We start from the raw sequence: 56,311 nt of genomic DNA, 5'->3' as shown, positions 1-56,311 counted from the left end.
GCCCGTGTTGGCCGAGCACGTCAACCGGGTCATCCTGGCCTCGGACAACTCCCAGGACATGCTCGACCACGCCCGCACCCACCACCCGGCCGCGCTGCTCGCGCGCATCAAGACCTTTCAGGGCTCGGCGTTTTCCATCGACCTGCCGGCCAATGCGGTGGATTGCATCTTCTGCCTGGAATTGTTTCGTCATGTGCCCAGTAGCGAAGGGCGCCTGGCGTTGCTGCGCGAGTTCCACCGGGTCAGTCGGGACACCGTGATTGTGTCGGTCAATGCCCGCATACCGGTGGAGGACGAGTTCCGCCAGGCCGGTTTCAAGGTCCTGCACCAGCAGGAGTTCATGCCCGGCTCAAGCCGGTGGCGCGTCTACGTACTGCGTAAGAGAGGATAACTGCCGTCTGTCGGACTATTCTTCAATACCTGTCCGAGTTTTCATGGTCCCTTATGCACTGCGAATGCTCGCTAGCCTCGTTCGCGATATATACTGCGCGCCATTCTTCAAGGGAGAGCCGTGTGGCCATCGATATTCACTGGATCTGCGACAACGATAGCCTCGGCCAGCATTGCGCCGAATGGCAGCAGTTGCCATTCGTCGCCCTCGACACCGAATTCATGCGGGTCGACACCTTCTATCCCATTGCCGGGCTGATCCAGATTGGCGATGGCGTGCGCGCTTACCTGATCGATCCCCTGACCATCGACAATTGGCAACCCTTGGCCGCCTTGCTGGAGAACCCGGCGGTGATCAAGGTGGTGCACGCGTGCAGCGAAGACCTGGAAGTGTTGCTGCGTTTGACCGGCAGCCTGCCCGTGCCGTTGTTCGACACCCAACTGGCGGCCGCTTACCTGAACCTCGGTTTCTCCATGGGTTATTCGCGCCTGGTGCAAGCCGTGCTGGATATCGAATTGCCCAAAGGCGAGACCCGTTCGGATTGGCTGCAGCGGCCATTGTCCGAGACACAAATCAGCTACGCCGCCGAAGACGCGGTGCACCTGGCCGAGGTCTACACGCGCCTGCGTCCGCAGCTGTCCGACGACAAGTACGCCTGGGTGCTGGAAGACGGTGCCGAGCTGGTGGCCAACCTGCGCCGCGAAGTCGACCCCTACGAGGTGTACCGCGACGCCAAGCTGGCCTGGAAACTGTCCCGCGCCCAGCTCGCCGTGCTGCGCGAACTGTGCGCCTGGCGCGAGCAGCAGGCGCGCGCCCGTGACTTGCCGCGCAACCGCATCATCCGCGAGCATTCGTTGTGGCCCCTGGCCAAATCCCAGCCGGACAACCTCGCCGCCCTGGGCAAGATCGAAGACATGCACCCGCGCACCGTGCGTCAGGATGGCCAGTTCCTGCTGGACTTGATCAAGCGCGCGGGCAGTGTGCCTATCGATCAATGGCCGCCCGCCGTGGCCGAGCCGTTGCCGGTGGACGCCGCTGCGTTGATCAAGCAACTGCGCGCCCTCGGCCAGGCTGAAGCGGAACGCCTGGAGATGGCGCCGGAACTGATGCTGCGCAAGAAAACCCTCGAGGCCCTGGTCAAAAGTGGCTACCCCGATGGACCTTACCAATTGCCAGACTCGCTGCGTGGCTGGCGCCGCGAGTTGATGGGCCAGGCGCTGCTCGACAGCCTGGCCACCGCCGGAGAACAGCCTTGAAACGTATCTGCTCCATCTACCGCAGCTCGAAACGCGCCGGCATGTACCTCTACGTGCTCAAAAGCGACGCCCTCGAACGTGTGCCCGAAGGCCTGATCAGCATTTTCGGCAAGCCGGTACATGCGTTCAACCTGGTGCTGACGCCCGAGCGTACGCTGCAGCAGGAAGACATCGTCCAGGTTCTGGAGAACCTCGACACGCAGGGCTACCACCTGCAAATGCCGCCGCCGGAGGACGAGTACATCGAGCACTTGCCCGAAGAGCTGCTGCGCCGCAACGACCCGATGTGATCGGTGGGTGCCCTGTCCAGGGCACCGCTTTTAATGGAATCGTATAAATGAGCGGTGGCCGCACGGATGCGGGCGGCCGTTTGCACTGTTTTTGAAAGGTTTAAGCATGCGTGTTCTGATTGCTGAACAGGATCACCCGCTCTACGCCCAATTGCTCGGCGAGTTGGCGCCGGACCTTGAGGTGCTCACCAGCGGCGACTCGGCCGAACTGTCACGCCTGGCCGCCGACTGCCCGGTATGGCTGGGCCAACCGGACCTGCTCGCCACGCTGTTGCGCCAGGGGCACCAGCCGCAGTGGCTGCAATCGACCTGGGCCGGCATCACGCCGTTGCTGGCCGAGGGCTTGCGCCGTGACTATCGCCTCACCCGTGCGGTGGGCATCTATGGCCAGGTCATGGCCGAGTTCGTGCTCACCTACATGCTGGGCCATGAGCGTGAAGTGCTGGCGCGGCTGGTCAGCCAGGTGGAGCGCAAGTGGGACAATCGCCAGGGCCAGAGCCTGGCGGGCCGCAAGGTGCTGATCGTTGGCACCGGTGACATCGGCCAGCGCATTGCCGAGTTCATGCTGCCGTTTGGCGTCAAGCTGTACGGCATCGCCAGCCAGCCGCGCGAGCAGGCGCCGTTCGTCGAAGTGGCCGGGCTGGATCAACTCGGCCGGCTGGTGGGGGAGGTTGACTACGTGATCAACCTGTTGCCCAACACGCCGAACACCCACGATCTGTACGATGCAGCGCTGTTCAAGCAGTTCAAACCCAGCGGTCTGTTCATCAATATTGGGCGCGGTGTGGCCGTGGTCGATGCAGACCTGGTGGAAGCCTTGAAGGAAGGGCACCTGGCCGGTGCGGTGATCGACGTGTGCCGTCAGGAGCCGTTGCCGCAGCGCCACCCATTCTGGACGGCCTGGGGTTTGCTGCTCACCGGGCACAGCTCGGGGCCGACCTCGCCGCCGATGATGGTGGAGTTGTTCCTGGACAACCTGCGGGCCTACAAGGCCAAGCAGGCCTTGCGCGGCGAAGTGGACTTCGAGCGCGGTTACTGACCCAACCCAGCACAAAGGTGGGAGGGGCTTGCCCCCTTCCACCTTTGTGGCGGTATACGCCTTAGAGGCTGAAGTCGCCTTCCGACACCAATTCGCTCAACGGCCGACGCGGGCTTGGCACTTCACGGCCTTGCAGGTATTCCGGCAGGGTCGATTTGTCACCCAGCTTGCCGATCGCCACGGCGGCATGCAGCGCATAGCCTTCCGGGATTTTCAGCTCTTTGCGCGTCAGTTCCTGGTCGAAACCGGCCATGCCGTGGGTGTGCCAGCCGCTGATGCTGGCCTGCAGCGCCAAGTGGCCCCAGGCCGAGCCGGTGTCGAAGGTGTGCCACAGCGCCGGGGTTTCTTCCGTGGCGCCGGGGGCGATGAAGTCGGTTTTCGAGGCAATGATCACCAGGGCCGATGCATGCTGTGCCCAATTGCGGTTGAATTCATTCAACAGGCCCAGGAAACGTTCCCAGTCCGGCGTGTCGCGGCGCGCGTAGAGAAAGCGCCATGGCTGCGAGTTGTAGGCGGATGGCGCCCAGCGCGCGGCTTCGAAGAAGCTCAACAGGGTTTCCTGCGCGATGCTCTCGCCGGTAAAGGCGCGAGGCGACCAGCGTTCGGTGAATTGCGTGTGGATCGGGTAATCGGCAACACGTGTCATGGGCAGCAGTTCCTGAGGGTCAATTCGGCGTTCAAAACTACTGCGCGGCCACTAGACTGACAAGTGTTGTTACACCGCCAGTCGCCAACGCTTGGTTCCACAGGCCTTGGGCACTAGACTGGCGGCCTTTTCACCTACCGATACCGATGTAGAGCCATGGCCGCGATAGTCGAACCTTTCTGGAAACGCAAAACCCTTGAGCTCCTCGACCAGGAGGAGTGGGAATCGTTGTGCGATGGCTGTGGCCTGTGCTGCCTGCAAAAGCTTGAGGATGAAGACGACAACAGCGTCTATTACACGCGCATCGCCTGCAAACTGCTGGACCTGAAAACCTGTCAGTGCACCGATTACCCCAACCGCCGCGACTCGGTGCCTGACTGCATCCAGCTCACCCCGGGCCAGGCCGACCAGTTCAAGTGGCTGCCGCCTACCTGCGGCTATCGCCTGGTGAGCGAACGCAAGGACCTGCCGTTGTGGCATCACCTGGTCTGCGGCGACCGCGACGCCGTGCACCACGAACGCATTTCCCAGTCCGGGCGCATGCTCAGCGAAGGCAGCGTGCCCGAAGACGACTGGGAGGATTACCTGATCTTCCGCGCAGGCTGAACCAAGGAGTGTGTATGAAGGTGGGAACCCGGCTGGCGGCTGGCCTGTTGTTGCTGGCAGTGAGCGTGCCGGCATGGTGCGCAAAAAAGGTCGACCTGGACTATCACGTCAAGTTGCTGCCCCAAAGCGATCAGGCCGAGGTGCGGTTGAGCCTGTCCCAGGGCTCGGCGGTGCGCAGCCTGAACTTCGACCTTGGCCGTGACGGCGACTACAGCGACTTCAAGGCCGATGGCCAGTGGCGCATTACTGACCACCGTGGCCTGTGGCAACCCAGCGCCGACAAGGCCAGCCTGACCTACCGTGTACGCCTCACCCATGCGCGCAAACCGGGCACCTATGACGCACGGATGACCCCGAGCTGGGCCCTGTTCCGCGGTGAGGACCTGGTGCCCCCGGCGCGCCTTGATCAGCAGGATGGCGTCGAGCTGGTCTCGCGCCTGGTGTTCGAGCTGCCGGCCGGCTGGAAAAGCGTCGAAACCGCCTGGCCGCGCATCGGCAAGCATAAATTCCGCATCGACAACGTTTCGCGCCTGTTCGACCGGCCCACCGGCTGGATGCTCGCCGGCACCCTTGGCAGCCGTCGCGTGCGCCTGGGTGACACTGATGTCACCGTGGCTTCGCCCAAGGGCCAGGCCATGCGCCGCATGGATGTGCTGACGTTGCTCACGTTCATCTGGCCCCAGGTGGAAGCCGCCTTCCCGCGCCATCCGGCCAAGCTCCTGGTGGTGGGCGCCAGTGACCCGATGCGCCGTGGCGCGTTCTCGGCCCGCGACTCGATCTACCTCAATAGCCGCACGCCGCTGGTCAGCGAAAACGGCAGCAGCCCGTTGATTCGTGAACTGGTGCAGGCGATAGGACGCTTCAACGATCACGAGTCGAGTGACTGGATCGGCGAGGGCCTGACGGAGTATTACGCCATCGAATTGGTGCGGCGTGCCGGTGGAATCACCGATGAGCGCTATCAGGCCATTCAGGCGCGACTGACGAAGGAAGGCAAGGGCGTCACCAGCCTGCGCGGCGAGCAGGTCAGCGGCGCTGAGGTTGCCAGGGCAGTGGTGGTGTTGCAGGAGCTGGACCGCGAGATCCGGGTGAAGACCCACAACAAGCGCTCGCTGGATGACCTGACGCAGGCGGTGATGCGCGCCAACCGCATTACCACGCCGGAGTTCGTGAAACTGGCCGACAGCATCCTCGGCGAATCCTCGGCGGTACTGGATACCCCGTTATTGCATTGACGCATAACGCAATGTGGGAGGGGGGCAAGCCCCCTCCCACATTTGAATCTCCAACAGCTGGTTGATCGGGGTCAGCCAGTGGTTTTCTCGGCAGCCACTTCAGCTTTGGTCTTCAGGTTTTTCAGCTCAGCGCCGGCACGCTCGATCTTCGCGCGCACGGTGTTCATTTCCTGACGGCCTTGTTCCAGCTTGTCCTTGAGCGAACTGTGCCCGGTAAAGCCACGGGCCAGCGCCACGCCGCCGATCGCAACCTGGATCAAACCAAAAATCCCGCCACGGCGCAGGCCTTTGCCTACCATCATCACGCCACCGGCCACCGAGCCGATGCGCTCCCAACCGTGCACGTTCTGCGTGGGCTGAGTCTCGAAAGGCGTGTGTTCGATGATAGGTCGCAAGGTTTTGCTGTCGCTCATGATCTGTCTCCAACGAGGGCTAGTGATAAGTAGCTGACTGCGCGCAGGCGCCGGATGTTCCCAAAAGATCAGTACTTGGGGCCCGAGCGGGTGTTGTTGCCCTTGGCCAGGCGGTCGTAGAGCACCACGTTGACAGTGGCGGCGAGGTTCATGCAGCCGGTGGTCGGAATGTAGACCACGTCTTCACACCAGTCGCGAATCTCTTTGTCGAGAGAGCCATCTTCAGGGCCGAAGATGTACAGCGCGCGGTCGGGGTGGGTGTATTCGGGCAGCGGGCGGGCGCCTTCCACCAGCTCTACGGCGACGGGAATGCAGCCCAGGGGCAGGATTTTTTTCAGGTCGTCGATGCCGATCAGCGGAATGTCGTGGTGGACCTTCTTGGTATCGGTGATGAAGTCCCGCGCGCGCTCGTAACGCACGCCGGTGTAGAACACCGAGGCCACGCCGTAGCAGCCGGCGGCGCGCATGACCGAGCCGACATTTTCGGGGGATTTGGGGTTGTACAAACCGATGCAGCTGTAGCGTTTATTGCCCACGGGGAAGGGTGCCTTGGAGAAAAAAGACGCGATTATACGGCTTGGGGCTGCAGTGGTGTTTGTGGGATCGCTATCGGGGGCAAGCCCCCTCCCACACTGGACCGGATTTACACAAATTTATGTGTGAATGCAGTCAACTGTGGGAGGGGGCTTGCCCCCGATGAGGCCGGCACCAACAACAAAGGACTATCAGTCGTCCTTCTTCATCAACCCCGCCAACGCCGCAAACGGGTTGTGCGTAGCCTTGGCAATCGTCGGGCTGCTGGTGGAGCCGTCGCCGAAGTATTGCTGGTCGGTGTAGCGCGAGTGTTCGTTGTCATGGCAGTACAAACACAGCAGCTCCCAGTTGGAGCCGTCCTGCGGGTTGTCGTCATGGTTGTGGTTGCGGTGGTGCACGGTCAGTTCGCTCAGGCGCTTGCCGGCGAACTCACGGGCGCAACGGCCGCACACGTGGGGGTACATTTTCAGGGCTTTGTCGCGGTAGCCCATTTCCCGGTCGCGCTGGGCATCGGCGAGGATGCGGTCCAGCTTGGCGGTGTGGGAGGGCGGGTTGGTCGAGCTCATTTCGGCTCCTGTCTCTGGGTGGTCACGGATACGCTTGATTCTAGCCGTTCGCGGGGCAATTAGCCCTTGAGCTTTTCGGCAATCCAGATGGTATGGCGTGTGCCTTTGTTGCCGTGGGCGAACACCTGCACTTCTTCGGCCTTGAACCCGGCCTTGCGCAGTTTGTCGCTGAACAGCTTGTCGGCGCTCGCCGACCACACCGCCAGCACGCCCTTGGGCCGCAGGGCCTTGGCGCAGGCGGCCAGGCCGCCGGCGGAGTACAGCCAGCTGTTGGCTTTCTGGGTGAGGCCTTCGGGGCCGTTGTCGACGTCGAGCATGATCGCGTCAAAGCCCTGGGGTTCGGCTTGCAGCACCTTGGCCACGTCCTCCATGCGGATCACCGTGCGCGGGTCCAGCAGCGGGCGGCCGGATTTTTCTCCCAGCGGGCCACGGTTCCACTCCACCACGCCAGGCACCAACTCGGCGACCACTACTTCGGCACTCTTGCCCAGGTGCTTGAGCGCCGAGGCCAGGGTAAAGCCCATGCCCAGGCCGCCGATCAATACCCGCGAACCTGGACGGCCGGCCACCTTGCGGCAGGGAATTTCCGCCAGTGCATCCTCGGAGCCGTGCATGCGCGTGTTCATCAATTGGCCGCCGTCGCCGCCCTGGATCTTGATGACAAAATCCTCGCCGTATTCGAACAGGCACAAGGCACCGCCGTTGTCGGGGATCGGGGTGGTGTCCAGCAGAACGAAACGTTTCATGGAAATCTCATTGGGAAGGGCATTCTTGCGCGGTTGGGAGTAGCCTTGTGGCATTCCGGTCAGGCCATGGAGCCATCGATGAAGTGCAGCATTCTAACGGTCATTGTGCTCGGCGCGCTCACATTGGGTGCGGCTCAGGCTCAAGAGTTGCAAACCGTGCCGGTCGCGCCTGCGCCGACCCCAGGCGCACCGGGTACGCCGACACCGACCTTGTACCCCCAGGTCAGCACCCCGGCGGTGCCCAAGACCAACGGTTCACCGCCGCTGGTGCCGATTGTGTTGCCAGCGCCGCCCAAGGACCAGACAGTCCCGGGCCTGCAGCAAAACGACAGCAAACCGAAGACACCTGGCGGTTAAAACTGTTGCGAGAGCAGTTGCCCGTCGACCATGCGCAGACGCTTGGACAGGGCGATGGCAATCGCGCGGATGATCTTGGCGGCCACCCGGGGCGCTTCGTTGAGCATTTTTTCCAGGGAGTCCTTGCCCAGGTTCAACAGCACGCAGTCGGTGGCCGCCACGCAACTGGCGGAGCGCCGTTCACCGTCAAGCACGGCCATCTCGCCAAAGGCCCGGCCACTGCGCAGGGTGGCGATCGTCAGGCGCTGGCCGTCATGGTTGGCTTTCTGCACCGCCACCTGGCCGTGGTGCAGGATGCACATGAAGGTGCCAGCATCGCCCTCGAGGAAAATCACCTCGTCACGGGCAATGCTGCTGATGTTGAAGTAGCCCGCGGCCACGTGGAAATCTTCTGGCGTCAGCGGGTCGAACAGGCCGCAGTCCATCAGCATGTCGCGGATTTCGTTGTTCAGCAGGGTCGGTTGGGACATGGTGGCAATCTTGATTGGTCAATCCGTGGGCGGTCCTGTGTTCAGACACGACCGCCCGGTTAAGTTCCTAAATCAACCCCAGCGCCTTGAACACAAATGCGTATTCGAGCGCTACGTCACGTAAACCCTGGTAGCGACCGCTCATCCCGCCGTGGCCGGCACCCAGTTCGGTCTTGAGCAACAGCAGGTTGTCGTCGGTCTTGGTGTCGCGCAACTTGGCCACCCACTTGGCCGCTTCCCAGTACTGCACGCGGCTGTCGTTGTAGCCGGCGATCACTAGCAGATGGGGATAGGCCTGGGCGCGGACATTTTCGTACGGCGCGTAGGCTTTTATCCGTTCGTACACGTCAGGCTCTTCCGGGTTGCCCCACTCGTCGTACTCGGTGATGGTCAGCGGCAGTTCCGGGTCGAGCATGGTGTTGAGCACGTCGACGAACGGCACTTCGGCAATCGCCGCCTGGAACAGCTCCGGACGCTGGTTGAGCACCGCGCCGATCAACAGGCCGCCGGCACTGCCGCCGCTGATGGCCAACTGATCGGAGGTGGTCAAGCCCTTGGCGATCAAGTGCTCGGCGCAGGCGATAAAGTCGCTGAAGGTGTTCTGCTTGTGCTCCTGCTTGCCGCTGCGGTACCAGGCTTCACCCAGTTCGCCGCCGCCGCGCACGTGAGCGATGGCAAACGCCACGCCACGGTCCAGCAGGCTCAGGCGTGCATGGGAGAACCACGGATCGAGGCTCGAACCGTAGGCGCCGTAGCCGTACAGGTACAGCGGTGTCGGCTTGCCGAGCTGGTCGCGCTTGACCACCAGGCTGATCGGCACTTGGGTGCCATCGGCGGAGGTGGCCCACAGGCGCTGGCTCACGTAGTCGTCGGCGTTGAACACGCCAAGTACCGGGGTTTCCTTGAGCACCTGTTGCGCGCCGCTGGCCAGGTCCAGCTGACGCACCTGGGCCGGGCGGTTCAGGGCTTCGTAGCGCAGGCGGATCTTGTCGCTCGGAAATTCCAGGCTGTTCTGTACGTAGAGGCTGTAGGCGGCGTCGGGCAATTCCACGCGGTAGGCCGGCAGGCCTTGCGGGTGCACTTCGATCACCGGCAGGCCGCCGATGCGCAGGCTCAGGGTCATGGCACTGGTGTTGAGGCTAACGCCGTCGAGCATCACGTCGTCGCTGTGGGGAATCAGGTTCTGCCACTCGGCCTCGGTTGGCACGTCGCCAATGTCGGTCGCCACGAACAGTGCGTAATTGATGCCATCGCGGTTGCTGCGGATGAACCAGGTCCAGGCGCCATTCAGTTGGCCGTGGTCGACATCGTATTCGTGGTCTTCAACCCGAGGCGCCAGGCAGGTAAACGGCAGGTGCGGCTGCTCGGCGTCCAGCGCCCAGATTTCGCTGGTGGTCTTGCTGCCGAGCGAGAGCAGCAACTGACGCTCGGAGCTGGAGCGGTAGCAATGCAGGAAGAAACGTCCGTCAGGCTCGTGGAACACTTCCTGCGCCGCGGTGCCATCCAGGCGATAGCGATACAGTTTGTGCGGGCGGTGCGTGTCGTCCAGTTCGCCGAAGAACAGGGTCAAGCTGTCGTTGGCCCAGGTCATGCTGCCGTCGCAGTCCTGGAACTCCAGTTCGCTGACCTTGCCGGTGGCCAATTCCTTCACGAACAGGGTGTAGATCTCTTCACCGCTGGTATCGAGGCTGTAGGCCAGGCGCTGGTGGTCGGGGCTGATGCTGAACGCGCCGAGGGAGAAAAAGCCGCCATTGGCCAATACGTTCGGGTCCAGCAGCAGTTCTTCGCTGCTGTCATCCACGGCGTTGCTGTCGTCGGCCGGGCGACGGCAGCGGTAGTGGCGCGCGTATTCGTCGCCGGCGGTGGTGCGTGTGTAATACAGGTACGGGCCCCACGGCGAGGGCAGCGACAGGTCGGTTTCGAGGATGCGGCCCTTGATTTCTTCGAACAGGCTTTCGCGCAGGGCGTGCTGGTCGGCGAGCTGGGCTTCCTGCCAGGCGTTTTCGGCCTTGAGGTAGTCGAGGACTTCCTCGCTGTCCCGCGCTTGCAGCCAGGCATACGGGTCCTGGCCTGGGGCCTTGCGGGCGATCGGGGCGCTGGAGGATAAAGGCATGGATAATTCCCTGTCTGGCGGACGGTGGCAGGCTTTGCAGCCGCGACACGCAAAAGCCGTTATCATAGCCGTCTGTTTGCCTACCTTGCCATGGACACCATGACCGAGAACGACTATCTGACCGCTTGGGGCCTTTACGCCTTCGCCGCTTTGGGCTGCCTGTTGGTATGGTGGCGCATGACCCGCTGGATCTGGCGCTGGCTGCGCGAGCCGCTGCAATTGCTGATGGCGGTGTTGCTGTTCAGCCCGACCATCGTCGACCCGGTCAAGACCCAGTTTGCGCCGGCCGTGGCCATCACCGCCCTGGACCTGGTGCTCAAGGTCGGCAACAACGCCTGGCGGGCCATTTCCGATCTGTTCATGTACGCGATGATCGCCTTTGCGGTGTACATCGTGATCGTGTTGATCCGCTGGCCGATCGAACGCGCCGCCAACGCTCGCCGTGAGCGCAAGGCCGCCGCCGACGCAGCCCTGGCTGCCGAGCCGGCAGACGATGACGAACCTTTCCGCCGTCCGGCACCTGTGGGCGGCATGCGCGTAGAACCGCGCCTTTAACGTTGCAGCGAGAGCCCTGGCATGTGTGAATTATTGGGCATGAGTGCCAACGTCCCCACCGACATCGTGTTCAGCTTCACCGGCCTGATGCAGCGCGGTGGGCGTACCGGCCCCCACCGTGATGGGTGGGGCATCGCCTTCTATGAAGGTCGAGGCCTGCGTCTGTTCCAGGACCCGGCGGCGAGCAGCGAGTCGGAAGTCGCGTTGCTGGTGCAGCGTTATCCCATCAAGAGTGAAGTGGTGATCGGCCATATCCGCCAGGCGAATGTGGGCAAGGTCAGCCTGGCCAACACCCACCCGTTCGTGCGCGAACTCTGGGGCCGCAACTGGTGCTTTGCGCACAATGGCCAACTGGCGGACTTCAACCCGCGCGCCACGTTCTACCGCCCGGTGGGGGATACCGACAGCGAAGCGGCGTTCTGCGATCTGCTCAACCGCGTGCGCGAAGCGTTCCCCGAGCCGGTGGACATCGAACAGATGCTGCCGGACCTGATCGCTGCCTGCTCCGAATACCGCAGCAAAGGTGTGTTCAACTGCATGCTCAGCGACGGCGACTGGCTGTTCTGCTACTGCTCGACCAAGCTGGCGCAAATCACCCGCCGCGCCCCATTTGGCCCGGCACGCTTGAAAGATGTCGACGTGATCGTCGATTTTCAGGCCGAGACCACCCCCAATGACGTGGTGACGGTGATCGCCACCGAACCCTTGACCGACAACGAAAACTGGACCCGCTACGAACCGGGCCAATGGAGCCTGTGGCGACGCGGCGAATGCGTCAGCCAGGGCGTTACCGAGTAAGGATATCGACGATGTTGCTCAGTTATCTGCGGTTGGTGTTGTTTGCCATTGGTTTGTTGGTTGGCGTGCAAGTGCCGGGGTTTATCAGCGACTACGCCAAGCGCGTCGAAGCCCACCTGATCGAGGCGCAGACCGGTCTGCGTGGCTTTGAGTCCACCGCGCAGCAATTCTTCAAGGGCGATATGCAGGCGCTGGTGGCCCATTACCGCGCCAGCGACGACCCGGTGTTCCAGAGCGATGCCAGCAGCCTGGGCGCACTGCTGGATCGCCAGGTTGAACTGGACAAGCAATTCCAGGCCATGCAAGGCCCGTGGTACATCCGCGCGCTGCAAGTGGCGGTGGCGGCTGACCCGGACATTCGCCAGGAAACCTGGAACGGCTACAGCTACCAGATCCTGCTGACGCCAGAGGCCATGGGCTGGGGGCTGGGCGGGGCGATGCTGTTGTCGTTCGGTCTGGAATGCCTGTTCCGGCTGATCGACTGGGTGGTGCTGGGCGGCAAGCGTCTGCGCCAGAGCCGGCCGATCGAAGAGCGTGACCTGAAAGGCCTTTGAAGGTCACCACGAGTTGAAATGTGGGAGGGGGCAAGCCCCCTCCCACATTTTCAATCCAGTTTCTTCAATGGAGTTTGTGTGCTGAGGGTCATCCGGTCCTCACCGACTTCTTCGGCATACCGTGCCACCACCTTCTGGCACAACCCCACCATCTCCTCCACCAACTCCACCCCCACGCGCCACGACACCACCACCTGCAAGTTCGGCAGGCGTTGTTCCATGGGCAACATCACCAGTTCCCCGCGCGCCAGTTCCTCCATCACCAGCACCGGCGGCAGCGCGCCGATGCCGAAGCCATCGCGCAGCAAGCGGGTAATCGCCGACACCGAGTTCACGCAGTTCATCCGGGGCGCGGCCACGCCGTTGGTTTGCATCAGGCTGAGCACGTCCTGGTGCGGGTGGGAGTTTTTCGAATACGTGATGATGCGTTCCTGCGCCAGTTCGGCGAGGGACGCGTAGTCGCGGTGGTAGATCGACTGGCTGGCGACGATCCAGGCCATGGGGTGGCTGCACAGTTCCAGGCTGCGCACGGTTTCGAGGCGCAGCAGGTCGGTTTGCAGGATCAGGTCGAGAAACCCTTTTTGCAGCTGATCGCTGAGGTTAAGCGCGGTATCGGCGACCAGTTCGATTTCTACCAGCGGAAAATGGTCCATCAATTCGGCCACCAGCGGGCTCAGCCAGGTGTGGATCACCGTGTCCATCGCACCGATGCGGATGCGTCCGACCTTGCTGCTGGTGGTTTCCAGGGACTGCTTCAAGCCCTGCATGGTCAGCATCATCTGCTCGGCGTAATCGAGTACCTTCACGCCTTCCGGGGTCAGGCTCACGCCGCGAGAGTCGCGCAGAAACAGCTTCACGCCCAGCTCGCTTTCCAGCACGGCGATGCGGCTGGAGATTGACGCCTGGGTGGTGAACAACTTCTCGGCGGTCAGGCGAAAGCTCTTGAGCCTGGCCACCCAGACGAAGGTTTCGAGGAACTTCAAATTCATGGGATCAACTTTTTCTTATGCATGGATCGGTTTTTATTAGTTGGACGCCGCACCGGGCCAGCGCCAAAAATCGAGGCATTCCACGATAAGCGCCGTTGGGGTGTCAGGACAAGTTGCGAGTTCTGCGCTAAAAATCCCACACTACAAAATAACAATACCTACAGGAGCGACCTACGTGAGCCGCCTTCTACTGAATTGCGACATCGGCGAAAGCTTTGGCAACTGGACCCTGGGTCTGGACGCCGAGGTCATGCCGTTCATTGATTGCGCCAACGTGGCCTGCGGCTTCCATGCCGGCGACCCGAGCATCATGCGCAAGACCGTCGGCCTGGCGCTCAAGCACGGCGTGCAAATCGGTGCGCACCCGGCGTACCAGGACCTGCAAGGTTTCGGCCGTCGCTCCATGGCCTACAGCCCCCAGGAAATCCAGGACCTGTTGCACTACCAGGTGGGCGCGCTCGACGGAATCTGCCGGGCGCAAGGTACCCGCGTCAGCTACGTGAAGCCCCATGGCGCGATGTACAACGACATGATGGCCAACCCCACCCAACTGCGCGCCGTCATGCAGGCGATGGCGGCCTACGGCGACCTGCCGTTGATGCTGCTGGCCACTCGCGACAACAGCGCGGCCCAGGCGCTGGGCGAAGAATACGGCGTGACCCTGTGGTTCGAAGCCTTCGCCGACCGCGCCTACGACAGCCAGGGGCATCTGGTTTCACGCCAGTTGCCCGGGGCCGTGCACCATGACGCCGACACCATCGTGCAGCAGGCGCTGACGATCTCCCAAGGCGCAGCCCTGGTCGCCAGCGATGGCAGCCCGCTGGTGCTGCAGGCCAACACCCTGTGCGTGCATGGCGACAACGCCAGTTCGATCGCCGCCGTGCAGCGCATCCGCGAGGCATTGAAGCCCGCATGAATCCGCGTATTGAAGTAGTCGCCATCGACGCCTTGATGGTGCGTCTGTTCGACGTGATCGCCGAAGCCAACATGCCCTGGATGCTCGCCGCCGCGTTTCGCCTGCGCGAAGGTTTTGGCGCGGCATTGGTCGACCTGGTGCCGTCCTACACCACCCTGATGGTGCATTACGACCTCACCGCATTGAGCCCGGCCCAGGCGCGCGCGTTGATCGACCAGGCCCTGACTGACCTGCAACCGCAAGCCAAGGGCAGCGGTCAGTGCCACGTGCTGCCGGTGTGGTACGACCTGAGCGTCGGACCGGAGTTGGGCCTGCTCAGCCAGCGCAGCGGCCTCAGCGTCGATGACGTGATTCGCCGGCACAGTGCTCACGAATACCAAGTGTTCGCCCTCGGCTTCGCTCCCGGTTTCGCCTTTATGGGGTTGGTGGACGAAATCCTCGCCACGCCACGCCTCAATACCCCGCGCAAACGCGTGGCGGCTGGCAGCGTCGGCATTGCCGAGCGGCAAACCGCGGCGTATCCGGTGGTGTCGCCCGGCGGCTGGAACCTGATCGGCCGCACCCCGGCCAAGCTCTTCGACCGCGAGCGCGACGGCTACAGCCTGATGCAACCCGGTGACACGGTGCGCTTCGAAGCCGTCGATCACGCTGAATTCATCCAGCTGGGTGGCGATGACACACCGTTGGAGGCGCAGGCATGAGCCGCTTGATGATCGAGGCCAGCACACCGCTGTGCCTGTTGCAGGACGCTGGCCGTTTTGGTGTCAGGCATTTTGGCGTGACTCAGGGCGGAGCACTGGATTGGGTGTCGATGTCCTGGGCCAATTGGCTGCTGGACAACGCGCTGGATGCGCCGGTGGTAGAAATCACCTTGGGCGGTTTCACTGTTCAGGCCGAGGATTATTGCCTGCTGGCCCTGGCCGGCGCCGACCTGGGCGCCTACATCGACGAACGTGCCATCAGCCCCGGGCGCAGTTTTATCCTGCAAAAGGGCCAGCGTTTGCGCTTCACCCAGCCGTTCAACGGTGCGCGGGCTTACCTGGCGGCGCCGGGTGGGTTTGACGCGCCGGCTGTGCTCGGCAGTTGCGCCACGGTTGTGCGGGAAGCGTTGGGTGGAGTGGACGGTTTCGGCAAGGCGTTGGCCGAAGGCGGGCGCCTGGCGTATTCCGGTGTGGGCGGCGCGATGAAAGTGCTGAACGATCCAGGCCTGCCTGCCAAGGCCGCGCTCGACGTGATCGTCGGTGCACAGATCGGCCAGTTCAGCGGGCAAAGCCTGTTCGATGCGTTCAACACCGACTGGGCCCTGGACAGCCGCGCCGACCGCATGGGCGTGCGCCTGTTGGGCACGCCGTTGCAGTATCAGGGGCCGTCGTTGATCTCCGAAGGGATCCCGTTGGGCGCGATCCAGGTACCGCCGGATGGGCAGCCGATTGTGCTGCTCAATGACCGGCAGACCATTGGCGGCTATCCGCGATTGGGCGCATTGACGCCGTTGTCGCTGGCGCGGTTGGCGCAGTGCTTGCCGGGGGAGAAGGTGCGGTTGGCGCCGGTGGTGCAGGAGACGGCGCACCGGCAGCACATCGAGTATTTGCGCCGATTTACATGACACCGCAATTTAGAGTGTGGGAGGGGGCAAGCCCCCTCCCACATTGGATTTCCTACAGTATTGGGGGCGGCGTTTATTTGGAGAGAAAGCGCATGCCTTCTTCCAGGCCCCGCAGGGTCAGCGGATACATCTGATCCTCGACCAATTCCCGCACGATTCCCGTCGAAGCGGTATAGCCCCAGGTGTCCTTCGGATACGGGTTGATCCAGATCAGCTTCTTGTACTTGGCCATGAAGCGCTGCATCCACACATACCCAGGCTCTTCGTTCCAATGCTCGACGCTGCCGCCGGCCTGGGTGATTTCATACGGGGCCATCGACGCATCGCCGATGAAGATCACTTTGTAGTCCGCGCCGTACTTGTGCAGCAGGTCCTGTGTGGAGGTGCGCTCCGAGGTGCGGCGCGCGTTGTTCTTCCACACCGACTCGTAGACGAAGTTATGGAAGTAAAAATATTCCAGGTGCTTGAACTCGGTCTTGCACGCCGAGAACAGTTCTTCGCAGATCTTCACGTGGGCATCCATCGAGCCACCGATGTCGAACAGCAACAGCAGCTTGATGGTATTGCGTCGCTCCGGACGCATCTGGATGTTGAGCAAGCCGGCATCGCGGGCGGTGTGGTCGATGGTGCCGTCGATATCCAGCTCTTCCGCCGCACCCTGGCGCGCGAATTTGCGCAGGCGGCGCAGGGCGACCTTGATGTTGCGCGTGCCCAGTTCCACCTGGTCGTCGAGGTTCTTGTACTCGCGTTGGTCCCAGACCTTCACGGCCTTGCCCTGGCGTTTGCCGGCATCGCCGACGCGAATGCCTTCCGGGTTGTAGCCACCGGAGCCGAACGGGCTGGTGCCGCCGGTGCCGATCCATTTATTGCCGCCGGCATGGCGTTCTTTCTGTTCTTCCAGGCGTTTCTTGAATTCCTCGATGAGTTTGTCGAGGCCGCCGAGGGACTGGATCTGCGCGCGCTCTTCGTCGCTCAGCGAGCGTTCGAATTCCTTGCGCAGCCAGTCTTCGGGGATCAGTGCCTGCAAGTGATCGTCGAGTTTTTCCAGGCCGTTGAAGTAGGCACCGAACGCCCGGTCGAACTTGTCGAAATGCCGCTCGTCCTTGACCAGGATCGCCCTGGCCAAGTAGTAGAACTCGTCCATGTCGGCGAAGGTAACGCGCATTTTCAGCGCATTGATCAGGTCCAGCAGCTCGCGCACCGACACCGGCACCTTGGCCGCGCGCATCTCGTTGAACAGGTTGAGCAGCATCAGCGGTTACCGCGACGGCTCATGAACGCCAGACGCTCCAGCAACTGCACGTCTTGCTCGTTCTTCACCAGCGCACCGGCCAGCGGCGGGATGGCCTTGGTGGGGTCGCGCTCGCGCAGCACCGCTTCGCCGATGTTGTCGGCCATCAGCAGCTTGAGCCAGTCCACCAGTTCGGAGGTGGAGGGTTTTTTCTTCAGGCCGGGTACCTTGCGCACGTCGAAGAACACGTCCAGCGCTTCGCTGACCAAATCCTTCTTGATGTCGGGGTAGTGCACATCGACGATTTTCTGCAGGGTGGTGCGGTCGGGGAAGGCGATGTAGTGGAAGAAGCAGCGGCGCAGGAACGCATCCGGCAGCTCTTTTTCGTTGTTGGAGGTAATGATGATGATCGGGCGTTTCTTCGCCTTGATGGTCTCGTCGATTTCGTAGACGTAGAACTCCATCTTGTCGAGTTCTTGCAGCAGGTCGTTGGGGAACTCGATGTCGGCCTTGTCGATTTCATCGATCAGCAGGATCACCCGCTCTTCGGACTCGAAGGCTTCCCACAGCTTGCCCTTCTTCAGGTAATTGCGCACGTCGTGCACCTTGTCCACGCCCAGCTGCGAGTCGCGCAGGCGGCTGACCGCGTCGTACTCGTACAGCCCTTGATGGGCCTTGGTGGTGGATTTGATGTGCCACGTGATCAGCTTGGCGCCGAAGGACTCGGCCAATTGTTCGGCGAGCATGGTCTTGCCGGTGCCCGGTTCGCCCTTGACCAGCAGTGGCCGCTCCAGGGTGATGGCGGCGTTGACGGCCAGTTTCAGGTCGTCGGTGGCCACATAGGCCTGGGTGCCTTCGAACTTCATCGGTGTTTCCTCGAATTCATCAATGCCCGGACTATACCGCGCAGCCCCGGCGACTGTGAACGCAGGCGGCTTATTCAGTATCTGAATGGCCAGTCACGAACTCTGTAGGAGCGAGCTTGGTCGCGAAGGGCGTCAACGATGACGCGGGGCACTGATGCCCCGCGGTGTTCTCGGGTTTTTCGCGAGCAAGCTCGCTCCTACAAGGGAGGGGTTAGTCGGCGCTGGGCTTGGGCTGTTCGTAGCGGGCGTTGAAGGCCTGGATAAACCCGTTGCGCAAAATCGACAGGAACGCGGAAAACGCGCTGACATTTTGCTGGTGCACGCTGCCGCTGAGTTCGACACGGGTGGCGAACTGGTTTTTCTGCTGGTTTTTAAGCACGGTCTCGCTGGCGCCGACCACCGCCTCCCAGATCGAGCGGAAGATGTTCTTGTCCTTGTTCTCCACGTCCTGACGCCAGTCGAACACTTCCACATCCCGCAGCAGTGGCTTGATATAACCGGTGAGCTGGCCTTTTTCGGCCTGGGCTTCGATCACCACGTCGCCGGTGCCAGCCTTGAAGTCGAATTTGCCGTAGGCCGAGGCGAAGTTGTTCATGCGCTTGAGTTGCAGGTCCTTGGCGCGGAAGCGGAACTCGAAGTTCTCGAAATTGCTCAGCGGGTCAAAGGTGGCGCTGGCTTCCAGCGGCGCCTGGCCTTGCAGCAGGGCCTTGCCGTCAAAACGCGCGTCGCGCTTGCCTTTGACGTCGACCACGTTGGTGAGGTTATAAAAGCTGGCGTTGACGTCGGTGGCGTTGATGTTTACCGGCGGCTTGGAACTGAAATTATGGAAGGCGATCTTGCCGTCTTCGATGCGCACCTCATCCAGGGTGATGGGCGCCAGTTTGCTCAACTGTTCGCGCCAGTCGGTGCCTTTACCGGTCTGGGACGCTTGCTGGTTGGCGCCGCCGTCGACGAAGTTCACCTCGGGGTTGATAAAACGCACCTTGGCCACCACCGCATGGTCGTACCACAGCGAGTGCCAGCTCACGGCCAGGTCGATCAACGGCGCCTTGACGAACGGGACCGGCACCTTGCCGTCGACCTTGATGATCTCCAGGCCATTGATCCTGTAGGCGCCGCGCCATAGCGCCAGGTCAACATCGGTGACGTGGCCACGGTAGTCACCCATGTCGGCGAGTTTGTCATTCAAATAGTTGCGTACCAGATAGGGCAGGGCGATGGCCAGTGCGACCAGCACCACGAGCAGTCCGGCGACGGTCCATAGCGGCCAGCTGTAGCGACGTTTCATGTAGGCATTCTCCGTACAAGTAGGGGATTGACCTCTGATACGCGCTCAACGTTCCAGTGACTGGACGCTTGGCCGCACGAGGCATACCCTTGTTGCCTTCCCGGATACCGCCCACATAGGACCCGTCATGAGCCGCATCTTTGCAGACAACGCGCACTCCATCGGTAACACGCCCCTGGTGCAGATCAACCGCATCGCCCCCCGGGGCGTGACCATCCTGGCCAAGATCGAAGGGCGTAACCCAGGGTATTCGGTGAAGTGCCGCATTGGCGCCAATATGGTCTGGGACGCGGAAAGCACCGGTAAACTCAAGCCGGGCATGACCATCGTCGAGCCGACCTCCGGCAACACCGGCATCGGCCTGGCGTTTGTCGCCGCCGCCCGTGGCTACAAATTGCTGCTGACTATGCCGGCGTCGATGAGCATCGAGCGGCGCAAGGTGCTCAAGGCCCTCGGTGCCGAACTGGTGCTGACCGAGCCGGCCAAGGGCATGAAAGGCGCGATCGAAAAGGCCGCAGAAATCGTCGCCAGCGACCCGTCCACCTACTTTATGCCCGGCCAGTTCGAAAACCCGGCCAACCCGGCGATCCACGAAAAGACCACCGGTCCGGAAATCTGGAACGACACCGATGGCGCCGTGGACGTGCTGGTGGCAGGCGTGGGCACTGGCGGCACCATCACCGGGGTGTCGCGTTACATCAAGCACATTGCCGGCAAGCCGATCCTGTCGGTGGCGGTCGAGCCGATTGTGTCGCCGGTGATCACCCAGGCGCTGGCCGGTGAAGAGATCAAGCCCAGCCCGCACAAGATCCAGGGCATCGGCGCCGGTTTCGTGCCGAAAAACCTCGACCTGTCGATGGTCGACCGCGTGGAGTTGGTCAGCGATGACGAGTCCAAGGCCATGGCCCTGCGTCTGATGCAGGAAGAGGGCATCCTGTGCGGCATCTCCTGCGGCGCCGCGATGGCCGTGGCCGTGCGCCTTGCGGAGAAACCAGAGATGCAGGGCAAGACCATCGTGGTGATTCTGCCGGACTCAGGCGAGCGCTACCTGTCGAGCATGCTGTTCAGCGACCTGTTCACCGATCAGGAAAACCAGGCTTGATGTGTGTCAGCACCGACACCTTGGGCCTTCTGCATACTGGCCCAAGTGTTTATGATGCCCGGCGCATTTTTTCAGGAGTTGCTGCATGACCTTTTCTTTGGCCGCCAAACTGTCGGTGTTGCTGGTGTTTATCGGCAGCACGCTGTACGTGCACCTGCGGGGCAAGGCCCGTTTGCCGGTGTTGCGCCAGTTCGTCAACCATTCGGCGCTGTTCGCTCCTTATAACGCCCTGATGTACCTGTTTTCGGCGGTGCCGTCCAAGCCGTACCTGGACCGCAGCAAGTTTCCGGAACTGGATGTGCTCAAGGACAATTGGGAAGCGATCCGCGAAGAGGCCATGCACCTGTTCGACGAGGGCTACATCCGCGCCGCCGAAAAGAACAATGACGCCGGCTTCGGCTCGTTCTTCAAGAAGGGTTGGAAGCGTTTCTACCTCAAGTGGTACGACAAACCGCTGCCGTCGGCCGAGGCCCTGTGCCCGAAAACCGTGGCGCTGGTCAGCAGCATTCCCAACGTGAAAGGCGCGATGTTCGCGCTGTTGCCGGGCGGCAGCCATCTCAACCCGCACCGTGATCCGTTTGCCGGTTCCCTGCGGTATCACCTGGGCTTGTCCACGCCAAACTCCGACGCCTGCCGCATCTTCGTCGACGGCCAGGAATACGCCTGGCGTGATGGTGACGACGTGATGTTCGACGAAACCTACGTGCACTGGGTGAAGAACGAAACCGAGCAGACCCGTGTGATCCTGTTCTGCGACATCGAGCGACCGCTCAGCAACCCGGTGATGACCCGCGTCAATCGCTGGGTCAGCAAGCAACTGGGCCGCGCCACTGCACCGCAGAATCTGGATGACGAACGGGTTGGCGGGATCAACCAGGCGTACGCCTGGAGCAAGACCTTCAGCGACAAGTTCAGTGGGGTAGTGAAGCAGTGGAAGCGCAAGCATCCCAAGGCTTACCGCATTGCGCGGCCGGTGCTGGCTGTAGTCGTACTGGTGTTGCTGTGGCGCTGGTTGTTCTGATTTGAATCTGTGAATACAGCCAAAATGTGGGAGGGGCAAGCCCCTCCTACATTTGATCTCCTGCGTTTGTTAGGACGCGATCAATTGGCGCAGTACGTAATGCAGAATCCCGCCCGCCTTGAAGTATTCGACTTCATTAAGCGTATCGATCCGGCACAACACCTCCACCTTCTCGCTGCTGCCGTCCTCCCGGGTAATCACCAGCGTCAGGTTCATGCGCGGCACGATCTCCGCGTCGGTCAACCCGAGAATGTCTAGCTTCTCCTGGCCCGTGAGCTTCAGGCTCTTGCGGTTCTGATCCAGCTTGAACTGCAACGGCAACACGCCCATGCCCACCAGGTTGGAGCGGTGGATGCGCTCGAAACTTTCGGCGATCACTGCCTTTACCCCAAGTAGATTGGTGCCTTTGGCCGCCCAGTCGCGGCTTGAGCCGGTGCCGTATTCCTGACCCGCGATGACCACCAGCGGCGTGCCCGACGCCTGGTATTTCATCGAGGCGTCATAGATCGCCATCTTTTCGCCCGTGGGGATATACAGCGTATTGCCACCTTCTTCGCCGCCGAGCATTTCATTGCGGATGCGGATGTTGGCAAAGGTGCCGCGCATCATCACTTCATGGTTGCCCCGGCGTGATCCATAGGAGTTGAAGTCCCGTGGTTCCACGCCTTGCTCGCGCAGGTAGCGGCCGGCAGGGCTGTCGGTTTTGATATTGCCGGCGGGGGAGATATGGTCGGTGGTCACCGAGTCGCCGAGCAGGGCCAGCACGTTCGCACCCTGGACGTCCTTGATCACCGGCAGCGGCCCGGCAATATCCTCGAAGAACGGCGGATGCTGGATGTAGGTGGAATCCTTCTGCCACACGTAGGTGGCAGCCTGTGGCACCTCAATGGCTTGCCACTGCTCGTCACCGGCGAACACTTCGGCGTATTCCTTGTGGAACATGCCGGTGCTGACCTGCGCCACGGCGTCGGCGATTTCCTCGCTGGTGGGCCAAATGTCCTTGAGGTACACCGGTTTGCCGTCTTGATCGTTGCCCAGCGGCTCGCTGCTGATATCGATGCGCACGGTGCCGGCGAGGGCATAGGCGACCACCAGCGGCGGCGACGCCAGCCAATTGGTTTTCACCAGCGGGTGCACGCGGCCTTCGAAATTGCGATTGCCGGAGAGCACCGAAGCGACGGCGAGGTCGGCCTTCTGGATGGCTTTCTCGATCGGCTCGGGCAACGGGCCGGAGTTGCCGATGCAGGTGGTGCAGCCGTAACCCACCAAATCAAAGCCGAGCTTGTCCAGATACTGGGTAAGGCCCGCCGCCTTGTAATAGTCGGTAACCACTTTGGAGCCGGGGGCCAGCGAGGTTTTCACCCACGGCTTGCGCGTCAGGCCTTTTTCCACGGCCTTTTTCGCGACCAGGCCGGCGGCCATCATCACGCTGGGGTTCGACGTGTTGGTGCAGGAGGTGATTGCGGCGATGACCACTGCGCCGTTTTTCAGGCGGTAGGTGTGGCCCTCGTACTCATAGTCCGTTTCGCCGATCAGGTCGGCATTGCCCACTGCCACGCCACCACCGCCTTCACTTTCCAGGCGGCCTTCTTCCTTGTTGGTGGGTTTGAATTGCAGGTCGAGAAAATCACTGAAGGCCTGGCCAACGTTGGGCAGGGACACGCGGTCCTGCGGACGTTTGGGTCCGGCCAGGCTGGCTTCGACGCTGCCCATGTCCAAGGCCAGGCTGTCGGTGAACACCGGTTCCTGGCCCGCGTTGCGCCACAGGCCCTGGGCCTTGGTGTAGGCCTCGACCAACTTGACGGTTTCTGACGGACGGCCCGACAGGCGCAGGTAGTCCAGCGTCACCTCATCCACCGGGAAAAAGCCGCAGGTAGCGCCGTATTCCGGGGCCATGTTGGCGATGGTGGCACGGTCCGCCAGGGGCAGGTCGGCCAGGCCGTCGCCGTAGAATTCGACGAATTTACCCACCACGCCTTTCTTGCGCAGCATCTGGGTGACGGTCAGCACCAGGTCGGTGGCGGTGATGCCTTCCTTCAGCTTGCCGGTGAGCTTGAAGCCGGTGACTTCCGGGATCAGCATCGACACCGGCTGGCCGAGCATCGCCGCTTCCGCCTCGATGCCGCCGACGCCCCAGCCCAGTACGCCGAGGCCGTTGATCATGGTGGTGTGGGAGTCGGTGCCCACCAGGGTGTCAGGGAACGCATAGGTGCGGCCGTCTTCGTCCTTGGTCCAGACGGTGCGGCCGAGGTATTCGAGGTTGACCTGGTGGCAGATGCCGGTGCCCGGCGGTACCACACTGAAATTGTCGAAGGCGCTCTGGCCCCAGCGCAGAAAGGCGTAGCGTTCGCCGTTGCGCTGCATTTCGATGTCGACGTTCTGCTCGAAGGCGTCCGCATTGCCGAACTTGTCGACCATCACCGAGTGGTCGATCACCAGGTCCACCGGCGACAGCGGATTGATGCGCTGCGGGTCGCCACCGGCCTTGGCCACGGCGGCGCGCATCGCGGCCAGGTCGACCACCGCGGGTACCCCGGTAAAATCCTGCATCAGCACGCGGGCGGGGCGGTACTGGATCTCGCGGTCGGAGCGGCGCTCCTTGAGCCAGGCGGCGATGGCCTTGAGGTCGGCGCCGGTGACGGTCTTGTCGTCTTCCCAGCGCAGCAGGTTTTCCAGCAGCACCTTGAGGGACATCGGCAGCGTGTCCAGGTTGCCCAGGCTTTTGGCGGCCTCGGGCAGGCTGAAATAGTGGTAGGTCTTGTTGTCGATTTGCAGCGTTTTGAGTGTTCTCAGGCTATCAAGCGATGACATGACACGACTCCTTATGGTCCGCACGGCTACGGACCTGACGGGGCGAACAGAGCTTTAAAGCTAGCGCTGTTTTCATTAGCAGGCTAATAACTGGACTCTATGGTTAAGTCCAAGGTTCCGAACTCGGCTATCATGCGCGCGTTTTCATGACAGACATTGCGATAGCGCAAGGTCGGTTGAGTCACCAGGAGAGTTGATGAACACCCTTTTTATGCACTGCCGCCCGGGTTTTGAAGGCGAAGTCTGTTCCGAGATCGCGGAACATGCCGCGCGCCTGAACGTTTCCGGCTACGCCAAGGCCAAGACGGGCAGCGCCTGCGCCGAATTTGTCTGCACCGAAGAAGACGGCGCCCAGCGCCTGATGCACGGCCAGCGTTTTGCCGAGCTGATCTTCCCCCGGCAGTGGGCGCGCGGGGTGTTCATCGACCTGCCGGAAACCGACCGCATCAGCGTGATCCTCGCCCACCTGCAAGGCTTCCCGGTGTGCGGCAGCCTGTGGCTGGAGATGGTCGATACCAATGACGGCAAGGAACTGTCGAATTTCTGCAAGAAGTTCGAAGTGCACCTGCGCAAAGCGTTGCTCAACGCCGGCAAGCTGGTGGACGACCCGAGCAAGCCGCGCCTGCTGCTGACCTTCAAGAGCGGTCGCGAAGTGTTCATGGGCCTGGCCGAGTCGAACAACTCGGCGATGTGGCCGATGGGCATCCCGCGTCTCAAGTTCCCGCGTGAGGCGCCAAGCCGCTCGACCTTGAAGCTTGAGGAGGCCTGGCACCACTTTATCCCCCGCGACCAGTGGGACGAGCGCCTGCACGGCGACATGACCGGCGTTGACCTCGGTGCCGCGCCGGGCGGTTGGACCTGGCAACTGGTCAACCGCGGCATGCTGGTGACCGCCATCGACAACGGCCCGATGGCCGAAAGCCTGATGGACACTGGCCTGGTGCAACACCTGATGGCCGACGGCTTTACCTTCGTGCCCAAGCAGCCGGTGGACTGGATGGTCTGCGATATCGTCGAGAAACCGGCGCGTAACGCGGCTCTGCTGGAAACCTGGATCGGCGAAGGACATTGCCGCGAGGCAGTGGTGAACCTGAAGTTGCCGATGAAGCAACGGTATGCCGAGGTGAAACGCCTGCTGGAGCGCATCGAAGACGGCTTCAAGGCACGCGGCATTCGCGTGGAGATTGGCTGCAAGCAGCTGTATCACGACCGTGAGGAAGTGACCTGCCATTTGCGCCGGCTGGTGGATGCGAAGAAGCGCAAATAACGGCTTTCGCCGCGTCCCCCAAGGCGTTCAATGCAAAGATCTGGGCCAGCACCGGAAATTGATAGGGAATCGGGCGCGGTGCTGCCTGGTCCGGAAGGGCCTGGAAACGCGCGTGTTTGCCACTGCGCCGTTGTAGGTATCTCACTGCGCGACGTAGCGCCTGGGTGTTGTCCAGGTAGCTGAGGGCGCTGAGTGCATGAGCGGTGCTGATTACATCACTGCGTTGCCCGCTGACCTGGCCCCAGCCGCCGTCCGGGTTCTGCGCCCGCAGCAGATAGGCCATGGATTTGCTTCGCACGTTCTCGGCAAGGTCCGGGCTGGCGAAGCGTGCGGCGTGATGCACGGCGCTGATCACGCGCGCTATGGCGAATGTCGCGCTCAGGCTCCAACTGCGCTCAAACGTGCCATCGGCGTGCTGCACCGCGGCCAGGAAGGCCAGGGCGGAGCGCAGCAGGTCGGCGTATTTGCGACCCATGGGTGCCAGAGCAATGATCACGTTGGCGGTCATGGTGGCTTCAGAGGGGTGATTGCGATGGTACGTTGGAAAACCCCCGTCCAGGTTGGCCATGCCCGCCAGGTAGTCCTGCCCGCGCTGTATCGACAGCGCGTGGCGCACGGGGTCTACACGTTGCAGGCATTCGAGCGCCAGGCACGTGCTGTCGATATCCGTTTGTGTCACGTGTTCTGAATAAGGCCACGCACCATCCGGCGCCTGTTCCGCTGCAAGATAATCGGCCATCCCACGCATCTTCTGCGAACGCTTTCCGGACGTGCTCAGCGCAACCCCGGCGAATGCGGTGAGGTAAATCGTCATCTGGGTGATAAACGGCAACCCGCCATCGCAGTTGCGCCACGCGAGAATGACACGGGTGCCGCTCATCAATAGCGGGTGGGCCGGGGCAAATGTCTGGAGTGCCAACAGGCTCAGCAGGTGCGCCGAAAGATGCCCTTCCCACACGGGAATAGCGCTGCCGTGGGTAAGTTGATCAAGCAGAAAGTGACGATCTTGATCGCTTATCAGTTGGGGCTCGTTCGCCCCATAGGCATTGATGATTTTGATCGCGCACAGGGTCAGGCATACCCAGGAAGCCTGATGGTGATACTCAAGCTTGACGATCTGGTCCTTGGTCAAATACGGCATGCCATGGATCAACGCGAAATAGGTACTGAACATCCACTGCTTGCGCTCAGCTGTGAAATGCTCGACCGGCGATGCGCAGGTTGCGTCATCCCCCGGCGGCATGACCAGGCGACGCTCCAGTTCATTCAGGGACTGGCGTTGTTTGTATCGACTCAGAAACCTGGCAAGGCTGCGTTGCACCTCGGGCAACGTATGCATGCGGCGCAGCAACACGAGCATCAACTGTGACTCCAGGCCACGGCTGTTGCAGTGCTGACGAATGGAACCCTGATCGTCTACGAAGGAATGCAGGTCATGTCGCAGGGCAGATATCAGGGATGATATCTGTGATGTTTGCATGCTCAACCTTGACTGCGCTCTGGACGGACACCTGCGCTTTTTCATAGTGATACACGCGGGCGAAATTTCAAGCCGCCTTCCCGCACGCGAAAGACAAGTTCGCGATACCTGGCAGCGGCTTTATGGCGAACGGGCCTTTTGTAAACGGTTGGCTTCGTGCTTTCTAGAGCTATTGTTGCCAAATCCAAGGTTCCGCCATGCAGCCGATCTCAATCCCCGCTATCTACTGCCCGCTGCCGGTGCTGCAACATCCTGCCACTGATGCGATTGAGCAACCCTGCCTCGACTGGCTCGACCAGTGGGGGCTGTTTGTCGACCCGGTACAGCGGGCGCGTCTCGGTGCCATGGGGATCGGTCGGCTGTGCGGGATGATCTATCCCCAAGGGCCGCAGGCGCTATTGCAGATTGCAACGAACTACATGATGTGGACGTTCGGCTATGACGATGAACTCTGTGACGAGGGGCCCGCCAGCGAAGACGCGCGACTGCTGATCGAGGCCAGTAGTCGTATCCAGCGTATCCTGGAGTCTACGGAGGTTGCAGTGGACCTCACTGATCGCTACGGCATGGCACTCAGGGATATTCGGTTACGCCTGGAGGAGCACGGCCTGGAAAAAGAAGCTGCACGCTTGAGCATGTTGATGCGTACTTATTTTATGGCGGAAATGTGGAAGGCCGTGTCAACACAACCGTCACTTAACGACTATGCGATTCAGCGCTTGATGGGGGGTGGTGGCGTGACATTTCCATTCTTTTGTTACGCCGTGCCAAAGCTCGACCTTGCCGAACGCGAGCTGGCTGATCGACGGATAGTCGCCCTGACTGAAATGGCTGGCACTTTAGCTGTGTGGGATAACGACATTTTTTCGCAGCCTAAAGAGCTTTTGCGCCGCCAGAACAAGAAGGGCCATAACCTGATTGAAGTGATTTGCCGGCAGTACAACTGTCCGGCGCAAGAGGGGCTGCTGATCGGCGTGCGGATGCGCGAGCGCGTTCAAGGTCTGTACCTGCGGCTGCACGAAGCGATGCTCGGGCAGGTATCGCCGGCGATGCGTGAGTATCTGTTGGGCTTGAATGCCTACATCAGCGGCGTGCTGCAATGGCACCGCATCACGCCAAGGTTTCGCTACATCAATGGTGTGGACGGCGCTATTTGCATGCAGGGAGGCGAGCCGGCATCAGAGCCCCTGGATACCAACACCGAGCCGCTGCCCATTCCATCCATTGCCTGGTGGTGGCACTACGATACTGCCGGCAAAACCACCTGAATGCTGGTGAGCGCGTTGAAATTGGGCAACAATGCACGCTAGTTTCAGGAGTAAACAATGAGCAATATTTCCCAGACCGTCGTCGACGGCACGTTGGACGCCACCGGCCTCAACTGCCCTGAACCCGTAATGATGCTGCACCAGCATATCCGTGACCTGCCGCCGGGCGGTTTGCTGAAGGTGATCGCCACCGACCCTTCCACCCGCCGCGATATCCCCAAGTTCTGCGTGTTCCTCGACCACGAACTGGTGGACCAGCAGGAACAGGCCGGTACGTACCTGTACTGGATCCGCAAAAAAGCCGACTGATCACTCGATGTACTGTAGGAGCGAGCTTGCTCGCGAAAATCCTCAACGATAGTGCAGCGCGCCTGGGTTAACGCGGCGCTCTCGGGTTTTTCGCGAGCAAGCTCGCTCCTACAGGTGGGCTTTGTCCGCCCGAATGCGGCGGCGTGCACTGCGCGCCAGGCGCACCAGCAGCATCCCCGCCGCGCAGCTCAGGCCCACGATCAGCCCTTGCCACAAGCCGCTGGGGCCGCTCGGCGCGCCCAGCCAATCGGTCAGGCCCAGGGCGTAGCCCACCGGCAGGCCTACGCCCCAATAGGCGAATAAGGTCAGCACCATGGTCACCCGCGTGTCCTGATAGCCACGCAATGCGCCGGCGGCGGTGACCTGGATCGAATCGGAAAACTGGAACAGCGCTGAAAACACGATCAGCGTCGAGGCCAGGTGGATCACGATCGGGTCCGGGGTATAAATGCTCGCAATCTGCTCGCGAAACAGCAGCATCAGGCTGCAGGACAGGCAAGCGTAGGCCAATGCGGTGCCCATGCCGACCCCGGCAGCGAAGCGTGCCTCACGCGCTTCGCCACGCCCCAGCGCCTGGCCGACGCGCACGGTCACGGCCATGCTCAGGGAATAGGGGATCATGAACACCAGCGAGCTGACGTTCAGGGCGATCTGATGGCCGGACACTACGGTAGCCCCGAGGCTGCCCAATAACAGCGCAATCACGGCAAATATGCTCGATTCGGCGAAGATCGCGATGCCAATCGGCAGGCCAATCCCCAGTACGCGCTTGATCACCGCCCATTGCGGCCAGTCGAAGCGCTTGAACAGCTCGCTGCTCTGGTACGCCGGGCCGAAGCGTGTCCACACCGCCAGGCCAATCGCCATCGCCCACATCGAGAGGGCCGTGGCCCAGCCGCAGCCGACGCCGCCCATGGCCGGCAGGCCGAGGTGGCCGTAAATGAAGATGTAGTTCAGCGGAATGTTCAGCGCCAGGCCGAACAGGCCCATGACCATGCTCGGCCGTGTACGGCCCAGGCCGTCGCTGAAACAGCGCAGCACGTAGTACAGCGCAATCGCCGGCATGCCGGCCGCGATGCCGTGCAGGTAGCCCATGGACGGCGCGATCAGGTCGGCTTCGACCTTCATGGCATGCAGGATCGGCTCGGCGCACAACAGCAGCAACGCACCCATGATCCCGACCACCACCGCCAGCCACAGGGATTGGCGCACCAACGGTCCGATCTCGCTGTAGTGCCCGGCGCCGAAGCGTTGGGCGACTTTCGGCGTGGTGGCCAACAGGGTGCCGGACATCAGCAGGTACACCGGGATCCAGATCGAATTGCCCAGGCCCACCGCCGCCAGGTCTTGCGGGCTGACGCGCCCGGCCATGACCGCGTCGACAAAGCTCATGGCCGTGGTGGCCAGTTGGCCGATCATGATCGGCAAGGCGAGCGTCAGCAGGTCACGCACCTCCCGGCTGACACGGGCGGGGCGGGTGAGGGCGGCAGTGGCAGTGTTCACGTACAGGTGTCCAATAGAGGGAAGCGCAAGGACGACGGATTCTACGCCTTGACGCATCGGTCAGGAAAAAACCTGTGTTAGCGATTTGTAAGCGCAGGCCGTGATCCCTGTACACTGCGGATCCGCCAAAGGAGCCTGCCATGTTGATTGTTGCCGACGAAAATATTCCGCTGCTCGATGCCTTCTTTGCCGGATTCGGCGAGATTCGCCGGGTTCCCGGTCGTTCCATCGACCGCGCCACTGTCGAGCAGGCCGATGTATTGCTGGTGCGTTCAGTCACCAACGTCAACCGTGCACTGCTGGAAGGCAGCAACGTGCGCTTTGTCGGGACCTGCACCATCGGCACCGACCACCTGGACCTGGATTACTTCAAGCAGGCCGGTATCCAGTGGTCCAGCGCCCCCGGCTGCAATGCGCGGGGCGTAGTGGACTACGTGCTGGGCAGCCTGCAGACCCTGGCAGAAATCGAAGGCGCGGACCTCAACCAGCGTACCTACGGCGTGGTGGGCGCCGGTGAAGTCGGTGGGCGCCTGGTCAAGGTGCTCAAGGGCCTGGGCTGGAACGTGCTGGTGTGCGACCCGCCACGCCAGATCGCCGAGGACGGCGATTACGTCAGCCTCGCGCAGATCATCGAACAGTGCGATGTGATCAGCCTGCACACGCCGTTGATCAAGTCCGGCAATGGCGCCACGTGGCACCTGTTCGACCGTGAGCGCCTCAGCCAGCTCAAGCCGGGTGCGTGGTTGATCAACGCCAGTCGCGGTGCGGTCGTCGACAACGCCGCCCTGCGCGACGTACTGCTGGCGCGCGACGACCTGCAAGCCGTGCTCGATGTGTGGGAAGGCGAGCCTGAAGTGGACGTCGACCTGGCCGATCTATGCGTGCTGGCCACGCCCCACATCGCCGGTTACAGCCTGGATGGCAAGCAGCGCGGGACGGCGCAGATCTACCAGGCGCTGTGCGCGCACCTGGGCCTGGACGCCACGCTCCAACTGAGCGACCTGCTTCCCGCACCCTGGCTGGCCGAAGTGCACCTCAATGCCAGCACCGACCCGGCCTGGGCGCTGGCGACGTTGTGCCGCAGCGTGTACGACCCGCGCCGGGACGACGCAGATTTTCGCCGCAGTCTGGTCGGCACCGTGGAAGAACAGCGCAAGGCGTTTGACCTGCTGCGCAAGCATTATCCGGAACGTCGCGAGATCGATGGGTTGAAGGTGCGGATCAACGGGGAGTCGGCGGTGTTGTCCAGCATGGTTTCGGCCCTGGGCGCGACTTCGAGTCAGTAACGCGGGCCATAAAAAAACCGGCCACTCGGGCCGGTTTCAAATGAGTTCAGGCGCTTGCGTCGTGCTGGTCAGGCTTGACCAGGCGCTTTTCCAGTTCATGGCACGCTTGCTGGATCATGTCTTCGGTGATCGGCACTTCGCGCCCCTGGGCATCGATGATCGAGCAACCCAAGTGAGCCTGATGCTCTTTGCGGACCACTTCTACTTTGTCGGTGTTGCTGGTGTGCAAGGTCATGGCCTGTCTCCTCATCAGGTTGTGCAGCTACTCTAAAACCCCCGCGTGACCGAGCTGTTACAACGGCTTGCAACGTCAGCGGTGCGAATACCCAGTCCACCAGAAACCGCTGCGGATTTCCAGACGGGCATTAGACCGATAGCCTCTAGCCAGTCACGGCAATGGGCATAATTAACCTGACTCATTGTTATTTACCCAAGTTCCCCCAATGTTGGAGTACAGGTTCCTCATCGGTGATGCCCTCCATGTTCTCAACCCGTCAACGTCGTGCCATCCGCCTGGCCGGCCGGTTTATCGCACCCTATCGCTGGCAGGCCCTCGGCGCCCTGTTGGCGCTGATCGTCACCGCCGGCATCACCTTGTCCATGGGGCAGGGCATTCGCCTGCTGGTGGACCAAGGCTTCATGACGCAATCGCCGCACCTGCTCAACCAGTCCATCGGGCTGTTCATGTTGCTGGTGCTCGGGTTGGCGATTGGCACGTTTGCGCGGTTTTACCTGGTGTCATGGATCGGCGAGCGCGTGGTCGCCGACATCCGCCGGCAAGTGTTCAACCACCTGATCTACCTGCATCCCGGGTTCTATGAAAACAACCGCAGCTCGGAAATCCAGTCACGGCTGACCACCGACACCACCCTGCTGCAATCGGTGATCGGTTCGTCGCTGTCGCTGTTCCTGCGCAATGCGCTGATGGTGCTGGGTGGCATCGTACTGCTGTTTGTCACCAACCCCAAGCTCACCAGCATCGTGGTAGTGGCGCTGCCGCTGGTGCTGGCGCCGATCCTGATTTTCGGTCGCCGGGTGCGCAGCCTGTCGCGCCTGAGCCAGGACCGCATCGCCGATGTCGGCAGCTATGTGTCCGAAACCCTCGGCCAGATCAAGACCGTGCAGGCCTACAACCACCAGGTACAGGACGAGCAGCGCTTCGCCGTGACGGTGGAAGAAGCCTTCAGCACGGCGCGCAAACGCATCGCCCAGCGGGCCTGGCTGATCACGCTGGTGATCATGCTGGTGCTCGGCGCCGTGGGCGTGATGCTCTGGGTCGGTGGCATGGACGTGATCAGCGGGCGGATTTCCGGCGGCGAGCTGGCGGCATTTGTGTTCTACAGCCTGATCGTCGGCAGCGCGGTCGGCACCCTCAGCGAGGTGCTGGGCGAGTTGCAGCGTGCTGCGGGCGCCGCCGAGCGCATCGGTGAATTGTTGCAGTCGACCAATGAAATCCAGGCGCCGCCCGGTGGGACCGTCCGCTTGCCCGAACGTGTCAGCGGCCGCATGGAACTGCAAGGCTTGCGTTTCTCCTACCCGTCACGGCCCGACAGCTACGCCATCGACGGCCTTGACCTGACCATCAACCCTGGCGAAACCCTGGCACTGGTTGGCCCGTCCGGCGCCGGCAAATCCACGATCTTCGACCTGCTGCTGCGTTTCTATGACTCCCAGCAGGGCCGCATTCTGATAGAGGGCCAGCCGCTCACCGAACTCGACCCCATGGACCTGCGCCGCCACTTCGCGCTGGTGTCCCAGAGCCCGGCGCTGTTCTTTGGCAGCGTCGAGGACAACCTTCGCTACGGCAACCCCTCGGCCACCCAGGAGCAAATTGAAGCCGCCGCCCGCATTGCGCACGCCCATGACTTCATCCTGCAAATGCCCGAGGGCTACCAGACTCATCTGGGCGAGGGCGGCATGGGCCTTTCCGGCGGTCAGCGCCAACGTCTGGCCATCGCCCGTGCGTTGCTGGTGGATGCGCCGATCCTGTTGCTGGACGAGGCCACCAGCGCATTGGATGCCCAGAGTGAGCACCTGATCCAACAGGCGTTGCCGCAACTGATGCAAGGGCGCACCACGTTGGTGATCGCCCATCGACTGGCGACGGTGAAGAACGCGGATCGGATCGCGGTGATGGACCAGGGCAAGCTGGTGGCGGTGGGTACGCATCAACAGTTGATTGCGAGCAATCCGCTGTACGCGCGGTTGGCGGCGTTGCAGTTCAGTGATGGGGATAAACAGGTTCATCACTGACCCGCAGGTGCTCAGGCGAAGTGGGGTGAGCAAGCCTGCTCACCCCACTGTTGTGGCGTGTTACTGATCGTCGAAGTAACGCTCATGCCAATCCACCAGCGGCTGCGGTGAATTGAGCTTCTGGCCGTAGATCACCGAGTAAGACAGCACGTTCTGTACATATTGGCGGGTTTCATCGAACGGAATGCTTTCCACCCACACGTCGAAGCTCAGGTGGTCCGCGCCGCGCAGCCACTGGCGCACGCGACCGGGCCCGGCGTTGTAGGCGGCGGAGGCGAGTACGCGGTTGCCGTTGAACTGGCTGTGCACCTGGCTCAGGTACGCGGCGCCGAGCTGGATGTTCTTGTCCGGGTCCAGCACTTGGGCCGGTGAGGCCAGGGGGATGCTGAACTTGCGCGCGGTTTCCTTGGCGGTGCCAGGCATCAGTTGCATCAGGCCGCTGGCGCCGACGCCGGAGCGGGCGTCGTCCATGAACGCGCTTTCCTGGCGGGTGATGGCAAACACCCAGCTGGAATGCAGGCCCCGTACCTTGGCTTCACGCACCAGCGTGTCGCGATGGGCCATCGGGAAACGGATATCCAGGTCGTCCCAGTACTGCGCCTGGGCAATGGTGCGGATCGCCGGGAAGTACCATTTCATGTCATAGGCCAGTTTGGCCTGAGCGACCATTTCGTCGCGGTTGAAGTGACGGCTGACGTGGTACCACTCGCGCCGGCCATCGACGATTTGGCCGCGGGCGTAGAACTCCAGGGCACGGCGCACGCCGGGGGTGTTGCGGACTTTGTTGACCAGCGCCTGGCTCATCACCAGTGGTTTGTTTTTCAACTGGTAGGCGACCTTGGAGCGGTCGGCGGCGAGGAAGCCGTAGAAATCACGTTCTTGAGCCAGGTGCTTGTACAGCACCAACGCTTGCGGGTTTTTCGGCTCGGCCAGTTCCAGGCTGCGGGCCTGCCAATAGCGCCAGCGGTTGGTGGTGGCCAGGTCTTGCGGGAGTTTGCGGGTGAGCTGGTAGGCGTCTTCCCAGCGTGCCAGGCGCAGCAGCAGGCGCAGGCGCCATTCGGACACCGTGTTGTCACGCAGCTCCGGGTCGTATCGGGTCATGACGTCGAGGGCGCGAGGGTCATAGCGCTTGGCCAGCGTGAGACCGATTTCGCGGGCTATCGCCACTTTTTCGTCACGGGAGAAGCGCATGCTGCTGGCGTAGCCGTCGAGCAATGCCATGGCTTTTTCCGGGTCCTGGCGTGCCAGGCGGCGCAGGCCCAGGCCGACGGCGTCAGACATGGCCTCGGTGGCCGGCAGGAAGCGCGACGGATCGCTGAGCATGTCGGGTTTCTGCGCGACGTCCACCATCAACCGGCCTTGGTTGCCGAGGGTGGGCAGGGTTTTCACCAAACTGTTGGCCAGTGCGTAGTTGCGTGCTTCGGCGGCCAGCTTGGCGCGGTCCCAGATCTTCTGTTCAGTCAGTTGGCCGTCCGCGGCCCATTGGCCGAACGTGGCATCACAGGCGGCCGGCTGGGATTTGCCGGTCATCCAGAGTTTTTCGGTGGTCTTGTAGCCTTCAGCCTTTTGGTTGTGGCTGAGCTGATATTGGCCGTGCAGGCAGTCCAGCTCGACGAAATTGAGTTTGGTGTCGTAGTACTTTTCAAACGTCTGCCAGTCGCCGCGCTCCGCCAGCCAACGCAGCCAGCGCAGTTTCATCCAGTTGGCCTGGGGCAGGTCGCCGTTTTTGGCGAGGAACTGTTCGATTTCCTGGTTGCTCGCGGTTTTCAGGCGCGCCGTCAGTTCGTCGTAGGCCAGGTACGGCGTCAGCGGATAGTCGGCCAGCGCCTGGCTGTATTGCCGATACGGACCGCTGTCGCCCTTGGCCAGCGCGCGTTTGGCTTCATCGTAATACTGGCGTTGAGTCGTGAGGTCCACGGCCTGGGCGGATTGAACGGCAGTGGCGGAAAGAAGCAGACAAGATAAAAAGTTGAAAAGGCGACTGCGCATGAGACGTCCGTGTAGAGAAATCACGAATAGTGCCGGCAGCGCCGGCACTGTATGGGCCCTAGCTTAGCCTTTTGCCCGCCGCTGGCGAAAGCTTTGCCGGCCGGTTCGTTCAGGTTATCCAGAAATGTCCTACAGAACGTGTCGGTAGAGAAAATGCGGGCCGCATCCCACCCCTAACTCAGGTAGAATGCGCGCCCAGTTTTTGGAGAAGCGTATGACCCTGCTCAAATTCAGCGATGTGTCCCTTGCTTTCGGCGCTATGCCGTTGTTGGACAAGGTGTCCTGGCAGATCGCCCGTGGTGAGCGGGTGTGCATCATCGGCCGCAACGGCACCGGCAAATCCAGCATGATGAAGCTGGTCAAGGGCGACCAGAAGCCCGATGACGGCTCCGTGTGGCGCGCCCCTGGCCTCAAGATCGGCGAATTGCCGCAAGAATTGCCGGTGGCCGACGGACGGACAGTGTTCGACGTGGTTGCCGAAGGCCTCGACGGTGTTGGCGCCTTGCTCGCCGAATACCATCACCTGGCGCAGAACTGCGTCACCGAAGATGACCTGAACAAGCTGATGCACGTTCAGCAGGACCTCGAAGCCCGTGACGGCTGGCGCTTGCAGCAACTGGTCGACAGCACCCTGAGCCGCCTGCAACTGCCGGCCGACAAGACCCTCGCCGAATTGTCCGGTGGCTGGCGTCGTCGCGTGCTGCTGGCCCAGGCCCTGGTGTCCGAGCCGGACCTGCTGCTGCTCGACGAACCGACCAACCACCTGGACATTGGCGCGATCGCCTGGCTGGAAGAAGCCCTCAAGGAATTCCAGGGCGCCGTGTTGTTCATCACGCACGACCGTTCCTTCCTGCAAAACCTGGCCACGCGCATCCTTGAACTGGACCGTGGCGGCCTGATCGACTGGAACGGCGACTACGCCAGCTTCCTGGTGCACAAGGAAGCCACGCTGGCGGCTGAAGAGACAGCCAACGCGCTGTTCGACAAGAAGCTTGCCCAGGAAGAGGTCTGGATCCGCCAGGGCATCAAGGCCCGTCGCACCCGTAACGAAGGCCGCGTGCGTGCCTTGAAAGCCCTGCGCGTCGAGCGCAGCGAGCGTCGCGAGCGTACCGGCAAGGCGAATATCCAGTTGGATACCGCCGAGAAGTCGGGCAAGCAAGTGATGGTGCTGGAAAACGTCAGCTTCCATCACCCGGACGGCCCGTTCCTGATTAAGGACTTCTCCATGGTCCTGCAGCGCGGCGACCGTATCGGCCTGCTCGGTGCCAACGGCACCGGCAAGACCACGCTGCTCAAGCTGATGCTCAGCGGCCTGCAGCCGACCAGCGGCAAGGTTGAGGAAGGCACGCGGATCGACGTCGCGTACTTCGACCAGTTGCGCCACCAGTTGGACCTGGAAAAAACCGTGATCGACAACGTTGCCGAAGGCCGCGACTTTATCGACATCGACGGCCAGAGCCGCCACGTGCTCAGCTACCTCGGCGACTTCCTGTTCAGCCCGCAGCGTGCACGCACGCCGGTCAAAGCCTTGTCCGGTGGTGAGCGTGCGCGCCTGCTGCTGGCCAAGCTGTTCAGCAAGCCGGCCAACCTGCTGGTACTCGACGAACCGACCAACGACCTCGATGTCGAGACCCTGGAGCTGCTGGAAGAGGTCTTGCTGACCTTCAACGGCACCGTGCTGATGGTCAGTCACGACCGGGCATTCCTCGACAACGTGGTTACCAGCACCCTGGTCTTCGAAGGTGAGGGCAAGGTGCGTGAGTATGTAGGTGGTTATCAGGACTGGCTGCGTCAGGGCGGCTCGCCGCGCCTGCTGGGCGTGACCGAGAGCAAATCCGGCAAGGCCGACTTGAACTCGGCCGTGGTGGCCCCGGTGGCCGCTGCACCTGCGCCTGCCCAGGACGCTGCTCCGGCGGCCAAGAAAAAACTCAGCTACAAGCTGCAGCGCGAGCTGGAAGCCTTGCCGGGCGATATCGAGGCCAAGGAACAGCAAATTGCCGCGGTTGAAGCGGACATGGCTGACGCGGGCTTCTACCTGCGCCCAGCGGCTGAGACGGCCAAGGTCATCGCTTCCCTGGAAACGTTGAACCAGGAGCTGGAAGTGTTGGTTGAGCGTTGGGCCGAGCTGGATGCCTGATTGATCGCGGTCTGATAAAAAGCCCGGCGCTCGTTTGATTGAGCGTCGGGCTTTTTTATATGAAATGCGATTCACAATGTGGGAGGGGGCAAGCCCCTTCCCACATTGAACCTACAGCGGTCTTACGAGCTTTTTACCAGTTTGACCGCCAACACATCGCACGGCGCGCCGTGCAGTACGTCGTTGGCAGTAGAGCCCAGCAGCAGCGCGAGGCCATGTCGGCCATGGCTGCCGACCACGATCAGGTCGCAAGCCTTTTCCTTGGCAAGATGGTGGATCTCCTGGCGCGGTTGGCCGTATGTCAGGTGGCAGTCATCTTTTTGCAGATGCGGGTATTTGAGGATCAGGCGGTCGAGGCGCTCTTTGGCCTGGTCGAATTGCTGTTGCTGTAACTGGGAAAGGTCCATCGGCACGTCGCCACCGAAGGCCATGGCCATGGGCTCTACGATGTGCACGAGAGACAGTTTGGCACCATTGGCAATTGCAGATTCCTGTGCGCGCTTGATCACTGGATCGCACTCTTCGGTGAGATCGACAGCGACCAGAATATGTTGGTAGGGCATGAGGCGTTCCTCCAGGGGGACTGCAATAAGTTAAGTATGGCTGTTTTCAAGCGGATCGGCTTGCGTCAGGTCAAATCCGCTCATCCAGAAATTCGGGAGTACACATATGACGGTCTGGATAGTGGTGTCAATCCTTGTGGTGGTTCTGAGCCCTCTGGCGTGGCTGCGTCCGTCCCGTCACCAGAGCGGGCGCATGGCCCTGCGCATGGAGGCGCGCCGCATCGGCCTGGCCATGCAATTGGCCCCGCAGGAGTGGCCGCACTGGCTCAAGCACGAGCCGCCTAGCCCGTGTGCGCAGTACTGCCGGCCACGGCGCGGCAGCACGCCGGCGCTCTGGAGCTATTGGCAGATGGAGCCGGGGGTGTGGGTCAATCAGTGGCGCGAGGTGTGCGTGGACGAGAAGTTGTTGCCATATTTTGCAACGCTGCCGGACAACGTCTACAAGGTCGAGGCCGACAAGCAGATGATCGCCTTGTATTGGGGTGAGAAGGGCGAGGCAAGCGTGTTGAAGGATATCGACACGTTACTCAAGGCACTCGCCTGAACTCGGTCCTGCAGAAAAGCCAGGCATTAAAAAGCCCGACATCATCATCGGGCTGGAGTTGGCCAGGCAGGCCGGTAAATCTCTGGTTGCGGCAAGCCTAGTCGCATAAGCCGTTCTGTACAGCCGTTTCCCACAACTTTTGCATTATTGATCTCGTGAATACCTGAATATTGGCGAGGCGCGAGTGTGGGCGCAAAGTTCTGAACTGACTGGAAAGTCGCGTTTTCCCTAGCCTTTCGAGCGATTGACAATTGCCCGGAATTGGATGAAGGTGGCGTACCCAAATCAAACGGGCGTATGAATTGAGCGTTTGTCTGTCAGACCGCTCATACAGAATCCCGACTATCGCATTGGCGGGTGTGCCTGGCGGATTGGCGTGAACATTGAGCAAATCACCAATGTCCAAACCAGTAGGCCAGCGTCCAATGTGTACTGTTCAGCTTCCATATCGTGGAGATCAGTTGATGATTTACGAAGGTAAAGCCATCACGGTTAAGGCTCTTGAAAGTGGCATCGTCGAACTGAAGTTCGATCTCAAGGGTGAGTCCGTCAACAAGTTCAACCGTCTAACCCTGAATGAATTGCGTCAGGCGGTAGACACCATCAAAGCAGATGCTTCGATCAAGGGCGTGATCGTTTCCAGCGGCAAAGACGTGTTTATCGTCGGCGCCGACATCACCGAATTCGTCGACAACTTCAAGCTGCCCGATGCCGAGCTGGTGGCTGGCAACCTCGAAGCCAACAAGATTTTCAGCGATTTCGAAGACCTCAACGTACCGACCGTTGCCGCCATCAATGGCATCGCGTTGGGCGGCGGCCTGGAAATGTGCCTGGCGGCAGACTTCCGCGTCATGTCCGCAACCGCGAAAATCGGCCTGCCTGAAGTCAAGCTGGGCATCTACCCAGGTTTCGGCGGCACCGTACGCCTGCCGCGCCTGATCGGTGCCGACAACGCCATCGAGTGGATTGCCGCCGGCAAGGAAAACAAAGCCGAAGACGCACTGAAAGTCGGTGCAGTCGATGCTGTGGTTGCCCCGGACAAACTGGCCGAAGCTGCACTGAACCTGATCAAGGGCGCCATCAGCGGCGAATTTGACTACAAGGCCAAGCGTCAGCCGAAGCTGGAAAAACTCAAGCTCAACGCCATCGAACAAATGATGTCGTTCGAAACCGCCAAAGGTTTCGTGGCTGGCCAGGCCGGCCCGAACTATCCGGCGCCGGTCGAGGCGATCAAGACCATCCAGAAGGCCGCGAACTTCGGTCGCGACAAAGCCCTGGAAGTGGAAGCGGCAGGCTTCGTCAAACTGGCGAAAACCTCCGCAGCCCAAAGCCTGATCGGCCTGTTCCTGAACGATCAGGAACTGAAGAAAAAGGCCAAGGCCTACGACGAGATCGCCAAGGACGTGAAACAGGCGGCCGTACTCGGCGCCGGTATCATGGGCGGCGGTATCGCCTATCAGTCGGCGTCCAAAGGCACGCCGATCCTGATGAAGGACATCAACGAGCACGGTATCGAGCAAGGCCTGGCAGAAGCCGCCAAGTTGCTGGTTGGCCGCGTGGACAAAGGTCGCATGACCGCAGCGAAGATGGCTGAAGTGCTCAATGGCATTCGTCCTACGCTGTCCTATGGCGATTTCGGCCATGTCGACCTGGTGGTCGAAGCGGTTGTCGAGAACCCTAAGGTCAAGCAGGCAGTGCTGGCTGAAGTTGAAGACAAGGTGAAGGAAGACACCATTCTGGCGTCCAACACCTCGACCATTTCCATCTCGCTGCTGGCCAAGGCCCTCAAGCGTCCGGAAAACTTCGTCGGCATGCACTTCTTCAACCCGGTGCACATGATGCCGTTGGTGGAAGTGATCCGTGGTGAAAAGTCCAGCGAGCTGGCCGTTGCCACCACCGTTGCCTACGCCAAGAAAATGGGCAAGAACCCGATCGTGGTCAACGACTGCCCGGGCTTCCTGGTCAACCGCGTGCTGTTCCCGTACTTCGGCGGTTTCGCCAAGTTGGTCAGCGCCGGCGTGGACTTCGTGCGCATCGACAAGGTCATGGAGAAATTCGGCTGGCCCATGGGCCCGGCGTACCTGATGGACGTGGTCGGCATCGACACCGGCCACCACGGTCGCGACGTCATGGCTGAAGGCTTCCCGGACCGCATGAAGGACGATCGCCGCTCGGCGGTGGACGCCCTCTACGAGGCCAAGCGCCTGGGCCAGAAGAACGGCAAGGGTTTCTACGCCTACGAGGCCGACAAGAAGGGCAAGCAGAAGAAAGTGGCCGACCCTTCGGTGCACGAAGTGCTGGCGCCGGTCATCTACGAGCAGCGTGAAGTGTCGGACGAAGACATCGTCAACTGGATGATGATCGCCCTGTGCCTGGAAACTGTACGTTGCCTGGAAGACGGCATCGTCGAAACCGCCGCCGAAGCCGATATGGGCCTGGTGTACGGGATTGGTTTCCCTCCATTCCGTGGCGGTGCGCTGCGTTACATCGACTCGATCGGTGTGGCTGAGTTCGTTGCCCTGGCTGACAAATACGCTGATCTGGGCCCGCTGTACCACCCGACCGCGAAGCTGCGTGAAATGGCCAAGAACGGCCAGAGCTTCTTCGGTTAAGCGCCCCAGACACTTGAGCGAGAATATTTATGAGCTTGAATCCAAGAGACGTCGTGATTGTTGACTTCGGTCGCACCCCGATGGGCCGCTCCAAGGGCGGCATGCACCGCAATACCCGTGCCGAAGACATGTCGGCGCACCTGATCAGCAAACTGCTGGAACGCAACACCAAGGTCGACCCGAACGAAGTCGAGGACGTGATCTGGGGCTGCGTCAACCAGACGTTGGAGCAGGGCTGGAACATCGCGCGCATGGCGTCGCTGATGACCCAGATCCCGCACACGGCTGCTGGCCAGACCGTGAGCCGCTTGTGCGGTTCGTCGATGAGCGCGCTGCACACCGCTGCCCAGGCGATCATGACCGGCAACGGTGATGTGTTCGTGGTCGGTGGCGTGGAGCACATGGGCCACGTCAGCATGATGCACGGTGTCGACCCGAACCCGCACATGTCGCTGTATGCGGCAAAAGCCTCGGGCATGATGGGCCTGACCGCGGAGATGCTCGGCAAAATGCACGGCATCACCCGTGAAGCCCAGGACGCGTTCGGCTTGCGTTCCCACCAGCTCGCCCACAAGGCGACTGTGGAAGGCAAGTTCAAGGATGAGATCATCCCGATGAACGGTTACGACGAGAATGGTTTCCTCAAACTGTTCGACTACGACGAGACCATCCGTCCGGATACCACCCTGGAAAGCCTGGCGGCGTTGAAGCCGGCATTCAATCCAAAGGGCGGCACCGTGACAGCCGGCACGTCGTCGCAAATCACTGACGGTGCTTCGTGCATGATCGTGATGTCGGCCCAGCGTGCCCAGGACCTGGGCATTCAACCGTTGGCCGTGATCCGTTCGATGGCCGTGGCGGGTGTGGACCCGGCGATCATGGGCTATGGTCCAGTACCGGCTACACAAAAAGCCTTGAAGCGCGCGGGCCTTTCCATCTCTGATATCGACTTCTTCGAGCTCAACGAAGCTTTCGCTGCACAGGCCTTGCCGGTGCTGAAAGATCTGAAAGTACTCGACAAGATGAATGAGAAGGTTAACCTGCACGGCGGCGCGATCGCCCTGGGCCACCCATTCGGTTGCTCCGGTGCGCGGATTTCTGGCACTTTGCTTAATGTGATGAAGCAAAATGGCGGCAACCTCGGGGTAGCCACCATGTGCATTGGTCTCGGCCAAGGCATCTCCACCGTCTTCGAACGCGTATAAGCGTTGGGTTGACGGAAGCCGGGGCCCAGTGCCCCGGTTTTTGTTTTTTGGCGGTTTCGTAATTTTTTTTTAACAAATTTTCCAGGAGGCCCAGAGCATGCAAGTGGAACCAGGGCTCTATCAACATTATAAAGGTCCGCAGTACCGTGTTTTCAGTGTGGCGCGGCATTCCGAGACCGAAGAACAAGTGGTGTTCTACCAAGCACTGTATGGCGATTACGGCTTTTGGGTGCGTCCCTTGAGCATGTTCGTGGAGACCGTCGAGGTTGACGGCGAGCAAGTCCCGCGCTTTGCTTTGGTCCAGACCGAACCCAGTCTTTTTTCCGGGCAATAACGGCAGGTCGCGCAGAATGCTGCGCTTGACCTCACCTTGTTGCCACTATATATAGCGTTGCCGCGACAGGCGCCAACTGCCTTTCTCTTCTCGAATTCAGGAATTTTCCGATCCATGGGCAAATCGCTGGTCATTGTGGAATCCCCGGCTAAGGCCAAGACCATCAACAAGTACTTGGGCAACGAGTACGTGGTGAAGTCGAGTATCGGCCATATCCGAGACCTGCCCACCAGCGGTTCGGCTAGCGCCAGCAAGGAGCCTGCCGCCAAGCGCGGCAAGGCGGCTGCGGGCGAAGGCCCGGTGCTCACCCCTAAGGAGAAAGCGCGCAAGCAGCTGGTCTCGCGCATGGGTGTGGACCCGGATCATGGCTGGAAGGCCAAGTACGAGATCCTTCCTGGCAAGGAAAAGGTTATCGAAGAGCTGCGCCGGCTCGCCAAGGATGCCGACACCATCTATCTCGCAACGGACTTGGACCGCGAAGGGGAAGCCATTGCCTGGCACCTGCGGGAAGCCATCGGCGGTGATGACAGCCGCTACAAGCGTGTGGTGTTCAACGAAATCACCAAGAAAGCCATCCAGGAAGCTTTCTCCAAGCCGGGCGAGCTGGATATCGACCGTGTCAACGCCCAGCAGGCCCGTCGTTTCCTCGATCGCGTCGTTGGCTACATGGTCTCGCCGCTGCTGTGGGCCAAGATCGCCCGTGGCTTGTCCGCCGGCCGTGTGCAATCGGTTGCGGTAAAACTGGTGGTGGAGCGTGAGCGCGAGATCCGTGCGTTCATCCCTGAAGAGTACTGGGAAGTCCACGCCGACCTGGGCACTGCCAAGGGCGCCAACGTTCGCTTTGAAGTGGCCCGCGAGAAGGGCGAAGCCTTCAAGCCGCTGAACGAAGCTCAGGCTATGGCCGCGCTGGAAAAGCTCAAGGCGTCCAGCTACAGCATCGTCAAGCGTGAAGACAAGCCCACCAGCAGCAAGCCGTCGGCACCGTTCATCACGTCCACCCTGCAGCAGGCCGCGAGTAACCGCCTGGGCTTCGGTGTGAAGAAAACCATGATGATGGCCCAGCGTTTGTACGAAGCGGGCTACATCACGTACATGCGTACTGACTCCACCAACCTGTCGCAAGACGCGGTGGCGATGGCGCGTACTTATATTGAAGGCGAATTCGGCAGCAAATACCTGCCGGAGAAACCGAACGTCTACAGCAGCAAGGAAGGCGCTCAGGAAGCTCACGAAGCGATTCGTCCTTCCGACGCCAACACCACGCCGGCCAAGCTGAGTGGCATGGAACGCGACGCTGAGCGCCTCTACGAGCTGATCTGGCGCCAGTTCCTGGCCTGCCAGATGCTGCCGGCGCAATACCTGTCCACCACGGTCACCGTGGCGGCCTCGGATTTCGAGCTGCGTGCCAAAGGCCGTATCCTCAAGTTCGACGGTTACACCCGTGTGATGCCGCAAATCGCCAAGCCAGGTGATGACGATGTGCTGCCGGACATGGCCCAGGGCGACACGCTCAAGCTGATCCAGCTCGACCCGTCCCAGCACTTCACCAAGCCGCCGGCGCGTTATTCGGAAGCCAGCCTGGTGAAAGAGATGGAGAAACGCGGTATCGGTCGTCCTTCGACCTACGCGGCGATCATCTCCACCATTCAGGACCGTGGCTACGTAGCGCTGCACAACCGTCGTTTCTATTCGGAAAAGATGGGCGACATCGTTACCGAACGCTTGTCCGAGAGCTTCTCCAACCTGATGGACTACGGCTTCACCGCCGGCATGGAAGAGAACCTCGATGACGTGGCCCAGGGCGAGCGCGACTGGAAAAACGTGCTGGACGAGTTCTACGGCGACTTCAAAAAGAAACTCGAAGTTGCTGAAAGCCCGGAAAACGGCATGCGCGCCAACCAGCCGGTGATGACTGACATCCCGTGCCAGACCTGCGGCCGCCCCATGCAGATTCGTACAGCGTCCACCGGCGTGTTCCTCGGCTGCTCGGGCTACAGCCTGCCGCCGAAAGAACGCTGCAAGGCCACCGTCAACCTGGTGCCGGGTGATGAAATCGCCGCCGATGACGAGGGTGAATCCGAGTCGCTGGTACTGCGTGGCAAGCACCGTTGCCCGATCTGCAGCACGGCGATGGACGCCTACCTGCTGGACGAGAAGCACAAGTTGCACATCTGCGGTAACAACCCGGATTGCAATGGCTATGAGATCGAAGAGGGCACCTACCGCATCAAGGGCTACGAAGGTCCGAGCCTGGAGTGCGACAAGTGTGGCAGCGAGATGCAGCTCAAGACTGGCCGTTTCGGCAAGTTCTTCGGGTGCACCAACCCGACCTGCAAGAACACCCGCAAACTGCTGAAAAGCGGTGATGCGGCGCCGCCGAAGATGGACCCGGTGAAGATGCCTGAGCTCAAATGCGAGAAGGTCAACGACACCTACATCCTGCGTGATGGCGCTTCGGGGCTGTTCCTGGCTGCCAGCCAGTTCCCGAAAAACCGCGAGACCCGTGCACCGCTGGTGCTGGAGATCGTGCCGCACAAGGATGAGATCGATCCGAAGTACCACTTCCTGTGTGAAGCGCCGAAGAAGGACCCGGATGGTCGTCCAGCCGTGATCCGCTACAGCCGCAAGACCAAGGAGCAGTACGTGCAGACCGAAGTGGACGGCAAGCCTACCGGCTGGAAGGCGTTCTACGACGGCGGCAAGTGGAAGGTCGAGGACAAGCGCCAGGGCGCTTGATCCATCGAATGCGCTGAAGATCCAATGTCGGAGGGGCTTGCCCCCTCCCGCATTTGGATCTGTCTGGTTCTGAAAGTCGTCTGTTGATCCGCACGAGCAGCGGTTTATTGCACTTGCAGTAAACTCGGCTGATCCGTGACACTGTTCAGCCAGCATCACGCTTATTCGTTGTGGAGATTGCCGTCATGGCCAACGAACTCTATACCCGTACCAACCAGAAAATTTACTTCGCGGGTTTGTCTCTGGAAGCCCTTGGCCGTGCCGAGGACGGGAAGGAGATGAACGCCATCGCTCTGGTCCAGGCGGGGCGTGAAGCGGCGTTGTTCCACTTGTACGGTGCCTTGCTGGGCCTGTGCCACGAAATAGCCGGCTTTTATCGCCTGCCCCAAGCCGGCTCGCCCCGTGCAGAAATGATCATGAATCGCGAAGTGCTGGATTCGATGGCAATTCCTGAACTGGCCGAACTGGTTGAAATGGCTCAAAGCCCCGATAGTTGGGTTGCGCGCCTGCTCAAGGCCCATGCGGATATGTTCCAGCCACCGCGTATCCCCCATGTGCCCAAGGGGGATGTGACCCAGCCGCTGATCGTGGCAGTTGCGGTGGAAGAGGAAGAACCCAAGCCGTTGAGCCGGGAAGAGCTGGAAGGCTGGCGCCAGGAACTGAAAAAGATGGCGCTGCGCTTTCGTGAAGGCCTTAACGAATGTTGATCATCCTGTAGGCGTTAGGCAGCGACCATTCATCAAGCTGTCAAGAAACCTGTTCAGATCCTCAGCGATGCCGGGTGGATGACTGATATAATCCCGGCCTTTCGTGGAGAACAGATTGTTATGTCGACGTCCTTTCTGGAAATTGTTGAATTGCCTGACGGCCGAATCGAGCTGCGCCGAGCGGAGGACGAGGGTTCTCTGGTGACTTTGGATTTTTCCGAGGATGCCAAGGCGTTTCTGCAAGGCCAACACGTGGAAGTAGCCAAAGCCATGTTGAGCGTCGGTGTGCAGATGGCAGGTCGTCTGGCGGAAGGTGAGCCAGAGAAGGAAGATGGGCCGCGGGTACTTCACTGAAGTCTTTTTGTGGCTCACAAGCTTTTTGTGGTGACTAAGCTTGCTCGCGCTGGGCTGCGAAGCGCCCCTGCATAGATTGATGCGGTACATCAGGCATTCCACGGTGCCTGGTTGTGGGGCTGCTTCGCAACCCGTCGCGGGGCAAACCCGCTCACCACAGAAGCCCGTTCATCCCAATCGAATATTCAAACTCTGAGCATCGCCGGTACGTGCGGCGCTGATCAATTGCTGCTTGGCGCTCGCATTCAACGGATTCAACCAGCTCACCACCGTATGACTACGACCCAGACGCAAGGCTTCGCACGTCAATTGCTGGGCACTTTGCGCACCGCGGGGTTGTAGCAGCAGGATGCGCTCGCGGTTGAGGCCGGCATCCCGCAGCCAGGCCTGGGTCAGGCTGGCCGGCGGGGCGATCAGCGTCAACCAGCGGGCATCCTGCTCTTCGCTGAGTTCACGCAGGATCGGCGCCAGCAGGCTCAGGCAGCTCCCGGCCGCACCGCGCAACGACAATTCACTGAACACCTCGGGTTCGGCACTCCAGGGCGCCTCGACCGTTTCCTTGAGGATGGGCGCTAGAGGTTGGGCCATGAAGGCCTCGAACAGCGACAGTTGCGTGTGTTGTGGGGTGTGCACGAGCTGCATGATGCCTCCTTTAGCGGCGAATGACGCCGACGCTCAGGCCTTCGATCACCAGGTCCTGGTCTTTCAGGTTCACTTCAATCGGGGCGAACTCAGGGTTCTCGGCCAGTAGCCAGACCTTGCTGCCTTCGCGCTTGAAGCGTTTGACGGTGACTTCATCGCCGATACGGGCGACGACAATCTGGCCGTTACGGGCTTCGCGAGTGGTGTGGACCGCCAGCAGGTCTCCGTCGAAGATGCCCACGTCCTTCATGCTCATGCCATGCACCCGCAACAGGTAATCGGCGCGAGGATGGAAGAAGGTCGGGTTGATGTTGCAGGACTCCTCGACGTGCTGCTGCGCCAGGATCGGCGCACCCGCAGCAACGCGGCCGATGATCGGCAGGGTCGATTCGTCGGCCTTGGCCTCGAAGCCAGGGATGCGAATCCCACGCGAAGCGCCCGGGGTCATTTCGATCGCGCCTTTGCGGGCGAGGGCCTTCAGGTGTTCTTCAGCGGCATTGGGGGACTTGAACCCCAGCTCCAGCGCAATCTCTGCTCGCGTCGGCGGGTAGCCGTTGTCATCGAGGCAGCGCTTGATAAAAGCCAGAATCTCAGCTTGGCGTGGCGTCAGTTTTAGCATGTTGATCGCTCTGTCTTTTTATACAGTGACTGGGATTATATACAGTGAACTGCACTTGGCAATCATCCTTTTGATGCACACCGCTGGACGGTCGTCCGTCATTCGTCCTACAAGGCTTGTAGAGCGCTGCCTACAGACAGAAGCGGATGTGATTTAATAGCGACGAATCAGATGACTGCCCGGCCGGAAAGCGGACCCCCAGGCTTGACAAGACACACCCTGAAACGTATGTTTCAAACAAGTGTTTGTCAGGCGGAGTAGCCATGGCCCAGTCGGAAACCGTTGAACGCATTCTCGATGCTGCCGAGCAATTGTTCGCGGAAAAAGGATTTGCTGAAACTTCATTGCGGCTGATCACCAGCAAGGCCGGGGTCAACCTCGCGGCAGTGAATTACCATTTCGGCTCGAAAAAAGCCTTGATCCAGGCCGTGTTCTCGCGCTTTCTGGGGCCGTTCTGCGCGAGTCTTGATCGCGAACTCGAACGCCGCCAGGCCAAGGCTGATCACAAGCCAACCCTGGAAGACCTGCTGGAAATCCTTGTCGAGCAAGCCTTAGTCGTCCAGCCGCGCAGTGGCAACGACCTGTCGATCTTCATGCGCCTGCTGGGCCTGGCGTTCAGCCAGAGCCAGGGTCACCTGCGTCGTTACCTGGAAGACATGTACGGCAAGGTGTTCCGCCGCTATATGCTGCTGGTCAACGAAGCCGCGCCGCGCATTCCCCCGATTGAGCTGTTCTGGCGTGTGCATTTCATGCTCGGTGCTGCTGCGTTCAGCATGTCCGGGATCAAGGCCTTGCGCGCCATTGCCGAGACCGATTTCGGCGTCAATACGTCCATCGAGCAAGTGATGCGCCTGATGGTGCCGTTCCTGGCCGCCGGCATGCGCGCGGAGTCCGGCGTGACCGACCCTGCCATGGCTGCCGCTCAATTGCGTCCCCGCAGCAAAACCCCGCCGGCAGTCGCCAAGGTTTGATCGCACTGGGTGTGCGCGGCCGCTTGCATCCGCTAAGCTAGCCGCCCATGCCGAATTCAGCTATTTACTCGCAACCCGTTGCACTCGCCGCGCTCACCGCGCCCGCTGAGAGCAACGGGTTGTGTGCGTTATTTAAGGAAGGTTTATGACTGCTGCCCTGCAAGGTTCTTTGATGGTCGACGTTGCCGGTACCTGGCTGACGGCCGAGGATCGCCACCTGTTGCGCCAGCCTGAAGTGGGCGGCCTGATCATTTTTGCGCGCAACATCGAACACCCGCGTCAGGTGCGGGAGTTGAGCGCGGCGATTCGTGCCGTGCGCCCGGATTTGCTGCTGGCAGTCGACCAGGAGGGCGGTCGTGTCCAGCGCCTGCGTCAGGGCTTTGTACGCCTGCCGGCCATGCGTGCGCTGGCCGACAACCCCAACGCCGAACACTTGGCAGAGCAGTGCGGCTGGATAATGGCCACCGAAGTGCTGGCAGTGGGCCTCGACCTGAGCTTCGCCCCGGTGCTGGACCTGGATTACCAGCGCAGCGCCGTGGTCGGCACCCGTTCCTTCGAAGGCGACCCCGAGCGCGCCGCTGTATTGGCGGGTGCATTTATCCGTGGCATGAACAGCGCCGGCATGGCGGCCACCGGCAAGCACTTCCCGGGTCACGGATGGGCTGAGGCGGATTCCCACGTCGCGATTCCCAATGACGAACGCAGCCTGGAACAGATTCGCGCCCATGACCTGGTGCCTTTCGCACGCCTGAGCCAGCAATTGGCGGCGGTGATGCCGGCCCACGTGATCTATCCGCAAGTGGATGCCCAGCCTGCTGGTTTCTCGCGCCGCTGGTTGCAGGACATCCTGCGTGGCGAGTTGAAGTTTGATGGGGTGATTTTCAGCGATGATCTGTCGATGGCCGGTGCCCATGTGGTCGGCGATGCGGCCAGCCGGATTGAAGCGGCGCTGACGGCGGGTTGCGACATGGGGTTGGTGTGCAACGACCGTGCGGCTGCCGAATTGGCGTTGACCGCCGCCCAGCGTATGAAGGTCACGCCATCGGCTCGAATCGCACGCATGCGCGGCCAGGCGATTGCGTCGACGGATTACAAGCAAGACCCGCGGTGGTTGGCGGCGCTGACTGCGTTGCGGGATGCTCAGTTGATTGGCTGAAGACCCAGTCGCGGCCATCGCAGGCTAGCCAGCTCCTACACTTGTTTGTTGGGCAACGGCGCAAACAGCGCTTCGATATCCTCGTTGCCCAGCTGCCAGTCACCGGTGGTACGCCCATCGAGCACACCCGCCGCCAGGTCGGATTTCTCCTTCTGCAGGTGCTGGATTTTCTCCTCCACCGTGCCCCGGGCAATCATCTTGTAGACGAACACCGGCTTCTCCTGACCGATGCGATAGGCGCGGTCGGTGGCCTGGTTTTCCGTAGCCGGGTTCCACCACGGGTCGTAGTGGATCACTGTGTCGGCTTCGGTCAGGTTCAGGCCTACGCCACCGGCCTTCAGGCTGATCAGGAAAATCTGCAGCTTGCCGCTCTGGAAGTCCTTCACCGGCGTGCGCCGGTCCCGGGTTTGGCCGGTCAGCAAGGCGTAGGAAATACCGCGATTTTTCAGTTCGATTTCGATCAGGCTGAGCATCGAGGTGAATTGGGAAAACAGCAGGATCCGTCGACCCTCCTCAAACAGCGCTTCGAGCATTTCCATCAGGCTGTCGAGCTTGCCCGAGCTGCTTCCCCGCGCGGGGAGGGTGGCATCATTGACCAGGCGCAAGTCGCAGCACACCTGGCGCAGCTTGAGCAGCGCTTCCAGAATGATGATCTGGCTGCGCGCCACGCCTTTGCGCGTGATCTCGTCGCGCACTTTCTTGTCCATGGCCAGGCGCATGGTTTCGTACACGTCGCGCTGCGCTTCGTTGAGGTCGACCCAATGGACGATCTCGGTCTTGGGCGGCAGCTCGGTGGCCACTTGCTCCTTGGTGCGGCGCAGCAGGAAGGGTTTTATCCGACCGTTGAGGTGTTGCAATCGCACCTCACTGGCGCGTTTTTCGATAGGCACACGGTAATCGCGGTTGAAGCTCTTCACGTCCCCCAGCCAACCCGGCAACAGGAAATGGAACAGTGACCACAGCTCACCCAAGTGGTTTTCCAATGGGGTGCCGCTCAGGCACAGGCGCTGCCGGGCATTCAGCTCGCGGGCTGCCTGGGCGGCTTTGCTGGAGGGGTTCTTGATGTACTGCGCTTCGTCCAGGATCAGCACGTGCAAGGGCTGTGCGGCAAGCCGTTCGATGTCCTTGGGCAGCAGGGCGTAGGTGGTCAGCAGCAGGTCGTAATCCTGCAAGTGGGGGAAATGTTTCTTGCGCCCGGCGCCGTACAGCGCCACCACCTTGAGCTGCGGGGTAAAGTGCGCTGCCTCATCCAGCCAATTGGGAATCAGGCTGGTGGGCATCACCACCATGCAGGGGCGGTCCAGGCGTCCGGCGGCTTTCTCGGTAAGAATATGTGCCAGGGTCTGCAAGGTTTTGCCCAGTCCCATGTCATCCGCAAGAATCCCGCCAACGTCGAGCTGACGCAATGACTGCATCCAGCTCAGGCCTTCCAACTGATACGGGCGCAACGTTGCGTTCAAGCCTTCAGGCGCCACGCAACTGAAGTCCTTGATGTCCCGCAGGCGCTGGGCGAAGTGACGGATCTTCTCGCCACCCTCCCATTGCAGGGGCAGGTCTTCCAGCGGGTTCAAGCGAATCGCATCGGCCTTGGCCAGGCGCAGCGTGGTGGTGCCGGACTCTTGTAGGTAAAACTCCCCAAGGGTGGCAAGCACCGGTTTCAATCGGCCGTAGGGCAAGGCGACCTGTATCGGGCCATGGCCGTTCGGCAAGCCGGGAATGTTCACCAGGATCAGTTCGTCATCACGGCGCCGTGCGAGCTTTTCCGGGTTGAGGATTTCGGTGTGGGAGCGCATCAGGTTCAGCAGGATCGGCAGCAGGCTCAGCCGCTCACCGTTGACGATGATCCCCAGCTCCAGGTCAAACCAGTCGCGCTCCGGGCCTTCATCGACCGTGGCGTACCAGTCGTCGACGGCGCTCAGGTCGAAACCGAAATCGTCGTCTATCAGCAGCTCCCAGCCCTCGCTGCGCAAGGTCGGCGTGGCATTGAGGGTGAAGGTCAGCCAGGCACTGTCGTTGACCATCTCGAACAGTTCGCCGGCGCTTTCCGGCAAGGCCTTGCTCTGGCGCGTGGCGATCTTGAACCCCAGCAGGCGCAACTGCTCGCGATACTGCTGCTCCCGCTCTGGGTGACGCTTGATGCGCAGGCTCTGGGTTTCCTGGCGCACGATGATATCGGCGTTTTTCTGCCCGCTGACATAGGTGTCCAAGTAGTTGAACGACAACGCCGCACGGTGCTGGATGTAGCGCTGCATCTTGCCGTTGCGCGGCTCGAAGGCGCTGAATTCCACGCTGGCCAGCCACAGGCGCGGCACGGGCAGCACGTCTTCCATTACCACCTGGGGCAGTACCACACGGTTATCCAGCACGGCCTGGAGTTTTTCCAGCAGTTCGGCATCCTGGGCGGCGGCGGGGTAGGCCAGGGTTTCCTGGACCTTGAGCAGCACCGCCGCGATGTGTTTGCAGTTGGTGTGTACCGGGCAGGTACAGCGGCTGTCCACCAGGATCAGCGTGCCTTTGGCCGACTCGCGCAGGGAGATGGTTTGTCGATAAACATTGCCCCCTGAGCCTTCGCAACTGGCGACGATGGTGCTGTCGCCGGACTCGACGATGCGCACCCGATTCTCCAGGGCGTACCGCCGCCCACGCTCCAGGCTTTGCTCCTTGAAGCGATTGGCCCACGACGGGGCCAGGGGTTTGGTCAACTGCGACGTCAGGGACATGGCGCGGGATCAGTCCTGAATGTCAGACGGAGGTGCGCTCGGTGGCTTGGCGGTCAGCGAGGTGATTTTGATCAGCAGCGCCAGGTGGCCGCCGTCCAGGTAGTTGAGCTGGTTGTTTTTGGTGCGCACGTCGGCCTGGCGCAAGTGTTCACTGGCAATCACGCTGCCATTGCTGTCGAACTGGTTGACCCAGAAATCCGCGTCAATATCGGTAAAGCGGCCCAATTGCAGGCGCAACACGCCTTCGATGGGGAACTGGCCGAATTGCTCCTGGCCGTCGGTAATCGCAATGTTTACCGGTTGTTCGCCAAGGTTCTGTTCCCAGGCCTTGTGCGCCAGCACTGTGTAGCTGCTGTCGCCGCGCAGTTTGTCGACGATATTGCCCAGGCGCGGCGGGCTCATTTTGTCGCCCAGGCGCGTGGCGCCCGCATCCCAGTCTTCGGGTGCGGCGCGGCTATTGATCACCGGCTCGGCGTTCTGGCGCACCAGGATCATTTCCACCTGGTACGGGCTGTCGGCGAACGCCGCCGGGGCCACGACCACCAACAACAGGCTCAAAATGCGGAACAGGCGCATGACGGCGTCCTTCAAACAGATTTCGGAATGAGGCGCTCGAACAGCGCCTCCAAGGTATTGAAACGTTCTTCGGCGCGTTCCATCGGCGCCATGAATTTGAATAGCGTAGCCCCTTCGAACTTGTAGCGGTTGGGCTGGCCCTGGATCAGCTTGATCAGCACCAGCGGGTCCACCGGGGTCTGCGCTTCAAACTCGATGCGCCCACCCTGCGGCCCGGCGTCGACCTTCTTGATGCCCAGTTGCTCGGCCTGCAATTTGAGCAGGGTCAGGCGCACCAGGTTCTTGGTCGGTTCCGGCAACAGGCCGAAGCGGTCGATCATCTCCACTTGCAGGTCCTTGAGGCCTTCTTCGTCGGTGGCCGAGGCGATGCGCTTGTACAGGATCAGCCGCGCATGCACATCCGGCAGGTAGTCCTCGGGAATCAACGCCGGCAAGCGCAGGTTGATTTCCGGACCGCCGCCCAACGGTTGGTCGAGGTTGGGTTGCTCGCCTTTGCGGATGGCTTTCACCGCGCGCTCCAGCATCTCCATATAGAGGGTGAAGCCCACGGCCTGGATCTGCCCGCTCTGGCCGTCGCCCAGCAGTTCGCCGGCGCCACGGATTTCCAGGTCGTTGGTGGCCAGTACGAAACCGGCGCCCAGGTCCTGGGTGTTGGCGATGGCTTCCAGACGCTTTTCGGCGTCGGAGGTGATTTGTTGGCGTGGCGGCGTCAGCAGGTAGGCATACGCCTGGTGGTGGCTGCGCCCGACCCGGCCGCGCAACTGGTGCAACTGGGCCAGGCCGAACTTGTCGGCACGCTCGATGATGATGGTGTTGGCGCTTGGCACGTCGATGCCGGTCTCGATGATGGTCGAGGCAATCAGCACGTTGAAGCGCTTGTGGTAGAAGTCGCTCATCACCTGTTCGAGTTCGCGCTCGCGCATCTGCCCGTGGCCGATGGCGATACGCGCCTCCGGTACCAGTTCGGCGAGGTCGGCGGCGCATTTCTCGATGGTCTTCACATCGTTGTGCAGGTAGTACACCTGCCCGCCGCGCAGCAGTTCACGCAGCAGCGCTTCCTTGACCGTGCTTTTGTTCTGCTCCATCACGAAGGTGCGCACCGACAGGCGGCGTGCCGGCGGCGTGGCGATGATCGACAAGTCGCGCATGCCCGACACCGCCATGTTCAGCGTGCGCGGAATCGGCGTGGCGGTGAGGGTCAGGATGTCGACTTCGCTGCGCAGGGCTTTGAGCTGTTCCTTCTGGCGCACGCCGAAGCGGTGCTCTTCGTCGATGATCACCAGGCCCAGGTTCTTGATCTTCACATCGTCCGACAGCAGCTTGTGGGTGCCGATCACAATGTCGATCTTGCCTTCGGCCAGGTCGGCGATGGCGGCATTCACTTCCTTGGCCGACTTGAAGCGGCTCATCACTTCCACGGTCACCGGCCAGTCGGCGAAGCGGTCGCGGAAGCTGTTGTAGTGCTGTTGGGCGAGCAGGGTGGTGGGCACCAGAATCGCCACTTGGCGGCCGCCGTGTACGGCGATGAACGCGGCACGCATGGCCACTTCAGTCTTGCCGAAGCCCACGTCGCCGCAGACCAGGCGGTCCATCGGCTTGGGCGCGAGCATGTCGGCGCGCACCGCTTCGATGGTGGTTTGCTGGTCCGGGGTTTCTTCGAAGGGGAAACCGGCGCTGAAGGTGGCGTAGTCGGCTTTTGGGTCGGCAAACGCGTAGCCTTCGCGGGCGGCGCGGCGGGCATAGATGTCGAGCAATTCGGCCGCCACATCGCGCACCTGTTCGGCGGCCTTGCGCTTGGCTTTCTGCCAGGTCTCGGAACCCAGGCGGTGCAGCGGCGCCAGGGCATCGTCGCTGCCGGTGTAGCGGGCGATCAAATGCAGGCTGGCCACCGGCACATAGAGCTTGGCGCCTTCGGCGTATTCCATGGTGAGGAATTCGGCGGCCTGGTTATCGATCTCCAGGGTCTGCAGGCCGAGGTAACGACCAACGCCGTGGTCGATGTGCACCACCGGCGCGCCTTCGCGCAGCTCGGTCAGGTTCTTGATCACCGCGTCGTTGTTGGCGTCCGCGCGTTTTTCACGGCGGCGGCGCTGCATCACGCGTTGGCCGAACAGGGGGCTTTCGGCGATCAGCGCCAGGGCGGGGTCTTCCAGCAGCAAACCTTCATCCAGCGGTGCGATGGTGATCGCCAGGCGATCCTTGCCCTTGACGAAATCCGGCCAGCTGTCGACGGTTTTCGGGCGCAGCTTGAGGCGCTCCAGCAGTTCCAGCAGCACTTCACGGCGGCCGGCGGATTCGGCGGTAAACAGCACGCGGCCAGGAAAGTCGCCGAGGAAATTGGACAGCGCTTCCAGTGGCTGGTTGGCCTTGGCTTCAATCGCCAGGTTGGGCAGCGTCTGCGCCGGGAAGCGTTCACGGCCGCTGCCGGCGTCCACGTCTTGCTGGCTGGCGACCACGCGCGGCCAGCTTTTCAGGCGGGCGAAGCAGTCTTCCACTGGCAGAAACAATTCGGCAGGCGGCAGTAAAGGCCGGGAGGGATCGACGCGGCGCTCTTCATAGCGGTTGCGCACATCGTTCCAGAAGTTTTCCGCTGCCTGCTCGATGCCCGGCAGCGAGAACACCTGGGTGTCCTGGGGCAGGTAATCGAAGAGGGTGGAGGTTTCGTCGAAGAACAGCGGCAG

52 protein-coding genes (2 of these 52 cut by a window edge) are annotated in these 56,311 nt (G+C 61.5%); 30 read left to right on the top strand and 22 right to left on the bottom strand.

Annotated features, from left to right (window positions below; translation table 11 throughout):
* From CQ041_RS09390 to CQ041_RS09375, 4 genes are all read left to right on the top strand, one after another.
* On the top strand, window positions 1–391 hold the 3' portion of the coding sequence (locus CQ041_RS09390; protein WP_105522505.1) for a class I SAM-dependent methyltransferase. Its footprint begins 209 nt before the window's first position; the window shows 391 of its 600 coding nt (coding positions 210–600); its start codon lies off the left edge, out of view; the stop codon is at window positions 389–391.
* Window positions 392–513: 122 nt separating this feature from the next.
* On the top strand, window positions 514–1,647 hold the full coding sequence (rnd, locus tag CQ041_RS09385) for a ribonuclease D (protein ID WP_105522504.1): 1,134 nt from the start codon (window positions 514–516) through the stop codon (window positions 1,645–1,647).
* A complete protein-coding gene (locus tag CQ041_RS09380) occupies window positions 1,644–1,937 on the top strand; it encodes a YcgL domain-containing protein (RefSeq protein WP_105522503.1) in 294 nt (97 codons plus the stop codon). Before rnd ends, CQ041_RS09380 begins: the two co-directional genes overlap by 4 nt.
* Window positions 1,938–2,043: 106 nt before the next feature.
* Entirely contained in the window at window positions 2,044–2,976 is a 933-nt protein-coding gene (locus CQ041_RS09375; RefSeq protein WP_105522502.1) for a D-2-hydroxyacid dehydrogenase, read from the top strand.
* Between the two features lie 61 nt (window positions 2,977–3,037).
* Here the strand turns inward: CQ041_RS09375 and CQ041_RS09370 are convergent, their stop codons facing one another.
* Window positions 3,038–3,622, bottom strand: a complete 585-nt coding sequence (locus CQ041_RS09370; RefSeq protein ID WP_105522501.1) for a nitroreductase family protein — start codon at window positions 3,620–3,622, stop codon at window positions 3,038–3,040.
* A gap of 156 nt (window positions 3,623–3,778) precedes the next feature.
* Here CQ041_RS09370 and CQ041_RS09365 point away from each other — a divergent pair, with 156 nt between their 5' ends.
* Together CQ041_RS09365 and CQ041_RS09360 are read left to right on the top strand one after the other, a co-directional pair.
* The gene (locus CQ041_RS09365; protein WP_105522500.1) at window positions 3,779–4,228 is read left to right on the top strand and encodes a YcgN family cysteine cluster protein; all 450 of its coding nucleotides are present in this window, start codon (window positions 3,779–3,781) and stop codon (window positions 4,226–4,228) included.
* 14 nt (window positions 4,229–4,242) lie between these two features.
* Entirely contained in the window at window positions 4,243–5,463 is a 1,221-nt protein-coding gene (locus tag CQ041_RS09360; RefSeq protein ID WP_105522499.1) for a hypothetical protein, read from the top strand.
* A gap of 71 nt (window positions 5,464–5,534) precedes the next feature.
* Here CQ041_RS09360 and CQ041_RS09355 read toward each other — a convergent pair whose 3' ends face one another.
* The 4 genes from CQ041_RS09355 to CQ041_RS09340 all read right to left on the bottom strand — a co-directional run bounded on the left by CQ041_RS09355 (window position 5,535) and on the right by CQ041_RS09340 (window position 7,722).
* Window positions 5,535–5,876 carry a DUF2892 domain-containing protein gene (locus CQ041_RS09355; protein ID WP_105522498.1) on the bottom strand — a complete coding sequence of 114 codons (342 nt, stop codon included), beginning with the start codon at window positions 5,874–5,876 and terminating at the stop codon, window positions 5,535–5,537.
* Window positions 5,877–5,944: 68 nt separating this feature from the next.
* Window positions 5,945–6,412: an RNA methyltransferase gene (locus CQ041_RS09350; protein ID WP_003189607.1), complete on the bottom strand. Its 468-nt coding sequence runs from the start codon at window positions 6,410–6,412 to the stop codon at window positions 5,945–5,947.
* Between the two features lie 189 nt (window positions 6,413–6,601).
* Window positions 6,602–6,976 (bottom strand): YajD family HNH nuclease, encoded by a 375-nt coding sequence (locus CQ041_RS09345; protein WP_105522497.1) that lies wholly within the window; start codon window positions 6,974–6,976, stop codon window positions 6,602–6,604.
* A gap of 59 nt (window positions 6,977–7,035) precedes the next feature.
* Window positions 7,036–7,722 (bottom strand): spermidine synthase, encoded by a 687-nt coding sequence (locus tag CQ041_RS09340; RefSeq protein ID WP_065929156.1) that lies wholly within the window; start codon window positions 7,720–7,722, stop codon window positions 7,036–7,038.
* 78 nt (window positions 7,723–7,800) lie between these two features.
* Here CQ041_RS09340 and CQ041_RS09335 point away from each other — a divergent pair, with 78 nt between their 5' ends.
* A complete protein-coding gene (locus CQ041_RS09335) occupies window positions 7,801–8,079 on the top strand; it encodes a hypothetical protein (protein ID WP_105522496.1) in 279 nt (92 codons plus the stop codon).
* Here the strand turns inward: CQ041_RS09335 and CQ041_RS09330 are convergent.
* Complete coding sequence (locus CQ041_RS09330) at window positions 8,076–8,549, bottom strand: cyclic nucleotide-binding domain-containing protein (RefSeq protein WP_105522495.1); 474 nt, start codon at window positions 8,547–8,549, stop codon at window positions 8,076–8,078. The genes CQ041_RS09335 and CQ041_RS09330 overlap by 4 nt on opposite strands.
* 67 nt (window positions 8,550–8,616) lie before the next feature.
* Complete coding sequence (locus CQ041_RS09325; protein ID WP_105522494.1) at window positions 8,617–10,662, bottom strand: S9 family peptidase; 2,046 nt, start codon at window positions 10,660–10,662, stop codon at window positions 8,617–8,619.
* 24 nt (window positions 10,663–10,686) lie between these two features.
* On the opposite strand from CQ041_RS09325, the gene CQ041_RS09320 reads away from it, so the two are divergent.
* From CQ041_RS09320 to CQ041_RS09310, 3 genes are read left to right on the top strand one after another with little or no spacing between them, the layout of a single operon-like run.
* Window positions 10,687–11,217: an MFS transporter gene (locus tag CQ041_RS09320; RefSeq protein WP_105522493.1), complete on the top strand. Its 531-nt coding sequence runs from the start codon at window positions 10,687–10,689 to the stop codon at window positions 11,215–11,217.
* A gap of 21 nt (window positions 11,218–11,238) precedes the next feature.
* Window positions 11,239–12,015: a class II glutamine amidotransferase gene (locus tag CQ041_RS09315; protein WP_105522492.1), complete on the top strand. Its 777-nt coding sequence runs from the start codon at window positions 11,239–11,241 to the stop codon at window positions 12,013–12,015.
* An 11-nt stretch (window positions 12,016–12,026) separates the two neighbouring features.
* On the top strand, window positions 12,027–12,569 hold the full coding sequence (locus CQ041_RS09310) for a DUF2937 family protein (RefSeq protein ID WP_105522491.1): 543 nt from the start codon (window positions 12,027–12,029) through the stop codon (window positions 12,567–12,569).
* Between the two features lie 50 nt (window positions 12,570–12,619).
* Here the strand turns inward: CQ041_RS09310 and CQ041_RS09305 are convergent, their stop codons facing one another.
* Window positions 12,620–13,558, bottom strand: a complete 939-nt coding sequence (locus CQ041_RS09305) for a LysR family transcriptional regulator (RefSeq protein WP_105522490.1) — start codon at window positions 13,556–13,558, stop codon at window positions 12,620–12,622.
* A 175-nt stretch (window positions 13,559–13,733) separates the two neighbouring features.
* Between CQ041_RS09305 and CQ041_RS09300 the strand changes: the two genes are divergently transcribed.
* The 3 genes from CQ041_RS09300 to CQ041_RS09290 are packed head-to-tail and all read left to right on the top strand — an operon-like array spanning window position 13,734 to window position 16,080.
* Entirely contained in the window at window positions 13,734–14,474 is a 741-nt protein-coding gene (locus CQ041_RS09300) for a 5-oxoprolinase subunit PxpA (RefSeq protein WP_105522489.1), read from the top strand.
* Window positions 14,471–15,175: an allophanate hydrolase subunit 1 gene (locus CQ041_RS09295; protein WP_105522488.1), complete on the top strand. Its 705-nt coding sequence runs from the start codon at window positions 14,471–14,473 to the stop codon at window positions 15,173–15,175. Before CQ041_RS09300 ends, CQ041_RS09295 begins: the two co-directional genes overlap by 4 nt.
* Window positions 15,172–16,080: a biotin-dependent carboxyltransferase family protein gene (locus CQ041_RS09290; RefSeq protein ID WP_105522487.1), complete on the top strand. Its 909-nt coding sequence runs from the start codon at window positions 15,172–15,174 to the stop codon at window positions 16,078–16,080. The genes CQ041_RS09295 and CQ041_RS09290 overlap by 4 nt, the downstream gene beginning before the upstream one ends.
* A 73-nt stretch (window positions 16,081–16,153) precedes the next feature.
* Here CQ041_RS09290 and CQ041_RS09285 read toward each other — a convergent pair whose 3' ends face one another.
* From CQ041_RS09285 to CQ041_RS09275, 3 genes are all read right to left on the bottom strand, one after another.
* A complete protein-coding gene (locus tag CQ041_RS09285) occupies window positions 16,154–17,332 on the bottom strand; it encodes a VWA domain-containing protein (protein WP_105522486.1) in 1,179 nt (392 codons plus the stop codon).
* Window positions 17,332–18,177: a MoxR family ATPase gene (locus CQ041_RS09280; RefSeq protein WP_003210690.1), complete on the bottom strand. Its 846-nt coding sequence runs from the start codon at window positions 18,175–18,177 to the stop codon at window positions 17,332–17,334. The genes CQ041_RS09285 and CQ041_RS09280 overlap by 1 nt, the downstream gene beginning before the upstream one ends.
* 211 nt (window positions 18,178–18,388) lie before the next feature.
* Window positions 18,389–19,465: a DUF748 domain-containing protein gene (locus CQ041_RS09275; RefSeq protein ID WP_105522485.1), complete on the bottom strand. Its 1,077-nt coding sequence runs from the start codon at window positions 19,463–19,465 to the stop codon at window positions 18,389–18,391.
* A gap of 127 nt (window positions 19,466–19,592) precedes the next feature.
* Here CQ041_RS09275 and cysK point away from each other — a divergent pair, with 127 nt between their 5' ends.
* Window positions 19,593–20,567, top strand: a complete 975-nt coding sequence (gene cysK / locus CQ041_RS09270) for a cysteine synthase A (RefSeq protein ID WP_105522484.1) — start codon at window positions 19,593–19,595, stop codon at window positions 20,565–20,567.
* An 85-nt stretch (window positions 20,568–20,652) separates the two neighbouring features.
* Entirely contained in the window at window positions 20,653–21,588 is a 936-nt protein-coding gene (locus CQ041_RS09265) for an aspartyl/asparaginyl beta-hydroxylase domain-containing protein (RefSeq protein WP_105522483.1), read from the top strand.
* 69 nt (window positions 21,589–21,657) lie between these two features.
* On the opposite strand, the gene acnA is transcribed toward CQ041_RS09265, so the two are convergent.
* Window positions 21,658–24,399, bottom strand: a complete 2,742-nt coding sequence (gene acnA / locus CQ041_RS09260; protein WP_105522482.1) for an aconitate hydratase AcnA — start codon at window positions 24,397–24,399, stop codon at window positions 21,658–21,660.
* Between the two features lie 196 nt (window positions 24,400–24,595).
* On the opposite strand from acnA, the gene rlmM reads away from it, so the two are divergent.
* Window positions 24,596–25,666 carry a 23S rRNA (cytidine(2498)-2'-O)-methyltransferase RlmM gene (gene rlmM / locus CQ041_RS09255; protein WP_105522481.1) on the top strand — a complete coding sequence of 357 codons (1,071 nt, stop codon included), beginning with the start codon at window positions 24,596–24,598 and terminating at the stop codon, window positions 25,664–25,666.
* On the opposite strand, the gene CQ041_RS09250 is transcribed toward rlmM, so the two are convergent.
* Window positions 25,557–27,026, bottom strand: coding sequence for a prenyltransferase/squalene oxidase repeat-containing protein (locus tag CQ041_RS09250; RefSeq protein ID WP_163002672.1), 1,470 nt, complete (start codon window positions 27,024–27,026; stop codon window positions 25,557–25,559). The two genes, rlmM and CQ041_RS09250, sit on opposite strands and share 110 nt — an antisense overlap.
* Window positions 27,027–27,343: 317 nt before the next feature.
* Here CQ041_RS09250 and CQ041_RS09245 point away from each other — a divergent pair, with 317 nt between their 5' ends.
* A complete protein-coding gene (locus CQ041_RS09245; RefSeq protein WP_105522479.1) occupies window positions 27,344–28,414 on the top strand; it encodes a terpene synthase in 1,071 nt (356 codons plus the stop codon).
* 57 nt (window positions 28,415–28,471) lie between these two features.
* On the top strand, window positions 28,472–28,723 hold the full coding sequence (tusA, locus tag CQ041_RS09240) for a sulfurtransferase TusA (RefSeq protein ID WP_105522478.1): 252 nt from the start codon (window positions 28,472–28,474) through the stop codon (window positions 28,721–28,723).
* A gap of 108 nt (window positions 28,724–28,831) precedes the next feature.
* On the opposite strand, the gene CQ041_RS09235 is transcribed toward tusA, so the two are convergent.
* Window positions 28,832–30,226 carry an MATE family efflux transporter gene (locus CQ041_RS09235; protein ID WP_105522477.1) on the bottom strand — a complete coding sequence of 465 codons (1,395 nt, stop codon included), beginning with the start codon at window positions 30,224–30,226 and terminating at the stop codon, window positions 28,832–28,834.
* Between the two features lie 140 nt (window positions 30,227–30,366).
* Between CQ041_RS09235 and pdxB the strand changes: the two genes are divergently transcribed.
* On the top strand, window positions 30,367–31,512 hold the full coding sequence (pdxB, locus tag CQ041_RS09230; protein WP_105522476.1) for a 4-phosphoerythronate dehydrogenase PdxB: 1,146 nt from the start codon (window positions 30,367–30,369) through the stop codon (window positions 31,510–31,512).
* Between the two features lie 46 nt (window positions 31,513–31,558).
* Here pdxB and CQ041_RS09225 read toward each other — a convergent pair whose 3' ends face one another.
* On the bottom strand, window positions 31,559–31,747 hold the full coding sequence (locus tag CQ041_RS09225; protein ID WP_105522475.1) for a PA1571 family protein: 189 nt from the start codon (window positions 31,745–31,747) through the stop codon (window positions 31,559–31,561).
* 236 nt (window positions 31,748–31,983) lie between these two features.
* Between CQ041_RS09225 and CQ041_RS09220 the strand changes: the two genes are divergently transcribed.
* Complete coding sequence (locus CQ041_RS09220; protein WP_177429375.1) at window positions 31,984–33,765, top strand: ABC transporter transmembrane domain-containing protein; 1,782 nt, start codon at window positions 31,984–31,986, stop codon at window positions 33,763–33,765.
* Window positions 33,766–33,825: 60 nt separating this feature from the next.
* On the opposite strand, the gene CQ041_RS09215 is transcribed toward CQ041_RS09220, so the two are convergent.
* A complete protein-coding gene (locus CQ041_RS09215) occupies window positions 33,826–35,754 on the bottom strand; it encodes a transglycosylase SLT domain-containing protein (protein ID WP_105522473.1) in 1,929 nt (642 codons plus the stop codon).
* Between the two features lie 214 nt (window positions 35,755–35,968).
* Here CQ041_RS09215 and CQ041_RS09210 point away from each other — a divergent pair, with 214 nt between their 5' ends.
* A complete protein-coding gene (locus CQ041_RS09210; RefSeq protein WP_105522472.1) occupies window positions 35,969–37,891 on the top strand; it encodes an ATP-binding cassette domain-containing protein in 1,923 nt (640 codons plus the stop codon).
* Window positions 37,892–38,013: 122 nt separating this feature from the next.
* Here the strand turns inward: CQ041_RS09210 and CQ041_RS09205 are convergent, their stop codons facing one another.
* Entirely contained in the window at window positions 38,014–38,454 is a 441-nt protein-coding gene (locus CQ041_RS09205) for a universal stress protein (protein ID WP_105522471.1), read from the bottom strand.
* Window positions 38,455–38,560: 106 nt separating this feature from the next.
* Between CQ041_RS09205 and CQ041_RS09200 the strand changes: the two genes are divergently transcribed.
* The 7 genes from CQ041_RS09200 (at window position 38,561) to CQ041_RS09165 (ending at window position 46,946) form a co-directional block, all read left to right on the top strand.
* Entirely contained in the window at window positions 38,561–38,998 is a 438-nt protein-coding gene (locus CQ041_RS09200; protein WP_105522470.1) for a hypothetical protein, read from the top strand.
* A 464-nt stretch (window positions 38,999–39,462) separates the two neighbouring features.
* Window positions 39,463–41,610 (top strand): fatty acid oxidation complex subunit alpha FadB, encoded by a 2,148-nt coding sequence (gene fadB / locus CQ041_RS09190; protein WP_105522469.1) that lies wholly within the window; start codon window positions 39,463–39,465, stop codon window positions 41,608–41,610.
* 29 nt (window positions 41,611–41,639) lie between these two features.
* Entirely contained in the window at window positions 41,640–42,815 is a 1,176-nt protein-coding gene (gene fadA / locus CQ041_RS09185) for an acetyl-CoA C-acyltransferase FadA (RefSeq protein WP_105522468.1), read from the top strand.
* 97 nt (window positions 42,816–42,912) lie between these two features.
* On the top strand, window positions 42,913–43,149 hold the full coding sequence (locus tag CQ041_RS09180) for a DUF1653 domain-containing protein (protein ID WP_105522467.1): 237 nt from the start codon (window positions 42,913–42,915) through the stop codon (window positions 43,147–43,149).
* 114 nt (window positions 43,150–43,263) lie between these two features.
* Window positions 43,264–45,885 (top strand): type I DNA topoisomerase, encoded by a 2,622-nt coding sequence (gene topA, locus CQ041_RS09175; protein WP_105522466.1) that lies wholly within the window; start codon window positions 43,264–43,266, stop codon window positions 45,883–45,885.
* 185 nt (window positions 45,886–46,070) lie between these two features.
* Window positions 46,071–46,592, top strand: coding sequence for a DUF6586 family protein (locus CQ041_RS09170; protein WP_105522465.1), 522 nt, complete (start codon window positions 46,071–46,073; stop codon window positions 46,590–46,592).
* Between the two features lie 120 nt (window positions 46,593–46,712).
* Entirely contained in the window at window positions 46,713–46,946 is a 234-nt protein-coding gene (locus tag CQ041_RS09165) for a hypothetical protein (RefSeq protein WP_105522592.1), read from the top strand.
* Between the two features lie 168 nt (window positions 46,947–47,114).
* Here the strand turns inward: CQ041_RS09165 and sulA are convergent, their stop codons facing one another.
* A complete protein-coding gene (gene sulA, locus CQ041_RS09160) occupies window positions 47,115–47,588 on the bottom strand; it encodes an SOS-induced cell division inhibitor SulA (protein WP_105522464.1) in 474 nt (157 codons plus the stop codon).
* A 10-nt stretch (window positions 47,589–47,598) separates the two neighbouring features.
* Entirely contained in the window at window positions 47,599–48,207 is a 609-nt protein-coding gene (gene lexA / locus CQ041_RS09155) for a transcriptional repressor LexA (RefSeq protein WP_003172575.1), read from the bottom strand.
* Between the two features lie 263 nt (window positions 48,208–48,470).
* On the opposite strand from lexA, the gene CQ041_RS09150 reads away from it, so the two are divergent.
* Together CQ041_RS09150 and nagZ are read left to right on the top strand one after the other, a co-directional pair.
* Window positions 48,471–49,178, top strand: a complete 708-nt coding sequence (locus CQ041_RS09150) for a TetR/AcrR family transcriptional regulator (protein WP_105522463.1) — start codon at window positions 48,471–48,473, stop codon at window positions 49,176–49,178.
* A 145-nt stretch (window positions 49,179–49,323) separates the two neighbouring features.
* On the top strand, window positions 49,324–50,334 hold the full coding sequence (gene nagZ, locus CQ041_RS09145) for a beta-N-acetylhexosaminidase (RefSeq protein WP_105522462.1): 1,011 nt from the start codon (window positions 49,324–49,326) through the stop codon (window positions 50,332–50,334).
* Window positions 50,335–50,369: 35 nt separating this feature from the next.
* Here nagZ and CQ041_RS09140 read toward each other — a convergent pair whose 3' ends face one another.
* The 3 genes in view from CQ041_RS09140 to mfd are tightly spaced (at most 11 nt apart) and all read right to left on the bottom strand, a layout consistent with a single transcriptional unit that may run on beyond the window.
* Window positions 50,370–53,054: a DEAD/DEAH box helicase gene (locus tag CQ041_RS09140; RefSeq protein ID WP_105522461.1), complete on the bottom strand. Its 2,685-nt coding sequence runs from the start codon at window positions 53,052–53,054 to the stop codon at window positions 50,370–50,372.
* 9 nt (window positions 53,055–53,063) lie between these two features.
* Window positions 53,064–53,630, bottom strand: a complete 567-nt coding sequence (locus tag CQ041_RS09135) for a CsiV family protein (protein WP_105522460.1) — start codon at window positions 53,628–53,630, stop codon at window positions 53,064–53,066.
* 11 nt (window positions 53,631–53,641) lie between these two features.
* On the bottom strand, window positions 53,642–56,311 hold the 3' portion of the coding sequence (gene mfd, locus CQ041_RS09130) for a transcription-repair coupling factor (RefSeq protein ID WP_105522459.1). It continues 780 nt past the right edge of the window; only the last 2,670 of its 3,450 coding nucleotides appear in the window; its start codon lies off the right edge, out of view; the stop codon is at window positions 53,642–53,644.

Source organism: Pseudomonas sp. MYb60 (assembly GCF_002979555.1).
Lineage (GTDB): Bacteria > Pseudomonadota > Gammaproteobacteria > Pseudomonadales > Pseudomonadaceae > Aquipseudomonas.
This window is presented reverse-complemented; position numbering and strand designations above follow the sequence as displayed.

What these genes read in the sequence shown, in the direction of transcription:
- CQ041_RS09375 (WP_105522502.1), top strand. Translation starts at nt 2,044, where the DNA reads ATGCGTGTTCTGATTGCTGAACAGGATCACCCGCTCTACGCCCAATTG.
- CQ041_RS09370 (WP_105522501.1), bottom strand. Translation starts at nt 3,622, where the DNA reads ATGACACGTGTTGCCGATTACCCGATCCACACGCAATTCACCGAACGC.
- CQ041_RS09365 (WP_105522500.1), top strand. Translation starts at nt 3,779, where the DNA reads ATGGCCGCGATAGTCGAACCTTTCTGGAAACGCAAAACCCTTGAGCTC.
- CQ041_RS09360 (WP_105522499.1), top strand. Translation starts at nt 4,243, where the DNA reads ATGAAGGTGGGAACCCGGCTGGCGGCTGGCCTGTTGTTGCTGGCAGTG.
- CQ041_RS09355 (WP_105522498.1), bottom strand. Translation starts at nt 5,876, where the DNA reads ATGAGCGACAGCAAAACCTTGCGACCTATCATCGAACACACGCCTTTC.
- CQ041_RS09345 (WP_105522497.1), bottom strand. Translation starts at nt 6,976, where the DNA reads ATGAGCTCGACCAACCCGCCCTCCCACACCGCCAAGCTGGACCGCATC.
- CQ041_RS09340 (WP_065929156.1), bottom strand. Translation starts at nt 7,722, where the DNA reads ATGAAACGTTTCGTTCTGCTGGACACCACCCCGATCCCCGACAACGGC.
- CQ041_RS09335 (WP_105522496.1), top strand. Translation starts at nt 7,801, where the DNA reads ATGAAGTGCAGCATTCTAACGGTCATTGTGCTCGGCGCGCTCACATTG.
- CQ041_RS09330 (WP_105522495.1), bottom strand. Translation starts at nt 8,549, where the DNA reads ATGTCCCAACCGACCCTGCTGAACAACGAAATCCGCGACATGCTGATG.
- CQ041_RS09325 (WP_105522494.1), bottom strand. Translation starts at nt 10,662, where the DNA reads ATGCCTTTATCCTCCAGCGCCCCGATCGCCCGCAAGGCCCCAGGCCAG.
- CQ041_RS09315 (WP_105522492.1), top strand. Translation starts at nt 11,239, where the DNA reads ATGTGTGAATTATTGGGCATGAGTGCCAACGTCCCCACCGACATCGTG.
- CQ041_RS09310 (WP_105522491.1), top strand. Translation starts at nt 12,027, where the DNA reads ATGTTGCTCAGTTATCTGCGGTTGGTGTTGTTTGCCATTGGTTTGTTG.
- CQ041_RS09305 (WP_105522490.1), bottom strand. Translation starts at nt 13,558, where the DNA reads ATGAATTTGAAGTTCCTCGAAACCTTCGTCTGGGTGGCCAGGCTCAAG.
- CQ041_RS09295 (WP_105522488.1), top strand. Translation starts at nt 14,471, where the DNA reads ATGAATCCGCGTATTGAAGTAGTCGCCATCGACGCCTTGATGGTGCGT.
- CQ041_RS09290 (WP_105522487.1), top strand. Translation starts at nt 15,172, where the DNA reads ATGAGCCGCTTGATGATCGAGGCCAGCACACCGCTGTGCCTGTTGCAG.
- CQ041_RS09285 (WP_105522486.1), bottom strand. Translation starts at nt 17,332, where the DNA reads ATGCTGCTCAACCTGTTCAACGAGATGCGCGCGGCCAAGGTGCCGGTG.
- CQ041_RS09280 (WP_003210690.1), bottom strand. Translation starts at nt 18,177, where the DNA reads ATGAAGTTCGAAGGCACCCAGGCCTATGTGGCCACCGACGACCTGAAA.
- CQ041_RS09275 (WP_105522485.1), bottom strand. Translation starts at nt 19,465, where the DNA reads ATGAAACGTCGCTACAGCTGGCCGCTATGGACCGTCGCCGGACTGCTC.
- cysK (WP_105522484.1), top strand. Translation starts at nt 19,593, where the DNA reads ATGAGCCGCATCTTTGCAGACAACGCGCACTCCATCGGTAACACGCCC.
- CQ041_RS09265 (WP_105522483.1), top strand. Translation starts at nt 20,653, where the DNA reads ATGACCTTTTCTTTGGCCGCCAAACTGTCGGTGTTGCTGGTGTTTATC.
- acnA (WP_105522482.1), bottom strand. Translation starts at nt 24,399, where the DNA reads ATGTCATCGCTTGATAGCCTGAGAACACTCAAAACGCTGCAAATCGAC.
- rlmM (WP_105522481.1), top strand. Translation starts at nt 24,596, where the DNA reads ATGAACACCCTTTTTATGCACTGCCGCCCGGGTTTTGAAGGCGAAGTC.
- CQ041_RS09250 (WP_163002672.1), bottom strand. Translation starts at nt 27,026, where the DNA reads ATGCTCGTGTTGCTGCGCCGCATGCATACGTTGCCCGAGGTGCAACGC.
- CQ041_RS09245 (WP_105522479.1), top strand. Translation starts at nt 27,344, where the DNA reads ATGCAGCCGATCTCAATCCCCGCTATCTACTGCCCGCTGCCGGTGCTG.
- tusA (WP_105522478.1), top strand. Translation starts at nt 28,472, where the DNA reads ATGAGCAATATTTCCCAGACCGTCGTCGACGGCACGTTGGACGCCACC.
- pdxB (WP_105522476.1), top strand. Translation starts at nt 30,367, where the DNA reads ATGTTGATTGTTGCCGACGAAAATATTCCGCTGCTCGATGCCTTCTTT.
- CQ041_RS09225 (WP_105522475.1), bottom strand. Translation starts at nt 31,747, where the DNA reads ATGACCTTGCACACCAGCAACACCGACAAAGTAGAAGTGGTCCGCAAA.
- CQ041_RS09220 (WP_177429375.1), top strand. Translation starts at nt 31,984, where the DNA reads ATGCCCTCCATGTTCTCAACCCGTCAACGTCGTGCCATCCGCCTGGCC.
- CQ041_RS09215 (WP_105522473.1), bottom strand. Translation starts at nt 35,754, where the DNA reads ATGCGCAGTCGCCTTTTCAACTTTTTATCTTGTCTGCTTCTTTCCGCC.
- CQ041_RS09210 (WP_105522472.1), top strand. Translation starts at nt 35,969, where the DNA reads ATGACCCTGCTCAAATTCAGCGATGTGTCCCTTGCTTTCGGCGCTATG.
- CQ041_RS09205 (WP_105522471.1), bottom strand. Translation starts at nt 38,454, where the DNA reads ATGCCCTACCAACATATTCTGGTCGCTGTCGATCTCACCGAAGAGTGC.
- CQ041_RS09200 (WP_105522470.1), top strand. Translation starts at nt 38,561, where the DNA reads ATGACGGTCTGGATAGTGGTGTCAATCCTTGTGGTGGTTCTGAGCCCT.
- fadB (WP_105522469.1), top strand. Translation starts at nt 39,463, where the DNA reads ATGATTTACGAAGGTAAAGCCATCACGGTTAAGGCTCTTGAAAGTGGC.
- fadA (WP_105522468.1), top strand. Translation starts at nt 41,640, where the DNA reads ATGAGCTTGAATCCAAGAGACGTCGTGATTGTTGACTTCGGTCGCACC.
- CQ041_RS09180 (WP_105522467.1), top strand. Translation starts at nt 42,913, where the DNA reads ATGCAAGTGGAACCAGGGCTCTATCAACATTATAAAGGTCCGCAGTAC.
- topA (WP_105522466.1), top strand. Translation starts at nt 43,264, where the DNA reads ATGGGCAAATCGCTGGTCATTGTGGAATCCCCGGCTAAGGCCAAGACC.
- CQ041_RS09170 (WP_105522465.1), top strand. Translation starts at nt 46,071, where the DNA reads ATGGCCAACGAACTCTATACCCGTACCAACCAGAAAATTTACTTCGCG.
- CQ041_RS09165 (WP_105522592.1), top strand. Translation starts at nt 46,713, where the DNA reads ATGTCGACGTCCTTTCTGGAAATTGTTGAATTGCCTGACGGCCGAATC.
- sulA (WP_105522464.1), bottom strand. Translation starts at nt 47,588, where the DNA reads ATGCAGCTCGTGCACACCCCACAACACACGCAACTGTCGCTGTTCGAG.
- lexA (WP_003172575.1), bottom strand. Translation starts at nt 48,207, where the DNA reads ATGCTAAAACTGACGCCACGCCAAGCTGAGATTCTGGCTTTTATCAAG.
- CQ041_RS09150 (WP_105522463.1), top strand. Translation starts at nt 48,471, where the DNA reads ATGGCCCAGTCGGAAACCGTTGAACGCATTCTCGATGCTGCCGAGCAA.
- nagZ (WP_105522462.1), top strand. Translation starts at nt 49,324, where the DNA reads ATGACTGCTGCCCTGCAAGGTTCTTTGATGGTCGACGTTGCCGGTACC.
- CQ041_RS09140 (WP_105522461.1), bottom strand. Translation starts at nt 53,054, where the DNA reads ATGTCCCTGACGTCGCAGTTGACCAAACCCCTGGCCCCGTCGTGGGCC.
- CQ041_RS09135 (WP_105522460.1), bottom strand. Translation starts at nt 53,630, where the DNA reads ATGCGCCTGTTCCGCATTTTGAGCCTGTTGTTGGTGGTCGTGGCCCCG.